The 44,449-nt window shown below is 33.5% G+C and carries 42 protein-coding genes and 8 pseudogenes (1 of these 50 only partly in view); 30 read left to right on the top strand and 20 right to left on the bottom strand.

The features are described from left to right. The 3 genes from FTX43_RS14780 to FTX43_RS14770 form a co-directional block, all read left to right on the top strand. Positions 1 to 691, top strand: a 691-nt coding sequence (locus FTX43_RS14780) for a hypothetical protein (RefSeq protein ID WP_147607155.1), incomplete at its 5' end; no start/stop codon positions are given. Positions 692 to 855: 164 nt separating this feature from the next. Then, positions 856 to 1,056, top strand: coding sequence for a hypothetical protein (locus tag FTX43_RS15370; RefSeq protein WP_025477735.1), 201 nt, complete (start codon positions 856 to 858; stop codon positions 1,054 to 1,056). Positions 1,057 to 1,071: 15 nt separating this feature from the next. Beyond that, on the top strand, positions 1,072 to 1,251 hold the full coding sequence (locus FTX43_RS14770) for a hypothetical protein (protein ID WP_002295613.1): 180 nt from the start codon (positions 1,072 to 1,074) through the stop codon (positions 1,249 to 1,251). 1,030 nt (positions 1,252 to 2,281) lie between these two features. Here FTX43_RS14770 and FTX43_RS14755 read toward each other — a convergent pair. Next, complete coding sequence (locus tag FTX43_RS14755) at positions 2,282 to 2,719, bottom strand: helix-turn-helix transcriptional regulator (protein ID WP_002318328.1); 438 nt, start codon at positions 2,717 to 2,719, stop codon at positions 2,282 to 2,284. A 908-nt stretch (positions 2,720 to 3,627) separates the two neighbouring features. Between FTX43_RS14755 and FTX43_RS14750 the strand changes: the two genes are divergently transcribed. Next, positions 3,628 to 4,656 carry an MFS transporter gene (locus FTX43_RS14750; protein ID WP_002375966.1) on the top strand — a complete coding sequence of 343 codons (1,029 nt, stop codon included), beginning with the start codon at positions 3,628 to 3,630 and terminating at the stop codon, positions 4,654 to 4,656. 887 nt (positions 4,657 to 5,543) lie between these two features. Here the strand turns inward: FTX43_RS14750 and FTX43_RS14745 are convergent. Continuing rightward, a complete protein-coding gene (locus FTX43_RS14745; protein ID WP_000997695.1) occupies positions 5,544 to 6,722 on the bottom strand; it encodes an IS256-like element ISEf1 family transposase in 1,179 nt (392 codons plus the stop codon). 23 nt (positions 6,723 to 6,745) lie between these two features. Between FTX43_RS14745 and FTX43_RS15555 the strand changes: the two genes are divergently transcribed. The 4 genes from FTX43_RS15555 to FTX43_RS14720 all read left to right on the top strand — a co-directional run bounded on the left by FTX43_RS15555 (position 6,746) and on the right by FTX43_RS14720 (position 9,294). After that, on the top strand, positions 6,746 to 7,012 hold the full coding sequence (locus FTX43_RS15555; protein ID WP_147607154.1) for a TMEM175 family protein: 267 nt from the start codon (positions 6,746 to 6,748) through the stop codon (positions 7,010 to 7,012). Between the two features lie 740 nt (positions 7,013 to 7,752). Continuing rightward, a complete protein-coding gene (locus tag FTX43_RS14730; protein ID WP_002318874.1) occupies positions 7,753 to 7,986 on the top strand; it encodes a hypothetical protein in 234 nt (77 codons plus the stop codon). Further along, complete coding sequence (locus tag FTX43_RS14725; protein ID WP_002318875.1) at positions 7,987 to 8,313, top strand: type II toxin-antitoxin system PemK/MazF family toxin; 327 nt, start codon at positions 7,987 to 7,989, stop codon at positions 8,311 to 8,313. Positions 8,314 to 8,751: 438 nt separating this feature from the next. Beyond that, the gene (locus tag FTX43_RS14720) at positions 8,752 to 9,294 is read left to right on the top strand and encodes a hypothetical protein (protein WP_002318876.1); all 543 of its coding nucleotides are present in this window, start codon (positions 8,752 to 8,754) and stop codon (positions 9,292 to 9,294) included. 90 nt (positions 9,295 to 9,384) lie between these two features. Here FTX43_RS14720 and FTX43_RS14715 read toward each other — a convergent pair whose 3' ends face one another. Beyond that, positions 9,385 to 9,942, bottom strand: a complete 558-nt coding sequence (locus tag FTX43_RS14715) for a hypothetical protein (RefSeq protein ID WP_005879055.1) — start codon at positions 9,940 to 9,942, stop codon at positions 9,385 to 9,387. A 117-nt stretch (positions 9,943 to 10,059) separates the two neighbouring features. Continuing rightward, the gene (locus FTX43_RS14710) at positions 10,060 to 10,731 is read right to left on the bottom strand and encodes a Crp/Fnr family transcriptional regulator (RefSeq protein WP_002318878.1); all 672 of its coding nucleotides are present in this window, start codon (positions 10,729 to 10,731) and stop codon (positions 10,060 to 10,062) included. A 168-nt stretch (positions 10,732 to 10,899) separates the two neighbouring features. On the opposite strand from FTX43_RS14710, the gene nrdI reads away from it, so the two are divergent. The 8 genes and pseudogenes from nrdI to FTX43_RS15470 form a co-directional block, all read left to right on the top strand. Continuing rightward, positions 10,900 to 11,367, top strand: coding sequence for a class Ib ribonucleoside-diphosphate reductase assembly flavoprotein NrdI (nrdI, locus tag FTX43_RS14705; protein ID WP_002318879.1), 468 nt, complete (start codon positions 10,900 to 10,902; stop codon positions 11,365 to 11,367). Positions 11,368 to 11,516: 149 nt separating this feature from the next. Further along, positions 11,517 to 13,673 (top strand): class 1b ribonucleoside-diphosphate reductase subunit alpha, encoded by a 2,157-nt coding sequence (gene nrdE / locus FTX43_RS14700; RefSeq protein ID WP_002377264.1) that lies wholly within the window; start codon positions 11,517 to 11,519, stop codon positions 13,671 to 13,673. Positions 13,674 to 13,682: 9 nt separating this feature from the next. Further along, the gene (locus tag FTX43_RS14695; RefSeq protein WP_002319254.1) at positions 13,683 to 14,636 is read left to right on the top strand and encodes a ribonucleotide-diphosphate reductase subunit beta; all 954 of its coding nucleotides are present in this window, start codon (positions 13,683 to 13,685) and stop codon (positions 14,634 to 14,636) included. 79 nt (positions 14,637 to 14,715) lie between these two features. Continuing rightward, complete coding sequence (nrdF, locus tag FTX43_RS14690; RefSeq protein WP_002319255.1) at positions 14,716 to 15,666, top strand: class 1b ribonucleoside-diphosphate reductase subunit beta; 951 nt, start codon at positions 14,716 to 14,718, stop codon at positions 15,664 to 15,666. A gap of 126 nt (positions 15,667 to 15,792) precedes the next feature. Then, positions 15,793 to 16,404 (top strand): annotated as a pseudogene (locus tag FTX43_RS14685) (IS30 family transposase); the annotation flags it as partial. Positions 16,405 to 16,475: 71 nt separating this feature from the next. Continuing rightward, a pseudogene (locus FTX43_RS14680) lies at positions 16,476 to 16,715 on the top strand (IS6 family transposase); the annotation flags it as partial. Then, complete coding sequence (locus tag FTX43_RS14675) at positions 16,597 to 16,839, top strand: hypothetical protein (RefSeq protein WP_002318679.1); 243 nt, start codon at positions 16,597 to 16,599, stop codon at positions 16,837 to 16,839. The pseudogene FTX43_RS14680 and the gene FTX43_RS14675, both read left to right, overlap by 119 nt. Continuing rightward, positions 16,799 to 16,974: pseudogene (locus FTX43_RS15470) on the top strand (histidine kinase dimerization/phospho-acceptor domain-containing protein); the annotation flags it as partial. The gene FTX43_RS14675 and the pseudogene FTX43_RS15470, both read left to right, overlap by 41 nt. Before the next feature lie 286 nt (positions 16,975 to 17,260). Here FTX43_RS15470 and FTX43_RS14665 read toward each other — a convergent pair. Then, positions 17,261 to 17,800 (bottom strand): annotated as a pseudogene (locus tag FTX43_RS14665) (IS30-like element IS6770 family transposase); the annotation flags it as partial. Between the two features lie 186 nt (positions 17,801 to 17,986). Here FTX43_RS14665 and FTX43_RS14660 point away from each other — a divergent pair. The 8 genes and pseudogenes from FTX43_RS14660 (at position 17,987) to FTX43_RS14625 (ending at position 23,585) form a co-directional block, all read left to right on the top strand. Beyond that, complete coding sequence (locus FTX43_RS14660; RefSeq protein WP_002318881.1) at positions 17,987 to 18,250, top strand: AbrB/MazE/SpoVT family DNA-binding domain-containing protein; 264 nt, start codon at positions 17,987 to 17,989, stop codon at positions 18,248 to 18,250. Further along, on the top strand, positions 18,244 to 18,588 hold the full coding sequence (locus FTX43_RS14655; RefSeq protein ID WP_002330364.1) for a type II toxin-antitoxin system PemK/MazF family toxin: 345 nt from the start codon (positions 18,244 to 18,246) through the stop codon (positions 18,586 to 18,588). The genes FTX43_RS14660 and FTX43_RS14655 overlap by 7 nt, the downstream gene beginning before the upstream one ends. Before the next feature lie 114 nt (positions 18,589 to 18,702). Beyond that, complete coding sequence (locus FTX43_RS14650) at positions 18,703 to 19,611, top strand: IS982-like element ISEfm1 family transposase (protein WP_113813388.1); 909 nt, start codon at positions 18,703 to 18,705, stop codon at positions 19,609 to 19,611. Positions 19,612 to 19,660: 49 nt separating this feature from the next. Next, positions 19,661 to 20,536 (top strand): hypothetical protein, encoded by an 876-nt coding sequence (locus FTX43_RS14645; protein ID WP_002318471.1) that lies wholly within the window; start codon positions 19,661 to 19,663, stop codon positions 20,534 to 20,536. 18 nt (positions 20,537 to 20,554) lie between these two features. Then, complete coding sequence (locus FTX43_RS14640; protein ID WP_147607153.1) at positions 20,555 to 21,022, top strand: hypothetical protein; 468 nt, start codon at positions 20,555 to 20,557, stop codon at positions 21,020 to 21,022. Positions 21,023 to 21,265: 243 nt separating this feature from the next. Beyond that, complete coding sequence (locus FTX43_RS14635) at positions 21,266 to 22,591, top strand: Y-family DNA polymerase (RefSeq protein WP_002318473.1); 1,326 nt, start codon at positions 21,266 to 21,268, stop codon at positions 22,589 to 22,591. Then, positions 22,584 to 22,934, top strand: a complete 351-nt coding sequence (locus FTX43_RS14630) for a hypothetical protein (protein ID WP_002318474.1) — start codon at positions 22,584 to 22,586, stop codon at positions 22,932 to 22,934. Before FTX43_RS14635 ends, FTX43_RS14630 begins: the two co-directional genes overlap by 8 nt. Before the next feature lie 140 nt (positions 22,935 to 23,074). Continuing rightward, a pseudogene (locus FTX43_RS14625) lies at positions 23,075 to 23,585 on the top strand (hypothetical protein). Positions 23,586 to 24,035: 450 nt separating this feature from the next. Here the strand turns inward: FTX43_RS14625 and FTX43_RS14620 are convergent. Together FTX43_RS14620 and FTX43_RS14615 are read right to left on the bottom strand one after the other, a co-directional pair. After that, positions 24,036 to 24,443 carry a type II toxin-antitoxin system death-on-curing family toxin gene (locus tag FTX43_RS14620; RefSeq protein ID WP_002307501.1) on the bottom strand — a complete coding sequence of 136 codons (408 nt, stop codon included), beginning with the start codon at positions 24,441 to 24,443 and terminating at the stop codon, positions 24,036 to 24,038. Beyond that, positions 24,440 to 24,673, bottom strand: coding sequence for an addiction module antitoxin (locus FTX43_RS14615; protein WP_002295764.1), 234 nt, complete (start codon positions 24,671 to 24,673; stop codon positions 24,440 to 24,442). Before FTX43_RS14615 ends, FTX43_RS14620 begins: the two co-directional genes overlap by 4 nt. Before the next feature lie 321 nt (positions 24,674 to 24,994). Here FTX43_RS14615 and xerS point away from each other — a divergent pair, with 321 nt between their 5' ends. Then, on the top strand, positions 24,995 to 26,080 hold the full coding sequence (xerS, locus tag FTX43_RS14610; RefSeq protein WP_002295762.1) for a tyrosine recombinase XerS: 1,086 nt from the start codon (positions 24,995 to 24,997) through the stop codon (positions 26,078 to 26,080). Positions 26,081 to 26,142: 62 nt separating this feature from the next. On the opposite strand, the gene FTX43_RS14605 is transcribed toward xerS, so the two are convergent. The 5 genes and pseudogenes from FTX43_RS14605 to FTX43_RS14575 form a co-directional block, all read right to left on the bottom strand. Continuing rightward, the gene (locus tag FTX43_RS14605; RefSeq protein ID WP_002318477.1) at positions 26,143 to 26,697 is read right to left on the bottom strand and encodes a tyrosine-type recombinase/integrase; all 555 of its coding nucleotides are present in this window, start codon (positions 26,695 to 26,697) and stop codon (positions 26,143 to 26,145) included. Positions 26,698 to 28,021: 1,324 nt separating this feature from the next. Beyond that, positions 28,022 to 28,560: pseudogene (locus FTX43_RS14595) on the bottom strand (hypothetical protein). A 139-nt stretch (positions 28,561 to 28,699) separates the two neighbouring features. Beyond that, positions 28,700 to 29,380 (bottom strand): IS6-like element ISS1N family transposase, encoded by a 681-nt coding sequence (locus FTX43_RS14590; protein ID WP_002319817.1) that lies wholly within the window; start codon positions 29,378 to 29,380, stop codon positions 28,700 to 28,702. A 321-nt stretch (positions 29,381 to 29,701) separates the two neighbouring features. After that, a complete protein-coding gene (locus tag FTX43_RS14580; protein ID WP_002311006.1) occupies positions 29,702 to 29,923 on the bottom strand; it encodes a hypothetical protein in 222 nt (73 codons plus the stop codon). Positions 29,924 to 30,020: 97 nt separating this feature from the next. Then, a complete protein-coding gene (locus FTX43_RS14575; protein ID WP_008271463.1) occupies positions 30,021 to 30,266 on the bottom strand; it encodes a hypothetical protein in 246 nt (81 codons plus the stop codon). A gap of 239 nt (positions 30,267 to 30,505) precedes the next feature. On the opposite strand from FTX43_RS14575, the pseudogene FTX43_RS14570 reads away from it, so the two are divergent. After that, positions 30,506 to 31,120 (top strand): annotated as a pseudogene (locus tag FTX43_RS14570) (recombinase family protein). Positions 31,121 to 31,489: 369 nt separating this feature from the next. Here the strand turns inward: FTX43_RS14570 and FTX43_RS14565 are convergent. From FTX43_RS14565 to FTX43_RS14555, 3 genes are all read right to left on the bottom strand, one after another. Further along, the gene (locus FTX43_RS14565) at positions 31,490 to 32,491 is read right to left on the bottom strand and encodes a DUF4062 domain-containing protein (protein ID WP_002344895.1); all 1,002 of its coding nucleotides are present in this window, start codon (positions 32,489 to 32,491) and stop codon (positions 31,490 to 31,492) included. Between the two features lie 158 nt (positions 32,492 to 32,649). Next, complete coding sequence (locus tag FTX43_RS14560) at positions 32,650 to 32,916, bottom strand: helix-turn-helix domain-containing protein (protein ID WP_002344896.1); 267 nt, start codon at positions 32,914 to 32,916, stop codon at positions 32,650 to 32,652. After that, positions 32,906 to 33,262, bottom strand: a complete 357-nt coding sequence (locus tag FTX43_RS14555; protein ID WP_002344897.1) for a type II toxin-antitoxin system RelE/ParE family toxin — start codon at positions 33,260 to 33,262, stop codon at positions 32,906 to 32,908. Before FTX43_RS14555 ends, FTX43_RS14560 begins: the two co-directional genes overlap by 11 nt. 134 nt (positions 33,263 to 33,396) lie before the next feature. Between FTX43_RS14555 and FTX43_RS14550 the strand changes: the two genes are divergently transcribed. Then, positions 33,397 to 34,077, top strand: a complete 681-nt coding sequence (locus FTX43_RS14550; protein ID WP_069314855.1) for an IS6-like element IS1216 family transposase — start codon at positions 33,397 to 33,399, stop codon at positions 34,075 to 34,077. 90 nt (positions 34,078 to 34,167) lie between these two features. On the opposite strand, the gene FTX43_RS14545 is transcribed toward FTX43_RS14550, so the two are convergent. Genes FTX43_RS14545 through FTX43_RS14535 form a run of 3 tightly spaced genes read right to left on the bottom strand, consistent with a single transcriptional unit; the run spans position 34,168 to position 40,127 of the window. After that, positions 34,168 to 37,317: a type I restriction endonuclease subunit R gene (locus FTX43_RS14545; protein WP_049142574.1), complete on the bottom strand. Its 3,150-nt coding sequence runs from the start codon at positions 37,315 to 37,317 to the stop codon at positions 34,168 to 34,170. Between the two features lie 13 nt (positions 37,318 to 37,330). Beyond that, complete coding sequence (locus FTX43_RS14540; protein WP_094889738.1) at positions 37,331 to 38,542, bottom strand: restriction endonuclease subunit S; 1,212 nt, start codon at positions 38,540 to 38,542, stop codon at positions 37,331 to 37,333. Beyond that, a complete protein-coding gene (locus FTX43_RS14535) occupies positions 38,532 to 40,127 on the bottom strand; it encodes a type I restriction-modification system subunit M (RefSeq protein WP_033918032.1) in 1,596 nt (531 codons plus the stop codon). Before FTX43_RS14535 ends, FTX43_RS14540 begins: the two co-directional genes overlap by 11 nt. Positions 40,128 to 40,447: 320 nt before the next feature. On the opposite strand from FTX43_RS14535, the gene FTX43_RS15015 reads away from it, so the two are divergent. Then, positions 40,448 to 40,594, top strand: a complete 147-nt coding sequence (locus FTX43_RS15015) for a hypothetical protein (RefSeq protein ID WP_010731430.1) — start codon at positions 40,448 to 40,450, stop codon at positions 40,592 to 40,594. 54 nt (positions 40,595 to 40,648) lie between these two features. Further along, positions 40,649 to 41,134, top strand: a pseudogene (locus tag FTX43_RS14530) (ISL3 family transposase); the annotation flags it as partial. A 177-nt stretch (positions 41,135 to 41,311) separates the two neighbouring features. On the opposite strand, the gene FTX43_RS14525 reads toward FTX43_RS14530, so the two are convergent. Both FTX43_RS14525 and FTX43_RS14520 read right to left on the bottom strand, forming a co-directional pair. Then, positions 41,312 to 41,914, bottom strand: a complete 603-nt coding sequence (locus tag FTX43_RS14525; RefSeq protein ID WP_002405179.1) for a hypothetical protein — start codon at positions 41,912 to 41,914, stop codon at positions 41,312 to 41,314. A gap of 30 nt (positions 41,915 to 41,944) precedes the next feature. Beyond that, the gene (locus FTX43_RS14520; RefSeq protein ID WP_010731429.1) at positions 41,945 to 43,720 is read right to left on the bottom strand and encodes a DUF262 domain-containing protein; all 1,776 of its coding nucleotides are present in this window, start codon (positions 43,718 to 43,720) and stop codon (positions 41,945 to 41,947) included. Between the two features lie 215 nt (positions 43,721 to 43,935). On the opposite strand from FTX43_RS14520, the gene FTX43_RS14515 reads away from it, so the two are divergent. Then, a protein-coding gene (locus FTX43_RS14515) for an IS3 family transposase (protein ID WP_094889737.1) occupies positions 43,936 to 44,449 on the top strand; the annotation gives its coding sequence in 2 pieces (ribosomal slippage) (positions 43,936 to 44,164 and positions 44,164 to 44,449; 1,128 coding nt in all); it runs 613 nt beyond the window's last position.

Genomic DNA, 44,449 nt, shown 5'->3' with positions numbered 1-44,449 from the left:
TCAACTAACAACGGAAGATGTATCCCACTTTTTAACAAACAAAGAACATTTGAATGAAGTAGTCAGACGGATTCAAAAAGACTTTAGTTGTATGGAAGAAATGAAGTACTTTATTCAAAGAGTGGAAGAACAGTTGTATATGGAAAGCGAAACGAGTCAAACGAAGGTCACAGTCAGCCATAATCATTTAGACGTGTATAAACGTCGTCCTGAAACGGTAAAAAAAGGAACAGAGCTTCTACGACTAGAAACAGAAAAATACATCATGAATGTGTACCTAGAAAGGAGTGAGCTGGTCGAAAACTTTGTCAGCTACACGATTTGTAGGAAACACTATTACTCAGAATCAGAATATTATTCAATTTTTGAGAGCATGGAATTAATGGAAGAAGAAATGGAAGAGCTAAACAGCAAAGATGCGACGGTAGACGATTATTATCTTGTATTTACTAGATTTTTGACGTGTGGGACGGAATCTATCGTGTTAATGGGAATGGATTATGAACTCGCTGTACCCGAAGCATTTTTGAGGGAATATGTAGAAGAAGTAGATAATCCAGGCGACGACTGGTACACGACTTTAACTGATTTTTTAGACACCTACACTTACGACGATACAGAAGAAATCCAAAATGAACTTGACCGTAAACGAATGCCATATCAACGATTTGAAAGGAAAAAAGGTCAATAACCATTTATACCGAAAAGTGAGAATGTGTGAAATAAGAACAAAAAACCTTGAAATTAAGGGAATGGTTCTTATTTCGCACCAATCGCTCCAACCGCCCCCGCCGCTTAGGTGGTGCGAAATAAGCGGGCAAAGCCCGATAACCTAAGAGAAAGAAGGAGATCCATATGAATAAAATCATTCCTCTGTTGTTCGTACTGTGTATTGGCGAGATACTTATGCGTCATAGTGCAGCTGTACATTTAAACTTCGTAGTATTCTTAGGAATACTGATATTTTGTTTGATCTTTTGGCGCTTTGTATTAGTCCTCGTGAGTCTACAATTCAAGATGATTGCAGCCATATTTTTCACAGGGTTATTTCGATGAAAGGAGAGAGTACTAATGCCAATTGCAATAGGAAATAAACGGTTACCCGTGACATTAGATGAAAAGAGACAAAAAGAATTGCAGGAACTCAAACAGAAGTACGGAAAAAGTGAATCTAGGATTATGTGTATTGCGTTAGATCTATTGATCGCGCAAGAAAAAGCAGGATTTGATGTACCAGCACTAAAAAAGTGACGTCACTTTTTAACTTGATCCGGATAAGTGATATCACTTTTAGCAAGGAGGGAAATAAATGTTAAAAACTAAAAAGAATTCGTACAAATTAAAGCTTAGTATACTATCTATTATTTGTCTTGTAGGCATGATAATTAGTGGTCATTTGTATAGAGTGGCATATACGCAGTTTATTGAGTACAAGGTTCACTATTTAGGATTAGCTGGGAATCGATACGTTGAATATGTCCATTATTCATTAAAATGTTCTTCGTATATTCTTCTTTGGCTTATTTTTTCATTGTTTGAATTGCTAAATTTAATAGCAATATCTTCATATCACTTAGATAAGCTAAACACCAAATCTAGCCGTTATAACGAAGTGTTCAAGGAAAATATGAAGTTAGAAAGTGACTTAAACAAGCTAAAAAAATAAAAAGAAGAAAACATAAGTTAACTAAAATTATTTTATTAAGAATGATGGAATATAAGGATAAGGCTACCAACATAACGATCATTACTTCTCTGGTAGGCTATGGACTTCTAGCAATCAGTATTTTGTCTATAGATTATGGAGTAACTATACTGCAAGTCTTAGTTTTGGCTATACCTATGTATCTATCCTTGTTTATCATGCATGAAATATATAAGCTATTTGTTTTATCAAAAAATGTAGAAATACGGGTAAATATTTTGGTGAATAGTTATCAAAAAGAACTTAAAGAAAGAAGACGGTGGCGGTATTTATTGAAAGGATGAAAAAGTAGGATTTGACATACTGGTATTCAGAAAGTGCCGTCACTTTTAAAACAATGGAAAAGGTGGAGATAAAAATGAAGAAAAAACAAACCAGACTATCGTTAGCATTTAAAAAAACAGAATTACTAGAATAAGAAGTGCGATCAACAGGGTATGCCTTGTTGGGCTTTTTGATTCTCTACAAATATATAGTGTATTAAAGGTCAACTAGACTGTGCAAGATAGAGTCGCTTGGAAAATTTATTGGGTCAAAAATTTTTAAATTTTTGACCTCTATTTTTTATTCATTATATTACTTAGCTAGAAATAAATTATCTACAGAGAAAAATAAAATAAACAATACATTTAACAAAGAAATAGATATGGCAAAGTAAAAAAGCGTCTTATAAAATATCATTGAAAGCTTTGTCTTTTCTTCAATCAAAGAATATAATAGAACAAAACTAGCTAAAGGAGTTATTAATAAAGTAATGGACAAAAAGATTAGTAATTTTTTTAAATCCTTATTCGAACTTTCTAGAGGTGAAAAAGCCTCTTCTTCTTTTTCAGCAAATAAATAAGATAAAGGAATATGATAGAACTGACTAAGTAATTTAAGATTTTCTATATCAGGTAACGTGTTCCCGTTTTCCCAATTTGAAATAGTTTGTCGGGAAACATGAAGCTTTTCAGCTAAGTTTTCATGTGTTATTCCATGTTCTTTTCTTAACCTTTTTAGTTTATCTTTCATATTATAATAACTCCTGTTTTATTGATGTAAAGCATATGTAAAAGGATTTTAACAGACATTTTCAAAATAATTGGGCATAGTAAAATTGTAATTTAAAACAATGAAGGAAGGAAGCCTAAATGAAAAAGAATTCTTTGTTTTACGGAACATTAGCTACTACTTTTATCACAATTGGGAGTGCGATGATGCCAATTACCGCACTCGCTTAAGAAATTAAACCAGCGATTTCTCAAGATACGACATCAGATACTAAAAGTGACATTCAGCAACAATTTAATTTGAATGATAATTTGACAATTAAGAAAAATAAAAAGGAGAATATTTTTCGAAACGTTTCTTATAGCATTAATTATATAGGTTATTTTAGAGAAAGACGCTGGGCAATTATTATGTAATTGCATATCATGAAAGATGAAATATCTAATCTTCAGGAAAATGAAGTAAGGATAACTTGTTTTAAACTGAATATTTAGGTATATTGTGTTTCTTGTGGTTTTGATCATGAAACTTAATCAGAGTTAGTATAATTAAGAAATTCGATTGATATTTTTATATAAACCTTATTACGTTATAATTAGATATTAGATGCTGAGTATACCCGTTACTTTAGATTAATATGTTATGAATATCCCAAATAGTTAATTCTAACTGCTTATATTATAGAAATATTTTAAATTAAAAGCTACTCAAATGAATAACAAAAAAGATAGAATAGAGTGAATAAATGAAAGAGAAAAATGTAGATATTCAAAATTCAAATCGAATCATGCTGTCGAGTGTTACTTCAAGAGTTGGTAATGCGGTATTTGATTATGCAAACAAGATGATTTTGGTTTCGATTTTTGCGAGTAAGCCGTTGTTGATGTCTTTGTATCAGTCATCGGAAACGATGATTAGCATTTTTTAATTTGTTTGCGGGGGCGTTTGCGGATAAAGTTAACCGAAAAAAAATCTTGATCACGACCGACCTTCTAAGTGGGATTACTTGTTTGATTGGATTCTTATTTTTAGACACACCTTATTTATATTTGGCAATGTTACTAGGGAATATCCTCTTGGCTATCTTGTCCACCTATAACAGTCCGAGTTATAATGCGATGATTAAAGAGAGTATCTCCGAAGAATATATCGAGATGCACTTTTCACGCTTTACAATGGTTAAGGAGACTTTTTCGATTGCTTCGCCAAGTATAGGGGTATTAGTTTGGCAGCTATTTGGTCTTAAAGTTTCGTACATGTTCAACGCAGCGACATTTCTATTTTCCGCTTATATCTCTAGTAAAATTGTGATTCAGCTGCCGCCTAAAGAGAAAAAGGATAAAAAATTTGTCTTCAAGCAAATCGCAGAAGGATTACAATACATGTTCAAGCACAAAACGATTATGTATCTCTTGATTATTTCGGCAATGGTGAATTTCTTTTTAAGTGGATATAACTTAAGTATGCCTTATTTAAATAACTATTTTTCTAAAGAAATGAGTAACTTTTTCGGAGCATCCTTAATCTCGGAATCCATCGGGGCAATTTCGTTCTCTGCCATTAACAACAGGTATTCAAAAGGTAAGAAAAAAGATGTTTCACAAAATAAAATGTTATTATTCTTAATTTTATCTGGTCTAGCGATCGTGTTATTACCTATCCAAGATGCGTTGGTGAAAAATGCGTATCTATCTTTAGTACCACTTGCTTTAATTGGTGGTTTTCTGACAATGTTTAATATCCAATTTTTTACGATTGTACAAAAGAGTGTTGATAGTGAATATGTAGGTCGAGTTTACTCAGTTATTTTTACCATTGCAATTTTATTCATGCCAGTCGGATCGCTCCTCTTTGGGTTCATTTTCAATAGTCGTAATTTATTTGTTGTGTTAATTTCGGGCATAGGTATAATTATGACAGTTTTATTGTATAAAGTATTTGTTAATATAAATAAATAATTTGAATTTTTTATATAAATACAGTTAACGGTATTTGTAAAATGTAGGAGAACGGCAATTTAACTTATCGTTTTTCCTACATTTTTTCTTATCTATCAAATTTTTATGCTTAATATGAGAAAAGATATACGTTAAGACAAGGAGTAATAATATACGTGATCAACAAAACAAACCTAATTATGCCCTTTAGCTAGGTAATATGTCTGTTTCTCTTAAAAAATATTTTTAATGTATATTTTTAATGTATATTTTTACAAAGAAATAATTGTTTGTGACATATTTAGAAAAGTAAATAAAAAATACTATAAAATATCTTTGTAATCCAAAGTAATAAATTTTTTATGAAGTATTGAATATGTTGTATGTATAAGAAACTTTGTGGCTATAAGAATTTTTCTATTTGGAGTAATTTGATTACTTAAATTTTTTTACCTTCATATACTTATAATATTTTATAAATATGAAATTAGATATTTCATATCAATTTTATATGTATCGGTGTTTTAACCTCCTTCTATATAAAAATCTTCTATGCTTCTTGGAATGCAGAGCTAGAGTCATAATTCAAATAATTTTAAAAGCTTAATGACTGTTTCTGCAATTACCTTCTTTGATATAAATACATGTTTTAGTTATAAAACAGATGAGATTATAGTTCTTGTTTGTGTTAAGTACCTAATTGTGACAGTAAGTGAAGAATTCTATCTAGATATTATATTTAGAACCTATTAGGTTTTCAATTTTCAAAAGGAAGTTCAACTATCATTCAATCAGTTTTATTGTATCTTTATTTTCATAGTGGTATGCTTCTAATTTTGATTTAATCGATCCGATTGGGAGCGTCAATAATTTTGTGTAAATAAATTGTCCTCCTGCAAAATAATTAGTTACTCAGTAAACATTGAAACTAATGTATCGGTTACCTGTTGAAAACCTTTATGGCTTCTGTTTAGAAATTTTTGATTGTATGTATCAAAAATGCTGACTAGAAAGCGTTCTAGTGATTCTTCATTTTGAAACTGCTCTTTTCTACGGCTGTATCTTTTAATTTGCTTATTGAAAGACTCGATTAGATTGGTTGAGTAAATGGTTCTACGAATGCTAGGTGGAAAATCATAAAAAGTTAATAAGTCTTGGTTTTCTATGAGTGACTGCGTCACTTTAGGATAGTTTTTCTTCCATTTCTCAATCATGCCGGATAAGAAGGTATTCGCTTCTTCTTTTGAGTTAGCTTGATAAACAGCCTTAAAGTCATCACAGATTTCTTTTCGGTCTTTGACACGTACTTTATGAGCGATATTACGAGATACATGGATACAACAATGCTGATATTTTGCTTTAGGATAAATTTGATGGATAGTATCTTTCATGCCTTTTAAGCCGTCCGTAATAAAAAGCAAGACTTCTTGAACTCCTCTGGAGTTAATATCCTGTAGCAGCTCATTCCAAACGTATGTTGATTCAGTTGGAGCAATCGCATAACTCAGTACTTCTTTAGTGCCGTCTTCTCGTATACCAATGGCAATATAAATCGCTTCTTTGGATACAGTTTGACGTTTTAGTGGAATGTAAGTAGCGTCCATAAAAATAGCGACATACTTATCATTTAAGGCTCTGGATTTAAAGGCATTTACTTCTTCAGTCAGAACTTTAGTCATGTTGGACATGGTTTGTGGAGTATAGTGATGACCGTACATTTTTTCGATCAAATCAGCAATTTCAGACATCGTAACACCTTTTTCGAATAAATGGATAATAGTGGTTTCCAATGTATCGTTTGTTCTTTTGTAGGCTGGTAAAGTTTGTTGTTTAAACTCACCATTACGATCTCTAGGTATTTCCAATGTTAATTCACCATATTCGGTTTTGATTGATCGAAAGTAAGAACCGTTTCTCGAATTACCTGAATTAAAACCAGTGCGATCATATTTTTCGTAATCTAAAAAAGCCGTTAATTCAGTCCGTAGGAGTGTGTTTATCGCTTTTTCTAAGTGCGAACGGAATAATTCATTTAAATCGCCTTTAGTGACTAGAGTTTGCACAATTTCTGTAGTAAAATCATTCATAGGGAAGTCCTCTTTTCTGTGAATTGGTTGTCGTTAACTTTATTCTACAGAAGGGACTTCCTTTTTTGTATGGATTTTTTCATTTACACAAAATATTTTATACTCTCGAGCGTCTAGTAGCATTTAGTAATGCTGTTTTAGCGATTATCATAACAATTTTAGTACTTGAATTAAAACTACCAGAAGAAGCAACAATCACCGCTTTTTTAGCGAACTTTAATCAGTTTATTACATACAGTAGTAGTTTTTTTGCTTTCAGTAATGTGGGTAAATCAGTGGGAAAATATTAAGAGTACATCATTTGAGATGATCTGGTGGACAATTTTTCTTCTTTTCCTTTTCTCACTACTTACCTATGCAACAAGTTTTGCATCAAATTTTCCTGACACCTATTTTTCTCAAGCTTTTTACGGGTTAATCGTTTTGTTTATTACAATTGCTTTTTATAGTTTAGATAAAGCAACTGAAAAAAAGAAAATCCCGGTACCAAGACCCTCTAAAGAGTTTAGAAGGGCAGAATACATAGATTATATATAGATTATAGTATAAAAATGTTGAGTCTAATAATAGGAAAATATTACCTTTAAATATTACAATAGCAATAGTTATAACAGTTTTTTTGGCGATATTTTCTATTCAACGATATATTACAACGCAAACTAGAAAAAATAGTTGTGTTGGGACATCTTTTATAAAAGATATTGTAAGAGTATTTAATATTTGAGTAATAACTCTGAAAGTATTTATTAGAGGATTAAATATTATTTCATGGAAGAAATTACTGCTGTGATGAACAGTTCACAGCTAACAAGAAAGAATAAGAGACTGTCAAAAAAAGTTAATTAATTCATTGCTAAATATTTGAAGGAAGCGTAGCTGTTTACTAAGGGGCAGCTAGGCTTTTTTCAACTAGATCTCTTTGAGAATATACAACTCGCCATTACGATTTTGTATGCAAAATAACAATGTAATTGACAGCTTTATTAAACTGAGTTAAACTTAATTTGACAAAAGATTGGAGATGAGAGGTATGGAAACAGTAGCAAGAAAAATAGGAAATTCTGTAGGAGCGATATTTCCAAAGGATATATCACCGAAAGTGGGAGAATCATTTACTATTTTGAAAGTAGGAGAAGCATATATATTGAAACCTAAGAAAGAAGATATTTTTAAAAATGAAAAGGCGTGGGAAGGATTTAGAGAATCTATTACAGCCGAAGATTCCGAATGGGACAGCATGAAGCGTGAAGGAAAGGAATACTAGATGAATTATCCAAAACAGAAAGATATTGTCTGGCTTGATTTTGATCCTTCTAAAGGTAAAGAGATAAGAAAGCGAAGACCTGCATTAGTTGTTAGTAAAGATGAATTTAATGTACGTACAGGTTTTTGCTTAGTTTGCCCCATTACTTCTACAAAGAGAAACTTTGCAACGTATATTGAAATAAAAGATCCACAAGAAATAGAAGGGGAAGTGGTTACACACCAATTACGAGTGGTTGATTACACCACAAGAAATATCGAAAAAATTGAACAATGCGATCTATTGACGTGGGTTGAAGTGGTAGAAGTGATAGGAATGTTTATTTAGTAACTTAAAAAAGAAGTTAATCGGTTGATTGACATAAATTAGAACGAAACCTAGTTGTCCATTGGATTGACAACTAGGTTTTTTTGATAATCGTAATTTAATTAGAGCAGTAAGTTTGAAAGATTAAAATTAGCTTTTATGTCATGTTTTGTTCGCTGATTTTCGGTTGCTGATTACTTGCGTGGGGGATTCTATACAGAAATCAAAATATGTGGTATAAAATTTTGATCGTAGTTGGTATTGTATTGATTGCTTTGGGCGTTCTACTTACCTGTCTCCACTAATTGATCATTGTATTTTTAGACGTCAATCCTATCATGATTGACCACAATGTTATGTTGGCTAAGGGTGGACTTATATATAGCAGGCCATCCCTAGATAGATGTGGATCAGGTAGAATTTAGTTTACCTATTGTCAACGGTGAATATGCTTTATTTATGAATGATTTGCGAAATATAGCTCAGGCGGCTAGAAATGAGTTTATAATTATTAGCCAGGAATTAGCCAAAAAGATAGTTCCTTTTCAAGCGGAACGAGTGAGTCAATGGATGAATCAGGCTCAGATTTGTCGTCCTCACTTTTGGTGCTACTATCGTCTACCTTCCGATCATCAAGATGATGTTGCAATAGCTATTCGTCTTTATGGAATCCCTGAACAATTTGGGATTTCTGTCGAAGTCAGTATTGTTGAAAGAAAAAGATCAGAACATAGTCTAAGCAAACAGAATAAGGTCTTAAATCAACCGATTTCTGCTCCACTATATTATATTGTACAAGAAAATGGTAATAACTATAGAATGAATGGCACAGAAGAAAATCGACAGTTGTTAGTAGAACAAGTAAAGATTGGTCGAGTTCGGAAAGTGTTAGTCAAACAGGATATTCCAATAACTGGTCAACAACCAGTTGAGCAGTTATTGGACGAACTCACGGAAGCGTTCATTAATTTGTTACCATATTACGAAGTTACAAAAAAATGAACTTCATTTCAATAGATGGATATGGGACTTCTAATAGAATAATTTTTTATTTTGATTATTTACAATTAAATACTTTTGTTTTTAGATAGATCATTTAAGCTGTCTAATTTTACCAGCAGCAATTGGTAATGTCGTATGGGCATCATAACCCATAACTTGGCCACGCACGGTAACTGGTAATTCTAAACTATCAGGAACGCCATGGATATAAACAACCCGTTTATCTAATTGAAGATCCGTTGTTCCAAAAGCTTCTTTAAATTTAGCTTGTAATTGAGCTAGTGGAACATCAACTTCATATTTATAATAGCCTTTATCATCAGCAACGGGATAGCCGTCATGTGGAATGATCATATTTTCGGGAAAATCGTCAAAAGGAACCATAGTTGTTCCAGAAACAGGTTCTGTTTCTATGAGATCGATAAAGCCGTCACGATTAGTATCTTGATCCTTAGTTGGAGTTGTAGCATTTTTTCCATCTGGGAAGCCGTGAAAATGTGCCCAGTGTTCAATCTTTGGCGGTGTATCATACATTTCAATTTCAATATGAAGAGTAGATTCATTCTCGTTAAACTTAGCTGTTCCATGAGGGGTACAACCAATTTCCGTTGCATTAATGGCTTCTATATTAGCAAAATATTCTGTCATAGTATTCTTCCCTTTCATTCATAGTCTAACTTAATTATAAAATATATAGTATAAAATATAATTGACAACGATCAAGAAAACTAACATATAGTTCTTTGGATTTTTTATTTTAGTAACTTATAAAAAATTAAATTCATTCCAGAAAGTTTTTAGAAGTGTTACTTTTTTTCCTTTCCGAATAATAAGTTTTCTTTCTTGAAAGTTTTTAAGTTTACGAGAAATAGTTTCAGGGCTAGTGGCTAGGTAATTGGCCAGCTCTTTCATAGATAGAGGAAGAGTAACAATCTCATCTTCAATGATTGTAGGTAAGGGGGACAGTCGACTAATGTATAAAGCTAAGCGATCCTCAATTCGATCAAGTGCCAATAATTCTAACTGTCTTTCCAGTTCTACTGTTTTACGGGCATTTAATTGAAGCAATCTGCAGCTAAGTTGGGGGTAGAGCTCAATAAGCTTGTTAAACTCTGTTTTATAAAGAATGCAAACCTTCGTTTCCTTAATAGCTTCCCCATATAGTGAGTCATTTATTAACCCAAACAGATAATTCTCTCCATCATATTCCCCTTCTTTCACGATACGTATAAATTGTTCTTTACCAGTTTTACTAATTCTATAGATCCTCATCGCTCCTGAAGCAACAATGGATAATTGTTCCTGATCACCTGGTGAAAAAATAAGTTCCCCTTTCTGAAATGTTTTATGATGCAATAGACACTGTATATTATTTTTTTCATTCATTGTAAGGGGGTTAAATAGTGGAACTTTACAGAGACAACCTAATTTATTCATATTTTTCTTTCCTTTAAAATTTTAAAAATTCAAAAAAATTAGAAAACTTGACCATCGTCATTTTTTTTAATAGATATTTTATATAATATATATATCGTAATACTATATATAGTGTTTTGCGTTGTATTGCACACTATATATAGAAATTATATAAGAGAGGTGAATTGAATGCAAGCCATCCAGGTGTACTATATTAGTCTCAGTGGAAATACAACTAGTTTCCTCAAGGGGTTAGATCACTACTTCCAACAAGAGTATCAAAAAAGGTTGAAGTACATTAATGTAAAAGACCTTGTTAAAGATGGGAAATCTCTAGCATTTGACATTAAAGAACCTTATTTCGCGTTTCTACCAAGCTATTTAGAGGGAGGAAATGGTATTGATACTGGGGATACTGAAATTCTAACAACCCCTTTACGTCAACTAATTGCTTATAGTAAGAATCGTGAATATTGTCTAGGAATTGTTGGTAGTGGTAATCGAAATTTTAATAAGCAATTCTGCTTAACAGCTTATCAGTATGCAAGAGATTTTGGGTTTCCAGTCTTAGATGAATTTGAATTAAAAGGAACAGAAACAGATGTAAAACGGATTGCAGAAAAAATAGATAGGCGGCTAGTAGAAGTCCAAGTTTGATTCGATTATTTATAACAACTCCAGCATGATAGAAAAGATAACCTACATTCTTTTCGCTATAAGTATTAAAAATAAAAAAATTTCCAAAAGTATCTAAAGAAAGGAATCATATTAGTGGGAGCCACCCGTTAATATAAGGAAAATAGAAAATGACACAAGATTATTTTGTTCTTAATAACATGCTAAATATCCCAGTGGATGGGCAGATTCCACTTCATTACGACAAAGAAGCTTTAGAAGAGTATTTAAATACTGAAATCAAAGAAAAGCTGATGACTTTTAATAGCTTAGAAGAAAAACTCGAGTTTCTCGTTACACATAACTATATTGAAGAAAGCTTACTAGATTTGTATGGTGATGATAGTAGAGTGTTTGTAAAAGAACTCTTTGACTTTGCCTATAACTATGGTTTTAAATTTAAGAGTTTTATGGCCGCCTATAAATTTTATAATCAATATGCAATGAAAACAAATGATTTAGAATTTTATCTGGAAAACTTTGAAGATCGTGTTGTTTTTAATGCGCTTTACCTTGGAAATGGTGATAAAGATTTAGCTTTTAAACTACTGGAAGAGTTGATTTCACAGCGCTATCAACCAGCAACACCAACCTTTTTAAATGCAGGAAAAAAGAGGCGGGGAGAAATGGTTTCGTGTTTTCTTATCGATATTGATGATTCCATGCTATCTATTGGACGAAATCTTAATTCTGCATTACAACTTTCTAGAATTGGAGGAGGTGTAGGAGTTAATCTCTCAAATCTACGTGCAATGGGAGCCCCTATTAAAGAGATTGCGAATGCTTCTTCAGGAGTTCTACCAGTTATGAAGTTGCTTGAGGATTCTTTTTCTTATAGTAACCAACTTGGTCAGCGTAATGGGGCTGGTGTTGTCTATCTTAATGTTTTTCATCAAGATATTCTTAATTTCCTGTCAACAAAGAAGGAGAATGCTGATGAAAAAATTCGTGTAAAAACCTTATCGCTAGGTCTGATAGTACCGGATAAATACTATGAGTTACTTAAAACGAATCAGCCTATGTATCTCTTTAATCCTTATCATGTCGAACGCGTGTATGGTATTCCCTTCTCTTATGTTGATTTAACTAAGGAATACGACAACATGGTGGTAAATGATACCATTGAAAAAACTGTAATTAATGCTCGTGAGTTGGAGCAGGAAATCTCACGATTACAACAAGAATCGGGTTACCCGTATATTATAAATATTGATACCGCTAATCGTACGAATCCAGTAAAAGGAAAAATAATTATGAGTAATCTCTGCTCAGAGATTCTTCAGCCTCAAGAACCGTCTAAGTTAAATGCGGATTTAAATTATAAACAAGTGGGTACGGATATTTCTTGTAATCTTGGTTCTATGAATATGGTAAATCTTATGAAATCAAGTGATTTTGGGAAGTCAATTGAGTACGCAGTACGGGCCCTTACTACCGTTACAGATCAAGTTCATATCGAAGAAGTACCCACAGTTTCAAAGGGAAATGCCTTATATCATACGATTGGGTTAGGTGCAATGGGTCTACATACTGCTTTAGCCTTGAATGGTCTTGACTACGAGTCTGAAGAAGCGCTAGAGTTTGTGGATGCGTTCTTTTTAGCTATGAATTATTACACTTTAAAAGCAAGTCATCAAATTGCTGTGGAGAAATCAGAAGCCTTTCATGATTTCGAATCTTCTCATTATGCTGATGGGACTTACTTTGATAAATATTTGGAGAAAGATTTCGAATTTCAGTTTGATAAAGTAAATGAAATTTTCAAGCAAATATCATTACCTACTGTTAGTGATTGGCAACAATTAAAAGAAGATATTATGCATGATGGCCTTTATCATCGTAACAGATTGGCTATTGCCCCAAACGGATCCATTTCATATATTAATGAAACAAGTGCGTCACTTCACCCGATTACTCAATTGATAGAAAATCGTCAGGAAAAGAAAGTGGGATCAATTTTCTATCCTGCTCCATATCTCTCAAATAAAACACTTCGTTATTACAAAACGGCCTATAACATGGATCAACGAAAAATTATTGATATTTACGCAAAAGCGCAACAGCACATTGATCAGGGAATGAGTTTAACGCTCTTTATGCGGTCAGTTTTACCGGAAGGAGTTTATGAATGGAAAAGTCCTGGGAACTCCCAATTAACGACTCGTGATTTAAACCGGCTTCGTAATTATGCTTGGACAAAAGGGATTAAATCACTTTACTATGTACGAACTTACACTGAGGACGATGAGTTTAGCAGTGTCAATAATTGTGAATCTTGTATGATTTGAGGAGATAGTATGTCAAATAATTATTTATATTATAAAGCAATTAATTGGAACGTCATTGAAGATGAATTGGATAACGTTGTATGGGAAAGAGCAACTTCTCTTTTTTGGTTAGATACACGTATTCCAATTGAAGAGGATCGAGAAAAATGGGAGAAATTAAGCTTGCAAGAGCGGAAGCAGCTTAATCGCTTATTGCTTTTTTTAGCGAATCTTTCCACCTATCAATCTATTGAATCAGTGGAGGTTATTCGGAACAGTGAACGGTCACAACAAGAAATTGCTATTTTGAATAATCTTCAATTCACAGAAATGGTTAATACAAAAGCTTATAATCGAATTCTACGTGTCTTTAATAAGGAAATTGATCTTCAGGAAGAGTTTGATTGGATTGATACTGAGCCCCTTGTGAGAGAATATCTAGAAAAAATCGATACGATCTACCAAGGAACTAACCCAATGAAAAAGCGTTTTATGGTAGTATGTGTAGAAGGACTTTTAAATTATGCTTATCTATCATACCTTTTCGAACTATGGATTGAAAAAGGCTTTGTTAACCTTGGCAGCATGTTGGGAATGATTGTTAGAAACGAATCGTTACATTGTTACTATCTCAACCACAAAATTAGACTTCTGTTAAGGGAAACTAAACTTGAACAGGTTAAGGAATTTAAAAACTGGGGAGTTTATATCGTTGATTATTTTGTAGAATTGGCGATTCGTTTAATTAATGATTTTTATAACTTAGAGAATAGTAAAACGGTGGCTATTAATTTAGTAAAGCAAGAAGCAAATCATATTCTTACTGGGATAGGGCTTAATAAAGCTTATCAAATTGACGAGAAAAAATTAGTAACCATAAATAGGTATTTGAATGAGTTACGCAAACATGATTTGTCTAACCGTAGCGATAAGAATACTGTGAATGCAGAAGAATCAATGAATGAGTCTGATTATGATTTTTAGATAGATATATTTTTGATTTTAACTGGTGATTTTTAATTGACATGTAACAATAAATAATAAAGCAATGAAAGGAACGACTATGTTACACAAAACAATGAATTGGCAACTTGTTGAAGATGAACTCGATGAATATGTTTGGGATAAAGCAACTGCTCAGTTTTGGTTAGACACAAGAGTGCCTGTTTCTAATGACTTATTGGATTGGAAGAACCTTTCTGATGTGGAAAAAAAGGTGGTAAAAAAAGCGGTAGGAGGACTCGCTTTACTAGATACATTACAATCAGAAGAAGGTTTATATGCACTAAAGAAAAATGCTAGAACTCAAAAAGAAAAAGCTGTACTGAGCGACTTCACTTTTATGGAATCCATTCATGCTAAAACTTATGGGACGATTTTGATTTCTCTTAACACCTTTAAGGACATTGAAGAGATTTATGATTGGATGAATAATGATCCGAAAATGCAATTTAAGGCTGAAAAAATTAATGAAGTCTATCAAAACGGAACCCCTATGCAGGTCAAGGTAGCCAGTGTTTTTTTAGAAGGAATTCTATATTACAGTAATTTCTTTATTCCATTATGGTATCGTGGTCAAAATAAATTAGCAAATCTAGCCGAGCTTATCAAGCTAGTTATCCGAGATGAATCAGTTCACGGAACTTATCTTGGATATAAATTTCGACAAGATTTTGAAGAATTAACATTAGAAGAAAAAGATGAGTTTACAAATTGGATGTATACATTTCTAAATGAGCTCCTTAAAAATGAATTTGCTTATACTGAAGAAGTATATTCTGAAATTGGCTTAGTAGAAGATATTAAGACATTTGTCAAATATAATGCGAATAAATCTCTTCAAAATATGGGATTTGGTATTTACTTTGAAGATGCTCTAGTAAATGATGTGAATCCAATTGTTATGAATGGAATTTCCATTGAAACGGCTAATCATGATTTCTTTTCTCAAGTAGGAGCAGGTTATTTAATGGGTGGAGCAGAGGAAATGTCCGAAGATGACTATGAATTCTAAGAATTTAAGAGATTAGAATGGAGAGAAACATATCGCCGATTGTAAAATTAAGCTAGACAACTAAAAAAGCCATTTGTGCTACACTCAAAATAGTTCTGACCAAAGAATTATAAGGAGTGAGTACAAATGACCTATACCCATCTTACAACGGATGAACTTGTAATGATAGAGTCTTATTTCAAAATAAATCAATCTGTTGCGAAAACTGCGCATTGCTTGAATCGTTCAAGACAAACGATCCATAAAGTATACCTATTCTTCAAGCAAGGAAAATCAGCCTTAGAATACTATCAACAGTATAAGAAAAACAAATCAAACTGTGGTAGACGCCCGCTTGTTTTACCCGAGGAACAATCAGAATATATTCAAAGAAAGGTTGTTCAAGGATGGACACCCGATGTGATTGTTGGTCGTGCAGCGTTTCCTATTCGTTGTTTTGCTCGTACCATTTATCGTATGTTCAAAAAGGGGCTATTTAATCCTTCTGACTTACCGATGAAAGGCAAGCGTAAACCGAATGGACATCAAGAAAGGCGTGGAAAACAAGCTTTCCGCCGCTCTATTCATGAACGTGAAAAAGATTATAGCCAATTCTCAAATGAGTTTGGTCACCTTGAAGGTGATACTATCGTAGGTCTGAAACATAAAAGTGCTGTAATTACCTTAGTTGAACGATTATCAAAAGTTATCATTACATTGAAACCGTGTGGTAGACAAGCGATTGATATTGAAAAAAGGTTCTGTTGCAAAGTTTTCCAAAAAATCTATTTTAGTGTAAAATTGAGAAAAAAGACAGAGAGGACAGAGTAATGAATCATTTTAAAGGCAAACAATTCAAAAAAGACGTCATTATTGTCGCTGTTGGTTACTAGCTGAGTTACAATCTAAGCTATCGTGAAGTTCAGGAATTGTGATATGATCGTGGAATAAATGTTTGTCATACTACGATTTATCGTTGGGTACAAGAGTACAGCAAAGTCCTCTATTATCTTTGGAAGAAGAAAAATAGACAATCCTTCTATTCATGGAAAATGGACGAAACCTATATCTTATATTCTAACATTCATCATTGCTTTCATCATTACTCTAGTCTATGAGCAGCGTAGAGAATTGAAAGCTGAAAAAAATATTCGCCCAGTGGAAGATGGAACAAGAACAAGTGGAAATGGTTGAATCATTAGCTCATGATTTAGAAAAACCCCTCTTTCCATTATAAGAGGATATTTCGAGGCAATACTAGAATCTAATATTGATGACAATGAAAAATTGCATAGATACTTAACAGTTATAAAAGTAAACTTAGAGAAAATCAGATAGAAATATCGGTTCTATGTTAACTTGGGTGGACAATTTTAGTCCCTTATTTAATTAAAAAATTTGAACACTTTTCATGGTAGTTATTAAACTGCTATGAAAAGTGTTTTTTCGTTATTTTAACTTTTGCAAAGTCATTACATCACCTTCGTTTATTCTCTTTATACTTTTACTTCTAATTCTTATTTATCGATATAATTATATATAAACAATTATTGGTTCGTAATTTCTAACACTTGTGCGATATCTTACAGATAAATTATACATCTATTCCTAAATCTAAAGTAATGACGGCACTTTTATGATGAATGCCAACGATCGTATCACCTTCAAGGTGACCAAACTCAGAATTGAAATCAGGATAATTATCAGGTCGATCATGGATTGAGCGCTGATACTGTTGTTTTCCCCGTTTTTCCTGATGGCCATTGGGTTTTCTTTTACCTTTCATCGGTAGTGTGTCAATCTCAAATATTCCTTTAGAAAATAAACGATAAAGTGTTCTCATACCGCATGAAACAGGCCTTTCTTTTCGCCCGATAATGACGTCAGGCGTCCAACCAAGAGTGATTTTCTCTTTAATGTAATCTACCTCATGAGCAGGTAATTGAATGACTTTTCTACCACATTTTTTCTTATTTTCTTTATACTGGTGCCAATAATCAAGAGCAGTCTTACCTTGCTTGAACTTATTGACTACATTATAAATAGTTTGTATAGCACGTCCCATTCGGTTAGCGATTTCACCCGGCTTATTATGTTGAAGATAATATGATTCTATCATTGTCAGTTCGTCTATGGTAAGATGTTTGTAGGTCATTTATGGTTACACTCCTTTGTTTTCTTTCGTCGGAAATACAATTTGAGTGTACCATAAATGCCTTTTTATTTTTCTAACTTAATTTTACAATTCGCGTTATAAAAAAGATATTAATGGATAATTATGTATATACGAAAATCGAGATATATGTTATACTTTGTATATACAATTAAAGAGGTGAATAACATGGAAATGATACCAATCAAAAAATGGGGAAATAGCAACGGACTTAGATTGCCAAAAAATTTAATGGAATTTCTGGAATTAAAGACTGATGATCGAGTATCAATCAAAAGCGAAGATGTTAATGGAAAAAGACGATTAATTATCGAACCAGCAATTTCAAAAGAAGAAGTAACTATTGAAGAGCTTTTCAAAGATTACACAGAGGGCAAAGTAAATATTAAAATTCAGGATTTAGGAAGCCCAGTAGGGAGAGAACTATGGTAGATGTTCCAAGACAAGGTGATATTCTTTTATTGAACACAGCTCCCAGATCTGGCCATGAACAGACTGGAAGAAGACCTTATATTGTTCTTAGTCACGATATTATTGCAGATACTAGTAATGTGGTTATTGTTGCACCGATAACTACAACTAGTAGAAATTACCCACTATACATTGAAATAACAGAAAATCATAAAATGAAAACACGCGGAAAAGTTATGTTAGATCAAATCACAACAATTGATTATGAAGCCAGGAACTGCAAATTTCTAGAAAAAGCTTCTGAAAAATTAATAGAAGAATTATTAACAAAAATACGAGCTGTATTTCAAAAAGTATAAATTACCCGTGGTGCTAGTTAATTTTTTCCTAGAGGAAAATGTCTAAACATGTTGGTAAATCAACAAAAAAACGCATAGAGTAGTCTCAAAACTCCCAAGAAATGAGGACTACATATGCGTTCATCAAAATATACTGAACATTATACAGATACTTTTATAACATTCAAGGAAATTATGAGAACTGTTTCTAACATATACCACAATTGTGTACCAGATAAGATTAAAAACCGAAGAAATACTGATCAACTGAAGCAACGCGATACAGTGATTATTGCTTGTGTTATATGGGGCATAATTAATGGCTATACTAGCCAAAGAGCCACGTATAGAGCGGTTTTTTCCGTCTTATTTCCTAATGGTGACTTTCCTAGTAGGAGTCGATTCACTCGCTTAAGTTCAAACTTAGCTTACACTATCAAGATTATTCGATACTTTTTCATCAAGAAGCTCACCAAAGGTGAACTAGTCGGAATTATAGATAGTTTTCCTAGTCCATTATGTAAACCAGTTAGAAATAGACAAGCAAAACTATTGAATCAAATAGCCAAAGTTGGCTATAACTCAACAAAAAAATCTTATTTTTATGGTCTTAAAATTCATATGATCGTTACTAAGACTGGCTTTCCGATTACTTACTCAATCACGAATCCAGGTGTCCATGACGTGAAAGTGTTAGAGACTTTATCGGAAGAAGCGAATCTTCCCAATATCCTAGGGGACAAAGGATATATTAGCCATAAAATCCATGAAAAGCTTGCCCTTAAGGGCATTACTATATCCGTTCCGCCACGTAAAAACATGGATAAATCAGAAAAACTAGACCACAGCTTACTTGGAAAACAAAGAAAAACAGTTGAGACTGTTTTTTATTCCTTAGAAAAATTAGGTTGTCAAAATTTCAACTCACGTTCTGTTAAAGGGCTAGAGAGTAGATTTGAAAGCATATTACTGGCTTACAGTGTTCTATTAAGTCGAGCACAACGACGTTTTGAAGGAACTTTGAGATATTCTTTAGGATATTAAAATTAACTAGCACCACGGGTATATACATAGACAAAAAGGAGAAGAATAGATGAATAAATTGTTAAGTGGGTTGTTTGGAGTATCGGTGATTTTAATGTTGGGGGCCTGTGCAAATTCAACAAGCGGCAAAAGTGAAAATACCAAGAGTGCTGCAGAAGGAAAATTTGTTGTATCAAAAAATATAGAAATAACTGAACAAGAAAAAGAAATGAATGTTACTGAGAGGATGAATGAACTATTTAATGCAGTTAATAAAGACACGATAATAGCAAATACTTCGGAAAAATTTGGCTATCAATTTGCTATTGAAGAGAATTTGAATGAACCTTATAAACTAAGTGATCAAATTAATAAGAATAAAGAACTTATTTTCAAAAACTTAGATAAAGAAATAGGGTTGGAAAATTATTATACAAAAACAGCATTGAAACATATCAAGGAAGAATTTGAAAGAATGAATCAACACACACCTTTTCAATATCCGATAGACTTCTTTTTCTTAGCTCAATACACTGGACATTATTGGGGAGAAGTAAAGACTGAAGACAATGGTTACGTGAATGCTTATATTGATAGAAATACTATAGTTTTTGATGGTCAAAGTTGGAAGATAAATCGCATAGTTTCTGAAGGAGAGAACGTTGCTAAAATAGAAGTTACAAACGATAATATTCGTCCAACAAACAATTCGTATACATTTGACTCTTCTATCTTAGAGAGTCAAATAAAAAACAAAGAAAGTGATCCAATAGCTGAATCATTACAATTAAATGATCACAAGTACCAAAATATGTCTGTCATTTTCAGCAATCCTGCAATTAATTCGTTACAGTTATCTAATATGAGTGGAAAACCTGCTTTGGTTGTAACTTTAAATAAAGAAGATTCAATTTGGAAAATCAACACAGTAGAGTATGGATATTAATTTTGACAGGTGAATATTATGAATAAAGTAGCGTACGAACAGAAAGAAAAAGACGTTTTAAAACTACCATATTCCACAAGGTACCAGGCATTGAAGCAAGAGAAAATTCGGTTGAAAAAAATCGAGATTGCCGTTCCTGTAGGTTATCAGGACAAAATAAAAAAAAGACTACAACCAAATAAATGCTTCGTAGAAAGTATAAAATTTGCACGAGATGCCAAAGAAGCTATTTATTGCATTGGCCAATTTCAAAAAAGTGAATTTTTTCATGCTTGGATAGAATTTAAGGATCAGGACTATTGTTTTGATGGCACATTTCAAGCCTTCTATCCAAAAGAAAAATATTATGAATATCGAGGACTAAAAAAGCTTTATACGAGGTCTTCTGCAGAAATAACGGAATTGGCGAATAAGTATGAAATGCATGGATTGTATCCTGAAGACAGGCAAAAATTAAAAAGTCTACTTGTTAGTAGTTCGTCATGAAAGTTATAAAACCCGAACAACTTTTAAAAAGGAAGTTCGGGTTTTTTTATAGTGAATCAAGTAGCTTTGGTCTGTATTTATTGATATATGAAGACTCTAACGCATTTAAAATCTGATAAGTGGTTAGTTATCCGTTTAAACTGCTTGTAATAACAATTTGAATCTTTTTTTGTTCATTTAAACATTCCTTCTTTACAAACGAGAACATATGTTTGTATAATTGTAACGAATGGAGTGTTATTTATGATGGATTATTCAAAAGAGCCAGTAAATGATTACTTTTTGATCGATATGAAAAGCTTTTACGCAAGTGTCGAATGTATAGAAAGGAATTTAGATCCATTAACGACTGAATTAGTCGTCATGAGTCGAGCGGATAATACAGGATCAGGGTTGATTTTAGCTTCTTCACCAGCTGCAAAGAAAAAATATGGGATCTCTAATGTCAGTAGGCCAAGAGATCTACCTCAGCCATTTCCTAAAACGTTACATGTCGTCTCACCACGCATGAATCTCTATATTAAGCGAAACATGCAGGTAAACAATATATTTAGAAAATATGTAGCAGACGAAGATTTATTGATCTATTCGATCGATGAATCGATCTTAAAAGTGACCAGATCACTGAACCTTTTTACGACTGAAGGAACACGAAGTCAACGGAGAAAGAAGCTGGCTCAAATGATCCAGGAGAATATTAAAGAAGAGCTAGGATTGATTGCTACGGTAGGCGTCGGCGATAATCCCCTTTTGGCTAAACTAGCCTTAGACAATGAAGCAAAGCATAATGAAGGATTTGTTGCGGAATGGACGTACGAAAACGTTCCTGAAAAAGTATGGAATATTCCTGAAATGACGGATTTTTGGGGTATTGGCTCTCGAATGAAGAAAAGACTCAATCAGATGGGGATTATGAGCATTAGAGATCTTGCTAACTGGAATCCTTATACGATTAAGAATAGACTAGGTGTGATTGGCTTACAGCTGTACTTCCATGCTAATGGGATCGATCGAACAGATATAGCAATCCCACCAGAACCGACAAAAGAAAAGTCCTATGGTAATTCACAAGTGTTGCCACGTGATTATACTAGAAGAAATGAAATCGAGCTGGTTGTAAAAGAAATGGCGGAACAAGTAGCCATTCGTATCAGACAGCATAATTGTAAAACAGGATGTGTCCATTTAAACATTGGTACATCGATCTTAGAAACGAGACCAGGGTTCTCACACCAGATGAAAATCCCTATCACAGACAATACAAAGGAATTGCAGAATTATTGTCTTTTCTTGTTTGATAAGTATTATGAAGGACAAGAAGTCCGCCACGTCGGAATCACTTACAGCAAGCTATTTTATACTGATTCGCTTCAGCTGGATTTATTTAGTGATCCACAAAAGCAAATTGACGAAGAAAATTTAGATAAAATTATTGATAAGATTCGGCAAAAATATGGTTTTACGTCGATTGTACATGCTTCTTCAATGTTAGAAGGCGCTAGAAGCATTACTAGAAGCACACTTGTTGGTGGTCATGCGGGCGGAAATGGGGGAATTAAAAATGATTGATTACAATGATCGTGGTCGTTTAAAGTGGGCAGGATTTTATTTATCTGATCATACTGAAGAGATCGATGCGGACAATGAGCAACGTACCAATCATAATTTGGCAAAAGAACAAATGACGACTGAAGATATTGTGAAAGTATTGAACGCTGCAGTCATAAAAAATAGATCAGTATGTATCCAAAAAGAAGAACGAAACGCTGAAGGATACTATCCATACGATATTGTTGGAAATATCTTAGGTAGTGATGAGCTGGGAATCTACGTTGGAAAAGACAAAATTCACTACGACGAAATACGGCACATTGAATTTTACCAGGATAATAAGTGGAGTCGACTAGAATGAACATTATCCAGCAATATGAGCTAAAGTATATAACATGTATAGTTATATACAAATATTTAGCTTCGGTTGGTATAAACTTAATAAGTGACTTTTTGAGCCAAAAGTAAGGAATTACAAAAAGAGAAAGAAGAGAAGGAAGAATAAAAAAGGTATTATTTGCGGTTAGTTTAGTTGTTAATATAGCACTAGCAGGAGGATTATTTTATACCATTACAGAAATGAATAAGCTTGATGACCAACGGGAAAGCTTAGCAATCAGTAACGAACAATACAAAAGGAAGCTAGATGAAGCTAGCAGCACCAACTTGGACACTCAAGAAGCCGTAGAATCCTCTACAATTGTTTATAGCAATGAATCCAGTGAAACCCTAACAAATTCGGAAAGAAGCACAGCTCCAGCTACAGAAACTGTTTCTCAAAAAGCTACTATAACAATAGGAAGTAAAGTATTCACGTTTATAGTAAATGGCTTGACAATAGAACACGATTCTAGCAGAACAGGAAAAATGACCGAGCTTTCTCATGAGTTTCCAGTGATTGTTACTACTCCTAGTGCTACCCTTAACGGGTATATTGGTGCAAGACAACAATGATAATAATTGCTATATAATGGTAGACGGTCAAACTCTATACAGAGGAACATACCAATAAATTTTGAGTCTTAGTATGACTGATATTTATAAAAAATTCCTGATATTAGAACAAGAATACGCTGTCTTCAAATGTATAATATTACAATAGCACGATATAGCAATATTGTTATATCGTGTTTCATAATAATTAAGAGCTTTAAAATTAGTATTTATTAGATACTTAAAAGCTATTTTAGTATTGATAAATTGTTACCAGCAACAAAAAAGAAGTTACTTAGTGCTAACTTTTGAGCAACTGCTAGAGGAGGTAGGATATGGCTAATTATCCTGTAATTTTTATTGTATTTTCTAGAAATGTAATTATTCTCTTAAACATTCCAGCATATCCAAGTATATAGAAAATTTACGTTTTCTATATACTTGGATTTGAATTATAGCTATTTGTAATTTACTTCAATTATTTCGCTATAGCAGCTAATAACACTATAAAGACACATACAGCAACTCCTTAAATGGGTTTCGTATGTGTCTTTATAGTGTTGATCACTTCATATTTTAGTTGGTCAAAATCCTTATCATATGTAGCAATATATACCACTAAATTTACAGCATCTTTTTGATCAATAGCTAAAAGCTGTCCATTGATTTTCAAAAAGACAAAAGTAGCTAAGAAAGCAGTACGTTTATTTGCATTATGAAAAGGATGTTTCTTTATCAATTGTATAAGTAGGATAGCTGCTTTTTCATAAATCGAAGGATAAACCTCTTCACCAAAAGCTGAGGCTCGAAGTTGTCCTACACACATTTCTAAAGCATTCGCGTCCTTTACACCAATGGGTTCATTAGGAGAGTATTTTTTTATTTGGATCACATTCATTTTTATAACATCTTTGGCTTCTAGGTAATGAACACTCATTTATCGACAAGCTCTCTAAAAGTAGTATCATATTCAGTTAATGCTTGAGATATTGCTACATCGATCTCATCAGATAAGGTTTGTTTTTTTGTAATTGCTGCTCGAAGTTTTTCTTCATCTAAAAAAACCGTATCTCCAGGATTTAACCCATTTTCTTTAAGAAACTCCTTTGAAATAGTTAATACTACTGAATTCCCTACTTCTCTGAATTTTCTTTCTTTGATTGCCATAGTCTTCTCCCCTTTTTTGTTTGTATATACAGTATATACGCTTATTGATTTTAAATCAATCGTAGTCCCTCTCATGTCTAACTCTATAGAAAGATTGTTCTTTCTATAGAATTAAGAAAAACCAAAAAAATTTTTAGAATACAAACTGCTATCCCCTCGCCTATTTATATATACCATTTATTTTATATGATTATATAGAACCTTATATAATTTGTGTTTTCCAAAAAAAATATAGCATACCAATTGACAAACGTCCCTATAATTGGTATAGTCCAATTGTAGGGGTACTCCTCTCTCCTACTTATTGAAAGGATGAATGACATGAAAAATACAGAAATATATCAAAAAATAGATACAATCATACTTCATATGCCCGATTATATAAAAGATTTTGTTCAAGATCGTGAAGATAAAGATCAATCACCTCGAACCACTTTAGAATATCTAAAAAATTATAAGCTCTTTTATGAATGGCTTCTGAGTGAGTCTATCGTTCCTGATACTTCAATCACCTCGATAAGACATTTAACTGCCTATGACCTAAACTTGTACAAATCTCATTTGAAACGTCGCGCAAAAGAAAATGTAAAAAAAGATACAACAAAAGCTAAGCTCGAAGATAATAATAACTTAGGCCTATCCACTTCTACTATCAATAGAAATATAACAGCATTGAAAGTTCTATTTAAATATCTTTCGAAAAGTTCCAATAATCCTCTAGGAAAACCATACTTAGACGATAATCCTATGGACCAGGTAGCAACTATCACAGATAAAACAACTTTAGCAGCTCGTGCAAATGCCATTGAGAAAAAATTATTTCTAGACGAAGATACACAAAATTATCTAGATTATATTGCCAATGAATATAAAAATACTTTGAGCAAACGAGCTCTGATCTATTACCATCGAGATGTAGAAAGAGACCTGGCGATCAATGCACTGATTTTAGGATCTGGATTGAGACTCTCCGAGGTTGTAAATATTAACTTAGATGATCTATCTTTGGATAAGAATAATGTGGTAGTAACTAGAAAAGGAAATAAGAGAGATGCGGTCAATATAGCAGCGTTCGCAATGGAATATTTAGCTAATTATCTAGCTATTCGGAAAGAAAGATATAAAGTGACAGAAAACGAAAAAGCATTATTTCTAGCAATTTACCAAGGAGAAGCCAAACGTATATCCGGTATTGCAATCGAACGGATGGTAGCAAAATATTCGAAAGGATTCAGAGTCCAAGTCAGTCCGCATAAACTGCGTCATACATTGGCTACTAGACTCTACCAACAGACAAATTCTTTGGTATTGACTGCCCAACAATTGGGACATTCAAGTACCAATACAACGACTTTATATACCCATATAGACAATGCGGCTACAATTGATGCATTGAATTCATTATAAAAAAAAGTCCAACTACAAATAGATTTCGTAGTTGGTTTTTTTTATCTCTAATCATGCAAAGATTAAATACCTAATTTAAATCCTTTTAAGGAAGCACCGATTTCATCTTCTGTAATTCCAATATATCTTTTAGTAATCGATTGAGAACTATGATTAAAAATAAACATTAAGGTAGCAATGTCTCTAGTTTTTTTGTAGTAGTGATACCCAAAAGTTTTTCTTAATGTATGTGTTCCTATATCATCTCTTCCTAATTTTTCCGCTATATCCGCATATATCTGATAGACACGATCCCTTGTTATATGTCGACCTTGTTGCCGACTTGGAAACAACCAATCATTTTCTTCTTTGCCTTCAGTATATAATAAAATCTCTTCTCTCAAATTATCTATGAAAATCGGTTTTCGCTTACCTGTTTTACGTTCAACAATAATAGGCTTACTTTTACCTCGTATATCTCCAACTTTTAATCCTATAATATCTGACATACGTAAACCATTATTGATTCCAAACAAAAATAAAAAACTATCTCTTTCCGGATTACTTGTTCTTCTTAGCCAAAACTGAAAATCTTGTATCTCTTCATTTGTCCTTAACGGTTGTACATTATAGCTCACTATTGTTTCCCTTCTTAAAAATATTCTGAGTTCATGATTATATATATACTTTACCATAATCATAAACTTATATACATACTCTGTTCAAAGTCAAGAAAATCAAGGGATTTAGTTTATGATTTTATATCATTTCAGTAACTCAGAATATTCCGACTTTTTTGTACAAAAAAATTAACCTTACTTATATGAAGATTCTAAGCTCTTATTTAAATTTTAGACGGGCAGTTATCCGTAGAAGTTCTTAGAATAGCTAATTTACATAATTAAATTATATGAAATTTAAGTTTGAACAATATACTAAGAACTCCCCTTACTATAAAGTGAAATAAATTAGCATATGAATAACCGTGCTACCAAGCTTTTCATTAATAAAATATTTTTATTAATATTTTATAACTTTACGCAAGATCATAATTTTGTCTGTGTAGATATTTCGTTATATCACTAAAGATAATAAGATTTAATGACCTCATTAATATTGTTTGCTAGGTCCAAACTCTTATTAAACTTTCTTTGCTATAAAACCCAAACATAGTAATAAAAGAGTAACTTATTACCTTTAAATTATACTACCAACAAATGGTAGTATATTATTAATTTATATAATATGAAACCTAAAATATAGTAGTATGTTAATTTATACTAAATTAAATAAAGTACTACCTTTAATAGGTAGTACTTTATTATCAAGCCATTATTCCTTCTTCTACTAGTTCTTTTTGTCACATAATTTTGCAATCAATAAATGTTGCGCAATAAGTATAAGAATTCCATTTTCTAAATTTGAAAGGTGATCCATAATTTCATGTTCAAGTAGTTTATTAATTGTCTACTTGTCGCTTCATCTAAAAATTTTATAGGTTTTAGGAATGCTATTCGCTTATTTTAGGAAGATTTTAACTGTTTGCTATAGATATATATCATACTAGTATCGTAATAAAAGTACTCTAAAAGAAGAATTTTCAAATACGCAAAATTAAGTACGAAAGAGTTGAAACAAATTTGGAGAAAAATGAGCATAGAATGTCTGATGAGTTAAATAGACCTAAAAATTATCTAAAAGTGGAGCAAAATTAGGAATTACAAACAAAACACTAAATTAGTTTATATAATTTTCCGTAATATTTAATATATATGAAAAGGAAAACGTAGAAAATTACGTCTACGTTTTCCTATTTAGTTCTATATTTTCATTAAATTTTATATTTGCTCTTTTCACTTTTCGGAATAAATTCACTGTGACTCTTGATACCTTCTTTTATATATTGCTAATGTATTTTCTCCATTGCTATGAAAATAGAATCAACATATTTATAATATCTATCTAATCTATTTTCATTTCACCGCAGCATCTTATTAAATAACGTGTAAATAAGAATATAAAAGTTATTGAACTAATTAATAAAGATAGAATCATCGTATTTGATACGTAGATGAAACCTCAACTATAGTTCTTTTCCCCGTACCTTTAATAGACACTAAACCATTGTCATTTTCTATAGTGCTCTTTTTCCCATTTACTTTCACAACTGTTCCCCAATAATTGAATACAGGTAATGTGATATTTTGCTCATCGGCATCTTCTACTGTATAGACTATTTTGGAATTATATGCTTTATGAGATGCATTCTCCCACCGATCACCAACTTTTACTTCATGTTTCTTTAAATGATCTTTATATTTCAATGCATCTAATGGTGCATAGTCATATAGGCCTCCAGTTCTTGAGGATGTATAACGTGTAACATCTTTTTTGGTCATAACTAAACGACCTTTATACGACTGAATTTTATGCGAATAATTTGCTTCTGTTGCTGCAGTCACAGTAAAAATAATAAGAACTATTCCTACAAGGCTCCACATACTTTTTTTGTTGCTTGTTTTCCACTTTAAAAACACTATGGTTAAGATTAATGAACCAAAAAGCACTTGAAAACCCAAGGTTCTCGGTTCTGTTGCGAAGTTTGAAAATCAAACGCGCCCTCTCTGAACTCCAAATATCTTAGGCTGTTATTCCCATTAATACCTTGATTTCAGTAGACACCGAAAAGCCGAAGAGCGTTCCATTTCTTCGGTTCTTTTTATATATTCCTCGAATGGTCTCCATGCCCTTAATCGTGGAAGAGGCTGTACGGAGACTTTGATAAAATTTATTTCGTCGTTTAATAGGTCGATGGTCTTGTTCTATTAAATTGTTAAGATACTTCACAGTTCGGTGCTCTGTCTTAGTATATAAACCCACACTCTGTAACTTTCTAAAGGCGGAGCCAAGAGAAGGTGCTTTATCGGTCACAATTGCTTTCGGCTCACCAAACTGTTTATGGAGTCGTTTTAAGAAAGCATAGGCTGCTTGCGTATCCCGTTTCTTTCGTAACCAGATATCTAAGGTTAAGCCGTCCGCATCAATTGCACGATAAAGATAATGCCAACGTCCCTTAATTTTGATATAGGTTTCGTCCATTTTCCATGAATAGAAGGATTGTCTATTTTTCTTCTTCCAAAGATAATAGAGGACTTTGCTGTACTCTTGTACCCAACGATAAATCGTAGTATGACAAACATTTATTCCACGATCATATAACAATTCCTGAACTTCACGATAGCTTAGATTGTAACGCAGGTAGTAACCAACAGCGACAATAATGACGTCTTTTTTGAATTGTTTGCCTTTAAAATGATTCATTACTCTGTCCTCTCTGTCTTTTTTCTCAATTTTACACTAAAATAGATTTTTTGGAAAACTTTGCAACAGAACCGTTTTTACTATATACTTCTTCCCAGAACTTGTCCGTCTCCTTCAAATTATCTCTACCTCTCGAGTTCATTGGGTGGTTTGCCCATTTATTAAACATGGAATCACCATTCTCATACTCATATATTTATGTCCCATTTCAATTATATTTATATATGCTTAAATAAATTTGTATCCTGAAATTTATTGTAATATGAAGCTGTATTTTACATATAGTAACCAAAGAGTTAATAAAATAAAAAGAGCGAACCATTATAGATCAGCTCTTTTTTCATTGCTGTTTTTAATCTTATCTAGAATCACTTCAAATGTTTCAAAGGTATTTACATCTAACTGACATAACCAAAGCAAGTACTTCTTTTCTTTGTAAGTCCAATCAATATTACGGTAAGAGGACATTAGATTATGGTACCTTGCTCTTTGTTCAACTGAAGCCAATTCCCAGCGTTTTTCAAATATTTTTTCTTCTTCCATTATTGATCCCTCGCAAGACGCTACCTCAAACTTAAATAATGGGCAGCGAAAGTCTAATTCCTTAGATCTAAGTATAGCAAACAAATATGAAAAAAACTTAGAAGGTAGTAAAAGTTCTTCCGTCTTTTGCTTTGCTTCTATTCTTAATGTGTTTCGTTATCGGTGCCCTACAAAGATTTTCATTAATTACACACTCATTTATTGTTGTGTATTTTCTGACATTTCTCTCTTGATCAATTATTTTAATTCCATGGGCATCCTGATAGTTCATAGGAGAGGAGCGGCTATCAGAAATAGTTGCACCTATCTCTTGAACTTCTTTTACAACTTCTGGAAAATCCATCCATCCTGCTTCAGCTGTCAAAAGTAATAATCTATAATATTTATCTTTCCTTTTCAATCTAAGAAATCGTCACCCCATTCTTTTTCTTCTATTATAAACTATTTAACTTTTAGAATTCAAAAACCGTTTGTCTATTTAGAGTTTACCCTAAATAGACAAAAATATAACATTGAAAAATTTAGAGTTCTAACGTATGATTAGGGTGTATTATAAACGTTATAGAAAAGTAGGGAATAAATTTGAAAATTGCTTATATTAGAGTTTCATCCATCGATCAAAATGAACAACGTCAAATTGAAGAAATGAAAAAGTTTGGCGCTGAAAAAATTTTTATCGAAAAACAATCTGGAGCGACGATTAGTCATCGGCCGATTTTCCAGGAAGCTTTAGATTTTGTCAGAGAGCAAGATATTTTTATTGTAGAAGCCATTGATCGACTTGGACGCAATTATGACGAGATTATCGATTCAGTGAATTATCTAAAGAAGAAGAATGTGCGACTTATTATCACCAGTTTACCGATCATGGCTGAAGCAATTGGAAATCCTCTCCTAGATAAATTCATCAAAGACTTAATCATTTAAATCTCAGCCATGATTGCTGAACAAGAACGTACTGAATCGAAACGACGCCAGGCACAAGGAATTAAAATCGCTAAAGCAAACGGCGTCTATAAAGGTCGTCCTAAGTTATACAGTGCAGACACCAAAGATCCTCAACGTCGCCTTGTCTATAGGAGTATCGTTCAGGATCTTGAGAATGGGGTTGCTATCTCAAAGATTGCAACAGACTACAATGTGACTAGGCAAACAATTTACCGAATAAAAAAAGAAATCGACCAACTAATTGTATGATTTCTTTTTTGAATCACGTAATTATTAATTAGCTTTGTCATCAATACAGACAATCATTTTAGATTCATCTAGCTAAGTTGATTACATTTATGTTAAAAAGAATTTAGTTAACATAAATATAATTGATGCATAAATCGTCCTTATTTAAAGGCATTTAACATTGACAACTTAGTATAATGTATCTTATGTAAACTAATAAGATTTGAATTTTATTTTATACACACTCGATAATAGATCAATTTTATGGTCCCCCGCATTTACGATTGCACAAGAGAAACATAAAGTCGACCTATTAGCATTTCTTTTCAATTCAAACATTAAAAAAGTTTATACCTCTGCTACTAAAAAATGAAATTATCTATTTAAAATTTAAAACGGTAAATCTGATTCATCCAAATTGGAAAATGGATCAGCCTGTATTGGAGCTTTGTATTTCTCCATAATAACAGATATCTTTTTTTCATTTTTTAAAAAATACCTTTTAAATTTCTTATAGTCCTCTGAAATCAAAATATAGCGTGATGGATACTCATCAAAAGAAGAATCGTATTCTTCCTTTAAAATTCCCGATTTACTTAATTTTTCTAGTACATCAAATACTCTATCACTCAAGTAACTCCTTAAATTGTTATCACTTTCCCATTGAACTACTTTTCTATAAGTTGAATTATCAGTTGAAAAGATAGAATTTTCATCCATAAACGCATATATTAGCAGCAATCTTTCATCATTGTCAAATTCTATTGGATCAAAAATATCTAAGTTGTCATCAAAATCTTTATCAGTTCCGGTAACTTTTTTGTTAATTACTGAAGGTGTCTTGTAAGAAATAGAATCTAAATCAAAGCGTTTTGATTCTAAATTATTTTGTGCTTTCTCAATTAAATAATTCACTTTTTTTGTGAGAAACCTTCTGATATTGTCTTTGCTATATGTTCCATAAAAACCCTTATCTTCTAAAGAGTCCCTGTACTTCTTAACTTCTATATACTCTTCAGCCAAAACTTGTGGAACTGGTTCATCTAAGAAAAAAACCCCTACCTCGCCTTTGCTATTTTTATAAAAGTAATCAATTTCTGCTATAGTTCCCGATCTATAATTATCAACTGGAGAACCCAACTTATGGCCAAAAATCGCTAATAATATATCACTATTTTCTACAATTTGTTTATTAATAACACTTTGCCCAGAGCTATTATTTATATAAGTAGGAATCGCATTCGTTTCCCATCGAATTGGCATCAAAATTACTTTTGTATTATCTGTATTTTCTATATTCCATCTATATATGGTTTCTTCTACTTCATTCCTCTTTGCTGCTATATCACCTGGTGATGCTATAAATACTTTTATTAGATTTATGGTTTTCATTTATTGTACCTTTCTCTTTATGTCTCTTTAAAGTAATTTTTGTATAAAATTTATTGACTTTTACACTATAGGACAACTTTTATCTATTTAGTACAAAAAGGCCCACTAAACTAATTGATTAGTTAGGAGCCTATTACAGGTATATTTTCAACTCGCTTTTAAGCAAATTCTACTACCAGCTTTTTGCCTAATGCCCTAGCGATATCATCAAGTTTATCGAAAGATACGTTATCCCCTCTCTCAATTCGAGCAATAGTAGATTGAGTTGTATGTGCTTTTTGTGCAAGCTCCGCTTGAGTTAGGCCTGCTTCCTCCCGTGCATGATAAAGAGCAACCGCAGTTTCGAGTTTTCTTCCTTCACGGTCATATGCTTCTGCAAAATCTTTGTCTTTTTGCTTTTCTTCAATCAATTTTTTAATCATCATTTGTGAACCACTCCTCTCTAAGTTCTTTTGCATGTTTAAGTTCACTTATTGGTGTTTTCTCCGTTTTTTTAGTAAATCCATGGGTAATGACATACCTTCCATTGACCACATGGAAATAGATAGCTCTTTGGATGTTTGATCCTACCTTACTTCTTAATTCGTACAAATTAGTGTCTAATTTTTTCACCCATTTCAACCGTTGAGCTACTAGCATCCCATTCTTTTCTGTTTCTTCTATTGTACGTAAAAGCTTCGCACTATCTTTTTTTGGTAATGTTTCCAACCATTCTAAAAATTCATCATGACCATTAGGTCTTTTAAATGTTTCAAAAGATATTTTTTCCATACCCAATTATATCATATATTGATTTTATATTATAGTATATAACATAAAAATTCGAATTATGGTTCTGTTGCAAAGTTTTAAATCTACTATCAAATAAGGTAGAATAATAGAAAAAGATAGCAGGAGGAATGACGATGAATCATTTTAAAGGAAAGCAATTTCAGCAGGATGTGATTATTGTAGCCGTGGGCTACTATCTTCGTTATAACCTTAGCTATCGTGAAGTTCGAGAAATCTTATATGATCGTGGCATTAACGTTTCTCATACGACGATTTATCGTTGGGTGCAAGAATATGGCAAACTACTCTATCAAATTTGGAAAAAGAAAAATAAAAAATCCTTTTATTCATGGAAAATGGATGAAACGTACATCAAAATTAAAGGAAAATGGCATTATTTGTATCGAGCCATCAATGCAGATGGTTTAACCTTGGATATTTGGTTACGTAAAAAACGGGACACACAAGCAGCCTATGCTTTTCTTAAGCGGTTAGTGAAGCAGTTTGATGAACCGAAGGTTGTAGTCACAGATAAAGCCCCCTCTATTACAAGTGCCTTTAAGAAACTAAAAGAATACGGCTTTTATCAAGGGACAGAACATCGTACCATTAAATACCTGAATAATTTGATTGAACAAGACCATCGTCCAGTAAAGAGACGCAATAAATTCTATCGAAGTTTACGCACTGCCTCTACCACGATTAAAGGCATGGAAGCCATCCGAGGATTATATAAGAAAACCCGAAAAGAAGGCACTCTCTTCGGGTTTTCGGTCTATACTGAAATCAAGGTATTATTGGGAATCCCAGCTTAAATCATAGATACCGTAAGGGATTTTATTCTTTATTTAAAACTTTGCAACAGAACCAACATGTTTATCATACAATTTCTTCAATTTTCTCGTTTACCTCAATTCATTCTCAAGTGGAATCAACTCATCATCTAACATTTTACGCCAGGCTCGCTTCATTTCTTGTGGGTATTTAAATGGCTTGGCTTCTGGATGTTTGGCTTTATATCCTTCGTAATCCTTACTGTTGATAATTGCTTTCATATTAGGAATTGGATCTTCACCTGGCATATATTGCAGATTAGAAGCATGTAATTCTTTCTCAGAAACAAACCACTCATTGGAAAAGGCATGAATCAAATCATCACTTGCTTGTGTAAAATAGCGACGTTTAATGACAAAGATATCTTCATTACTATCTAAAGTCCCCATATCAAATGCATTTAAGATTTGTCGGTAAACTTCTTTGACTCCTTCTGTTTTATTCAATTTAGCCAAAGCTTTTTCAATTTCTTCTCGTGCATCTGAACTATTCGCAGCATAAGTTCCTAGTAATTGATCAATATAAGTAGAATCAATATCATACAACTTAGTGGTATTTTCACTATAAAATTCGATCGTTGAAAAATCTTCTCCCTCTTTTTCTGGTTCTTCCTCCATCAATGAACCCTTCACGGTCTCGTACACGCCAATTTGTTCTTCCAAAAGTTGAATTTGATTGTTCAAAGTTGAAGATTGCACCATGTCATCATTGTAATCATCATAAGTCACTAACGATTCATACGCACGATTCAATTCTTGAAATGCTTTGACGTACTCGATACGGATTTCAAGTGGCGTATGTTCATCAATGGATTCCATGGATGAAACCTCTTTTAACTTACCATATGCTTGCTTGAATCTTTTTTTGGATTCTTGGTAACTTGGATAAATCAAACCCGATTCTTCTTTAGCTTCTGAATACAGTTTTGTCGCATCCTCGACATTCTTCTCCATTGTCGCTGGCTTTCGGAAAGTAACAATTAGTCCTTTTGTTTTTTCAGGATACGTACGGTTCGTACGTGAAAAGGCTTGGATCAATCCTGCATACTCTAGATTACGATCCACAAATAGGGTTTGAATCGTAGGGGCGTCAAAACCTGTCAATAGACGATCCACTACGATTACTAAATCGATTTGTTTCCCAAATTGTTTGAATTCCGCTCTTTTTCGTGCCAAACGATTATTGATGTCTCCGTTATAACGCTCAATGTCTGCTAGTGACCAGGCAGTATCATAATACTGATTATATTCCTCAATAATTTTTTGCATTTCTTCTTGTTGGGCACTTGAATCTCGGCTATTTTCTTCTAATGAATAGGTAATAGCGATTCGTGGGAAATCAGGATCCTCCATCGTTCGTCCTTCACGGATAGGCTGATTGGGAAACTCTTTTATTAACCAATCAGATTCTTTCGTCATCTCTTTGATGGCCCGATAATACTTTTTGGCCATATCAATGGAACTCGTGGTTAAGATTGCAGATTTCGTTGGACGGCCATTTCGAAAATCAAATTTTGTATAGGCATTGTCTGGACGGAACATTTTATGAATGACTTTTTGGATATGTTCCTCTGCTTCAAAAACAGTAGGGTCCAAATAACTTTCTTTTTTGACAGACTCCATTTGATCGATCATACGATTGATCTGTTCCGGTGAATACTCTGCATATGTTTCTACTTCTTTTAATTTCCGATAGATTTTATTCTCTAATGAAGTCGGCTCCACGGTGTTTTCATGCTCTACTTGAAATCCTAAAACCGAGCCATCTTCTAATGCATTCTTGATGGTATAGGTGTGCAAGACCTCTCCATACTGATCATGGGTCGTACGTGCCAATTGCCCTTTGGCTTGTTTCCGATTCTCAGGGAAAATCGGTGTACCTGTAAAGCCAAACCAAGTGGATTTCGGAAACATTTTTTTGATTTCTTCCATATTTTCAGCACTTAACGCTCGATGACACTCATCAACTACAAACACGATATGTTGCCCCATTAATTTTTGGAAGCGATTGGTTCCTTTTTTCTCTTCCTGTTTCTTTGCATATTTCAACGCCGCATCTAGTTTTTGACGGGTTGTAATGATCACAACATTCGCATTGGCATCTGCCAACAGAGTTTCACTTAACTCTTTGGCACTTCCTGTTCCCACGATCAAGCTATTCGCTTTGGCATTACCAGAAGAAACCCCAGTATTAAACTCCGAAGCAAATTTCGTAAACTCTGTGGTGGTCTGATTATCTAAATCTTTGCGGTCCACTAACATGATCGTTCGATCGATCCCCGATTTTCGTGCTAAAAGCTTAGTAGATACAAAACTAGTCAACGTCTTTCCTGAACCAGTCGCATGCCACACATACCCTGATTGATGTTTATTTGCGGCAATAAACAAGGCTTGAATCGCATGCACTTGATAAGGATGTAACACCATGAGGGTTTTATTGTCTTGATCTTCACTGACAATCGTATAATCCGCAATCAAGCGATGGGCATCTGGGATATTTAGCACTTGTTTGCAAAACTCATATAAGTTTTCTACCTTTTTATTATCTTTCGTTCGCCAACTAAATAAAAACTTAGGATGCAAATCCTTCGGTAAGGCATTTGCAAAATACCGAGTCGTTTGTTCATTGGAAACCACAAACAACTGTAAGGTCGAAAAGATATTGTTCCGAAACATGCCTTCTTCAGCATATTTTTTGATTTGATTAAACGCCTGATAAAAACCATCTTTTGCGGTTACTTGTTTCAACTCGATTTGGATAATCGGTAAGCCATTGATCAATAAGGTGACGTCAAAACGTCGATCCCGCGCTTCTATGTTACTTCCACGTTTTGCAATTTGATGGACCACTTCATAAGTAGAGATTCCTCCACCAATGTCTTGATTGGAATAAAGGATAAGTGAGACAGAACCCAATTGCGGATTTTCCCGTTCAATCGTGATCCGAGCCATCCCATTTTCACCTTTTAACCATTTCGCAGCATCAAATGGGGTTTTCGTCCGTAGCAATAATTCGGTTTTGATCGTTTCAAACTCTTTATCGGTCAAAGGAGAATCATTCAGTTCTGCTTGATTATTTGAGATGATTTTTTGACGTAAATTGACCCAAAGATCTTCTTCTGATTTTAGATCCGGACGATACGTCCACTGATTATGTCCTTCCCCGAGGACACGAATCAACTGTTCTTCGACTTCCGCTTCCTCACGGTGACTAATTTTCATTCTTCTTCCCTCCCTAAACAAACATCTTTTGCAAGAAGCCTTTTTTCGTTTCCTTCAGCAAATCTAACTTACGTTGATGAAGAGCGATCGTATCATCTAGCTGCTTGAAGAAGGCACCAATTTTTTGTTGTTCATTTATATCCGGTGGAAACTGAAATGTCCTTTGTTCTATACCACCTTTAGTCACATGTACCATTGTCGTTCCGTTAGTTGATTCTTTAATTTTCTCTTTATCAGTCAATAGCCAAGTATATAGATACTGTTTGTCCAATTCCTTAGATAAAAATTTAAGTTTCCAAATATGATAATGGTAGATTACACGTTCTTCATTCCACATTTCAGGACCGAAGCTTGTTGCCCATAAATATAAGAGATCTCCTTTATTAGCATACTTGTCTTCCTCTAATTCTAAGTTTGAATAATACCATCTATCATTAGTATTAAAATTACCTACTCTTAAAACCCTATATTTTCCAGAATCAAGTAATTCTTGTTGTTTAAAAGCTCTACCATTCAAAAAAACTACCACTTCCCCCAACTTCCGCTCTTCCCAATCTCCCGTAAATCCTGGAAAACGAACTTCTGGCACTTTTGCTCCGTTTTTAGGGAACATTTTTTGTAAGAATCCTTTTTTCGTTTCCTTCAGCAAATCTAACTTACGTTGATGAAGAGTGATAGTGTCATCAATTTTTTTAAAAAAACATCCAATTGCGTTTTGTTCCTCATAGTTTGGAATCATAATTTTAAAATTGGAATACTCTTCAGCATTAACTCCTGGTTGACCGGAACGTTGCGAAGTAATCTTAATAAACCGGTTATAGCTATCAGTAAAAGTTGTTTGAAATACGAATTCTGAGCTAATTTTAGATTTTATTCTGGCTCTAATGAGGAATCCTGCATAGTAAACTAGTCCATCACTTTCTCTATACATATATGTTTTCCCAACACTTGCTCCAGTTCTCGCAAAAAGGATATCACCTTTTTTAAGTTTGTAATTATCAGCACTTGCAAAATCAATATCTGGGGAAGTTACTCCACTTTGATTAAACTTGTGACTGATATCATCAATATCAGTAATACGAATATACTTATTACTTCCATCAAATTTTTTAGCAGATGCATTTAGTCCATACTCAAAACTTTCAGCTAATTCCCCCAACTTACGCTGTTCCCAATCTTCCATAAATCCAGGAAACCGAATTTCTGGTTGTGTATTATTGCTCATGTTTGAACACCTCCAACGCGCCTTGTAACCACGCTTCATTTTCAGGTGTTGTTTGCAGGGAAGAGATAGCTTCTAAAAGTTCTTTTTCTAGCACATGCTGTTCTTGTCGTATCTTCTTGATGTCATTTCCGACATGAACCATATCAATTGGTTCTTCTTCTTCAAACGTATCTACATAGCGTGGGATATTTAAGTTATAGTCATTTTCTTTGATTTCATCAAAGGTTGCCAAATGAGCGTATTTCTCAACATCTTTTCTTTCAGCGTAGGTTTCGAGGATTTTTTGAATGTTTTCTTCCGATAATTTATTCTGATTTTTCCCTTTGACAAATTCACGACTAGCATCAATGAATAATACATCTCGAGTTTGACGATTCTTCTTCAATACAATCACCGTCGTTGGAATCGATGTACCAAAGAACAAGTTCGCAGGCATACCGATCACAGCATAAATACTGCCGTCTTCTAGTAATTTTTGACGAATGCCCCCTTCTGCAGCACCACGGAATAAAACTCCATGTGGCAAGACGATAGCCATAGTCCCTGTTTCCTTCAAATGATAGAAACCATGAAGAAGAAACGCAAAATCTGCTTTGGATTTTGGCGCTAATTTCCCGTAGCGATTAAACCGAGAATCATCTAAGAAGGTCGTATCTGCTGACCAATTAGCCGAATAAGGTGGGTTCATCACTACTGCATCAAATGTGTAAGGCTCATCTGTTGGCCAGTCCTTATTCAACGTATCCCCATTGCGGAGATTCATTTCTTCGGCGTCGACACCATGTAAAATCAAGTTCATTTTTGCTAGATTGTATGTCGTTGTATTTAATTCTTGCCCATGATATTTAACGTTATCTGGGTGAGTTAAGTAGTTACGTACGTTTAACATCAATGAACCTGAACCCATCGTTGGATCAAAAACACTAAAGAATCGTCGTTCTTTTTGATCCAGTGTCACGATTTGTGCCATCATATCAGAAACCATATGAGGCGTATAAAATTCTCCGGCTTTCTTCCCTGCTTCTGAAGCAAATTGACTGATCAAAAATTCATACGCATCCCCGATCACGTCCCCATCGTGACCTAAAACTTCCACGTCATTCAATTTCTTAATGACTTCGGTAATCGTCACGTTTCGTTGTTGCTCATCTGTTCCTAGTTTTTTTGATTGGAGATCCACATCATCAAATAACCCATTAAATTGATTGTAGGTAGATGCCAATTGCACAAAGGCTTTATTTAAATCATTCAATTGAAACGTTGCTTGTTTTGCTTGATCCGCTAAGACGTTGAAAAGATACTCTGGTGCAATTGCATATCCCAAAATATCAACGATTGTGGCAATCAGATCTTCTTTTGATTCTTCATCTGAAAGTAATTCACGATACAACATTGTTTGTTTGCTTACCGTATCATATTCCTCTAAGGATTCATCTGCTAAAAGAACCACTTGTTCCAACAAACGATCGGATAAATATTTATAGAAAATCAACCCCAACAAATAATTTTTATATTCTGACGCATCCATTTTGCTACGGAGATTATCTGCCGCACTAAATAATTTTTGATTTAATTCTGCACCCAAAAAGATACACTCCTATCTCTTATTTAAATTGCTATATACCCTCTTATTTTAGCATACTCCCTTTTAGAAAAAGAAAAAAACTTATTCTTGCTAATAAACCACGTGAGAGGAAACTAACGTTGCTTGACATAACTTAAACTAGATCGTTAATTTATTTATATTTCTACATAGTTATCTTTAGAACCATTTAGATACATATGAAACAATTACATATGATTTTTTCCATCGTCGATTGTAAAATTAAGCTAGACAAATAAATAAGCCATTCGTGGTACACTCAAAATGTAATTCCGCCAAAGAATACATAGGAGTGATCACGAATGACCTACACCCATCTTAACACGGATGAACGAGTGATGATAGAGGCTGTGGATTACCAATATACAAAAATTGCCCCTATTGCATCGTCACTGAAGCGTGGACGTTCACCCATTTACAATATCATCTACTTTTTGAAACCGAAGTAACCTACTCTTCATTACTACAAGTAATGCAAAGCTACCAGAAAATGCTGCGAGGGAAAGAAAAACAATCCTAAAGCAATGAAAGATTATCGTAAATTAAAAAAATACTGGCGAACGATCTTGAAGAAAGAAACAAAAATCAACTATACTTCTCTTCGACAATTTCCGCTTTTCCAACGGAAATACGTGACCGAATCAGACGTCCTAGACTATCTGCTCTCAATCGATAAGCACTTACGTGAAAGTTATGAAGTCTATCAGGAATTGTTGGCTGCTTTGGAAACAAAAGATTTTACTGCCTTCTTCGAGTTGATCGACACATTACCAGTATCATTGGATAAAGGATTTAAAAAAGCGATTCTTTCGTTAAACAAATATAAAAAAGGCATCATCAATGCTTTGAAATATCCCTATTCTAATGGCAAATTGGAAGGGAAAAACAATTTAATCAAGGTCATTAAACGCATCGCGTTTGGCTTTCGGACGTTTCGACATCTGCGTATGCGAGTCTTGATCCAACAAAATCTCTGTGAGATTATTTAATAACAAAAAAAAGAGGAAACGCCGAAACGTTTCCTCAAGGTGATTTAATTAAAACAACACCATTTGACAATGAGCCAAAAGGAATCATACCTGCAAGGTTTGGGCTTGCTAGGTTGATTCCTTTTATTCACGCTTACTTGTGAATAACGAAGTTTGGTTCGAAAATCGCACACCACTCTATCTTCGTGACTCTCTTTCCTTCACGATAAGCGATACGGCTAGTCGATGATAGTTCGAATAATTGTCTGCTGTAACCTCACTACCTTTGATTTCAACAATAAGCTGACCCAGCTCCTCCTTCGTACCGGCACTAACTTGCGAAAGAACATTTTCAATGTTCAGCACTAACTTTTCCAAAGCTTTCTTAGTGGACTCGTAATTCAGAGCATCCTTTTTAGCTTTTTCAGCCGCAATTTTATTTCTCTCATCATCTTGTTTTTTCTTTTCAAGATTTCCCTGAGCCTTCAGTAGTATTTCATAGTTCACATTATTGGAAGCCAAATCCTGTACAAATTTATCTATGAGTGATTTTGTTATCTTCTGCCTTTGATAATAGTCCCTTACCAGACTTGTAACATCAACCCAATTACCATCATCAACTTCTAATTCAATCTTGGTTTTTTTGTAGGCAATCCAGTTCCCACTGCCTCCACCCCAATCTTTAATTTGATAGCCTTTTTTCTTGTAGGCAATCCAATTCTGCTTCCCCTGAAATGTGATACTCTCAGATCTAGTATATCTGACACCTACTGCTTTGTATTCAAACTCGTTATCTGCCAAATGCCTGTCTCCTTATAAAATACTTTGATATCACTCGAACAAGAAGTCAGAAATTCTATGTGCAGCTTTCTCAGTGGCAATCTTGATATCGTCTTTCACCCACGTATCTTTATGGTAACCAACTAAAGCTTGCGCTATTTTGTATTGGCTACCAATGAAACCGTGGTGGCTTGTGATAGTATTTTCCTTTTTAGTTCTAAACCAAGCATCACCAATACCACGATTGATTTCTGATTCAAGTAGTATCTTATTTCCAAGTTTCTCAGCATATTCATGGAATTCTTCTGGTTCAGTGAAACCTGCATCTGCCATGATATTTTCTCTATTCAGACCACTTTGTGGCATCACGTGTTCAATATCAACGTTACCGTAAATATTAAACTCTTGATCATGTTGCTTACAATATACATATTCATTCAAGAAAATAATAGAATTTGGTACGCCACTTTCCATAAGAGTCTGAAGGATGTCTTCCTTATTAAAGGCCGTAGAAATGTGTTTCTTTATTTCTTCAATTAGTTCTTCATCACTAACTATATCAACCTGACTGTACTTCAAGTTGATGCGTTCCAAAAATCCTTTGAAATTACGGTTTGCGTAGGCAAAATCGGTTAACTCAAGAATTGCTCCAAGTCGTAATAAGTAAGTCAGGTACTCTTGATTCATCGGTCTAAAATATAAATAGCTTGAAACAAATGGTTTGAGGTTACTGTTAAACTGATTCAGAATCTTTCCTAACTCAGTTCTTTCAAAATCACCTAAGTTATCCAAAATTGTATTCAACGAATTTGTAAATTCCACATCATGCTTCAATAATTCTTTATTCTTAGCAAAGAATGCACGAATCCCAGGATTCCTTGTGATAGCCCCATGTTGTTGCGATAATTGGACGAAAATATAATGCGTCATCAATAAATTCAAATTCAGTGAGGAGTGATCCGTTTTATTTACTATCGCTTGCCAATTGGATTCAAAAGTTTTTCTCTCAGCTGCGTTGGCAGTTGCTTTGGAAACGATTACCTCAATTGGTGTTAGTGGAACACCAGTGCCATTCAATGAGTTAAAGATGTTTATTGCTTGATCGGTATTGAAGCTCGTGATGGTGATAACCTGACAATATTTGATAAAATGCTCTGCAAACTCAGCAACTTGAAAATTCGTTAGCTCATCACAATATTTCCAGAAGTATCGAAAATTCTTATAGAAGTTAGTAAAACGATTGTCTTTTTGACGTCTGTATATTTGCGTAACTGAACCAGCGATATCTTCAAAGCTCTCACCAATTAGAATCTTCTCCATATCGGCTGCATACAACTCAGAAATAGATTCATTCAGGTACTTAATATCAGTAGGCTGCAATTTATAATCGCCTTTTCGATAATAAAAAGAGTTGTCCTCATTTAAGTTATACAGCATCGAAATAATGCTACTCTTGAGTCTGTTCAGCTTTTCGATCAATTTAGCGTTTTCCAACGTTTCATCCGATAGTTTAGCTGACTCCTTATTTATCTTGAGTAAGAGAGCTTTAAGTAAAAGCATGAAGGTGGATGTGCGTTGTTGACCATCAATAAGGGTTACTTCGTGATCCTCTCCAGATTCTTGAGCAATCAAGATAGCACCAAAAAAATAATTATCTTGGCTCTCTTGGTCGAAATTTTCTTGATGGGTCTCGATATCTTCTATGAGCTGCTCACATTGGGCAACTTGCCAAGCATATGGACGCTGGTAACTTGGAATATAAAATTCTTTACGATTAAAATATTGCTCAATCGTTTGTAAGTCGGGTTGGATATCATTTCTTATCATCAGCGTAACTCCCCTTTCAAAGTTGTCAGATATATTATAACATAAGAACGTTTTCTTTCGTTGATAACTTAATAAGGTCTCAGAGGTTAACTGAGACCTTATCATGGATGTGTTGAAATCAACCTTTAAACACTACTGGTGTTAGTATCAAATCTTAGACAGCTTTTCGTAGAGACAAGAATAAATTAAACTTATCTACGAGAGGATGAATTTTTATGACCCGATATAAAGAAAATTTTAAACAGATGATTGTTGAACTGAATCAAACTGGACGTTCTGTTCGAGGGTTGGCGAAAGAATATGGCTTATCTGAAGCAACGATTTACAAATGGAAGAATTTATATTTACCTAATCAGTCCACAGGACTGACTGGAAAAGAAGTGGCTGAACTGAGAAAAGAAAATGCTCGTTTGAAAGAGGAACTTGAAATCTTAAAAAAAGCCGTAGCCATATTCTCTCGAAAAACCTAAATTCGCTTGTTCAATTTATTGAAAAGTGGTGTAAGGATTACACTGTTTCTTTGTTGTGTCGGTTATTAGAAATCCCTAGAAGTGTCTATTATTTTTATAAGAACAAACCATTGACAGTTACAGAAATCAGAAATAATACGTTGAAAAAGAAGATTTCAACTATTTTTTTTACGAATAAACAACGCTATGGCGCCACAAAGATCCATCAAGTTTTATTAAAAGAAGGTATTTCAGTGTCTCTTAAACATGTCCAAAAGCT

This window comes from Enterococcus sp. DA9 (assembly GCF_008000875.1).
Classification (GTDB): domain Bacteria; phylum Bacillota; class Bacilli; order Lactobacillales; family Enterococcaceae; genus Enterococcus_B; species Enterococcus_B lactis.
Note: the sequence above shows the minus strand (reverse complement) of the source record. Positions and strands in the feature narration are given on the sequence as shown.

Excerpts from the sequence above, each read along its gene's own strand:
- FTX43_RS14615 (WP_002295764.1), bottom strand. The coding sequence starts at position 24,673 with ATGGCAATCAAAGAAAGAAAATTCAGAGAAGTAGGGAATTCAGTAGTA.
- FTX43_RS14755 (WP_002318328.1), bottom strand. The coding sequence starts at position 2,719 with ATGAAAGATAAACTAAAAAGGTTAAGAAAAGAACATGGAATAACACAT.
- FTX43_RS14545 (WP_049142574.1), bottom strand. The coding sequence starts at position 37,317 with ATGAAAATTAGTCACCGTGAGGAAGCGGAAGTCGAAGAACAGTTGATT.
- FTX43_RS14590 (WP_002319817.1), bottom strand. The coding sequence starts at position 29,380 with ATGAATCATTTTAAAGGCAAACAATTCAAAAAAGACGTCATTATTGTC.
- FTX43_RS14710 (WP_002318878.1), bottom strand. The coding sequence starts at position 10,731 with ATGAATAAATTAGGTTGTCTCTGTAAAGTTCCACTATTTAACCCCCTT.
- FTX43_RS14520 (WP_010731429.1), bottom strand. The coding sequence starts at position 43,720 with ATGATAAGAAATGATATCCAACCCGACTTACAAACGATTGAGCAATAT.
- xerS (WP_002295762.1), top strand. The coding sequence starts at position 24,995 with ATGAAAAATACAGAAATATATCAAAAAATAGATACAATCATACTTCAT.
- FTX43_RS14725 (WP_002318875.1), top strand. The coding sequence starts at position 7,987 with ATGAATTATCCAAAACAGAAAGATATTGTCTGGCTTGATTTTGATCCT.
- FTX43_RS14620 (WP_002307501.1), bottom strand. The coding sequence starts at position 24,443 with ATGAGTGTTCATTACCTAGAAGCCAAAGATGTTATAAAAATGAATGTG.
- nrdI (WP_002318879.1), top strand. The coding sequence starts at position 10,900 with ATGCAAGCCATCCAGGTGTACTATATTAGTCTCAGTGGAAATACAACT.
- FTX43_RS14635 (WP_002318473.1), top strand. The coding sequence starts at position 21,266 with ATGATGGATTATTCAAAAGAGCCAGTAAATGATTACTTTTTGATCGAT.
- FTX43_RS14575 (WP_008271463.1), bottom strand. The coding sequence starts at position 30,266 with ATGGATTTTCCAGAAGTTGTAAAAGAAGTTCAAGAGATAGGTGCAACT.
- FTX43_RS14630 (WP_002318474.1), top strand. The coding sequence starts at position 22,584 with ATGATTGATTACAATGATCGTGGTCGTTTAAAGTGGGCAGGATTTTAT.
- FTX43_RS14745 (WP_000997695.1), bottom strand. The coding sequence starts at position 6,722 with ATGAATGATTTTACTACAGAAATTGTGCAAACTCTAGTCACTAAAGGC.
- FTX43_RS14565 (WP_002344895.1), bottom strand. The coding sequence starts at position 32,491 with ATGAAAACCATAAATCTAATAAAAGTATTTATAGCATCACCAGGTGAT.
- FTX43_RS14645 (WP_002318471.1), top strand. The coding sequence starts at position 19,661 with ATGAATAAATTGTTAAGTGGGTTGTTTGGAGTATCGGTGATTTTAATG.
- FTX43_RS14580 (WP_002311006.1), bottom strand. The coding sequence starts at position 29,923 with ATGGAAGAAGAAAAAATATTTGAAAAACGCTGGGAATTGGCTTCAGTT.
- FTX43_RS15370 (WP_025477735.1), top strand. The coding sequence starts at position 856 with ATGAATAAAATCATTCCTCTGTTGTTCGTACTGTGTATTGGCGAGATA.
- FTX43_RS14560 (WP_002344896.1), bottom strand. The coding sequence starts at position 32,916 with ATGATGATTAAAAAATTGATTGAAGAAAAGCAAAAAGACAAAGATTTT.
- FTX43_RS14650 (WP_113813388.1), top strand. The coding sequence starts at position 18,703 with ATGCGTTCATCAAAATATACTGAACATTATACAGATACTTTTATAACA.
- FTX43_RS14715 (WP_005879055.1), bottom strand. The coding sequence starts at position 9,942 with ATGACAGAATATTTTGCTAATATAGAAGCCATTAATGCAACGGAAATT.
- FTX43_RS14675 (WP_002318679.1), top strand. The coding sequence starts at position 16,597 with ATGTTTGTCATACTACGATTTATCGTTGGGTACAAGAGTACAGCAAAG.
- FTX43_RS14550 (WP_069314855.1), top strand. The coding sequence starts at position 33,397 with ATGAATCATTTTAAAGGAAAGCAATTTCAGCAGGATGTGATTATTGTA.
- FTX43_RS14660 (WP_002318881.1), top strand. The coding sequence starts at position 17,987 with ATGGAAATGATACCAATCAAAAAATGGGGAAATAGCAACGGACTTAGA.
- FTX43_RS14770 (WP_002295613.1), top strand. The coding sequence starts at position 1,072 with ATGCCAATTGCAATAGGAAATAAACGGTTACCCGTGACATTAGATGAA.
- FTX43_RS14730 (WP_002318874.1), top strand. The coding sequence starts at position 7,753 with ATGGAAACAGTAGCAAGAAAAATAGGAAATTCTGTAGGAGCGATATTT.
- FTX43_RS14640 (WP_147607153.1), top strand. The coding sequence starts at position 20,555 with ATGAATAAAGTAGCGTACGAACAGAAAGAAAAAGACGTTTTAAAACTA.
- FTX43_RS14695 (WP_002319254.1), top strand. The coding sequence starts at position 13,683 with ATGTCAAATAATTATTTATATTATAAAGCAATTAATTGGAACGTCATT.
- FTX43_RS15015 (WP_010731430.1), top strand. The coding sequence starts at position 40,448 with ATGACCTACACCCATCTTAACACGGATGAACGAGTGATGATAGAGGCT.
- nrdF (WP_002319255.1), top strand. The coding sequence starts at position 14,716 with ATGTTACACAAAACAATGAATTGGCAACTTGTTGAAGATGAACTCGAT.
- FTX43_RS14540 (WP_094889738.1), bottom strand. The coding sequence starts at position 38,542 with ATGAGCAATAATACACAACCAGAAATTCGGTTTCCTGGATTTATGGAA.
- FTX43_RS14655 (WP_002330364.1), top strand. The coding sequence starts at position 18,244 with ATGGTAGATGTTCCAAGACAAGGTGATATTCTTTTATTGAACACAGCT.
- FTX43_RS14555 (WP_002344897.1), bottom strand. The coding sequence starts at position 33,262 with ATGGAAAAAATATCTTTTGAAACATTTAAAAGACCTAATGGTCATGAT.
- FTX43_RS14720 (WP_002318876.1), top strand. The coding sequence starts at position 8,752 with ATGAATGATTTGCGAAATATAGCTCAGGCGGCTAGAAATGAGTTTATA.
- nrdE (WP_002377264.1), top strand. The coding sequence starts at position 11,517 with ATGACACAAGATTATTTTGTTCTTAATAACATGCTAAATATCCCAGTG.